The sequence below is a fragment of the Epilithonimonas zeae genome, from assembly GCF_023278365.1.
Taxonomy (GTDB): domain Bacteria; phylum Bacteroidota; class Bacteroidia; order Flavobacteriales; family Weeksellaceae; genus Epilithonimonas; species Epilithonimonas zeae_A.
The window spans coordinates 2,478,966-2,536,636 of the sequence record NZ_CP075338.1; the positions used below are offsets into that span (position 1 = coordinate 2,478,966).

Consider the following 57,671-nt stretch of genomic DNA (forward strand, 5'->3'; position numbering starts at 1 on the left):
CTATTGAAAAGTTGGGCAAAGAACTTTTTAATGAAAAAACATCAGGAGAACTTGCTACTACATTTCCTCTAGAATTTTTACATATTTTGCAAGAACCTGCTAGAAAAATTTTTAAGTCTAATGTTAAGATTGATGTTATTGAGGCAAGTCTTTGCGCAAATTCTAACATTATAGTTGAAATTCCAAATGCTATTAGAATTAAGCTATTAGAATTTGTGATGAATATCGCTGGAGAATTTGGATATTCTGTGGAAATTGATACTTTTAATAAAAGTCCAGAAATAAACAATCAAACAATTAATACATATATGAATACTACAATTAATAACAATGGCGATGGTAATCTAATTAATAACGGAGACAATAATCAAATCGACAATAAAACTCAACTCGTAAAAGGGGATTTAACACAACTTAAAGAAGAGCTTAGAAAGTATGGAATAGAAGAAGCCGATATTCAAGAGATTTCATCAATCATTGTCGAAGAGACTGCTGATTTTGAAAATAACAGGTTAGGCACCAGAGCAAATGGTTGGATATCAAACATTTTGAATAAGTCATTAAATGGCGTTGGAAAAATAAGCACAGCTGTAACAGCTAATCTGTTAGCTTCTTTATTGAAATCATCAATAGGCATGCCCTAAATTATAATCAAAATGGATTTAATAAGTCAAATTGTTAATGAACTTGTTGATGATAGTTTATCATTAAATAGCGCCTTGCTAAAAACAAAAGTTTTAGCAAGCAGAATTGGGAATAAAGAATTATTAAGTTGGGCGAACTCTGAACTATCGGGTTACAGCTCAGAAAATAACTTACCTGATTACAGAAAACATATATGGAATGCTTTAAAGGGAACGATATTAAATGGAAATTGGAAATATACAGATCAGGAAATCCCTACTATGGGCTTAGATGAGGATTTTGAAAAATCTCTGCGGACAAGTAATTTTTTTGAAAGTATTCAATCATTAGAGAATTTAGTAAACGAAAAAGGAACACTAGGCACACCCATACGTGCTGAAATTATACAAATGATTGAAAATAACTGGAGAAGGATGGGAAATCCTTATCTCAGTATTATATCTTGTAATAAAATAATCCCGAAAGCCAATATTGTCGCTATAATAGCTAGTGTACGAAGTAAGTTGTTAGATTTTATGCTTTCATTAGAAAATGAATTTGGTGAAAATACAGAAATAAAAGATTTAAAAACTAAAAATCCAGAGATTACTAATATTATGCATCAAACTATTATTAATAATAATGGCGATGGAAATTCGATAAATACAGGTAATGAGAATTCATTATCAAACAATTCTGAAGTTGCCAAATCTACCCAAAATACAGATTTTAAATTATAATTGTAGTAAAAGAAAACCAACATTAGTACTTTTAAGTTATTTTTGTGGATTCAAAAAAATATTTTTGAATTTTAGACCTTTCTTTTTAACTTGAGATAATGCCTTAAATTAAATATGGCAACAAATAAAGCAAGAAACTATTCACTTTTAACAATCAAAAGGCTTTATGCAATGTCTGGAAACCATTGCGCTTTTCCAGATTGTACACAAACATTTTTGAATGTTGATGACGAGACAAATGTTTCTAATATTTGCCATATTGAAGCTGCCGAACAAGGCGGTCAAAGATATAATCCTAATTCTGATGATGAATATCGAAAGAGCTTTGAAAATCTAATTTTATTATGTCCAAACCATCATAAGGTAACCGATAACATCACTGTCTATACAGTGGAAGCTCTTAAAGAGATGAAAAGGTTGCACGAAGCAAAGTTTTTGCAAATTGCTACAGGGCAAAATATAATTACAAAAAATCCGTCCGCCCTCAACATTGTTATTGGAAGTTTAGGAAGTAGTATTTTTGGCGGAGGTAATATCAATGAGCCATTATCCGCTCCAGACCCAGAGGAAAAAATTCTTTATAACAACGTTGTCCAGTATAAATCAATAATTGAAGAGTATAGGGTTTATCAAGGTCGACTAAGCAAAGTTTATGAAGAAATTGAAAAGCAAGGCTCCACCAAAAAAGAATTTGTTTTACTTAACATAAGAACCGCCTATCTTCAAGAAAAAAAGAAGTACAATGGAATCGAAGAAATTAGAGCGAATGCAGATAATATTATAGAGAGTGTAGAAACTAAACTTTGGGATATAATTGAGAACAGTAGTAACCCGAATACCCATTTGCCTATTGAAGCCATACAAATTAGTTTGTATGTTGTTTTGGTAGATGCCTTTATGAGATGTAGTATTTTAGAAGAACCTCCGAAACAATGATAGTTAATAAAAATACAAGCCCTGAAAGAGATTTGTACTATTTGGGAGGAAAAGTTATAGAAATTTTAGACCTTTCAAGTAATACGGAGTTTGACTACTTTGAGTTATATGCCGATTTGAGCAGAAACCAAAGTATTTCAATAAATTTATTTTCATTGGTATTAGATTGGTTGTTCATATTAGGAGTTATTAAAAAAGGTAATAAAGGATTATTGGAAAAATGTTTTTAAAACGATTAATCATAGAAAACAAAACAGGGGTCATTCGAGATATTCTTTTTAAAAAAGGAATCAATCTCATTGTGGATGAAACTCCTGAGAATCAAACCCAACAAACGACAGGTAATAATGTTGGAAAGACAACAGTGTTGCGGTTGATTGACTATTGTCTAGGTTCAAAAGGAGAAAGTATCTACAAAGACACTGAATTTTCCAACCAGCCTAATACTACCATTCAAAACTTTTTGATTGATACAGAAGTTTTGATTACCCTTGAATTAATTGAAGACATAGAGGATGAGAATAGTGAGAAAATTGTTATTCAAAGGAATTTTTTAGATAGAAAGAAAAAAATTCTTAAAATAAATAATGAAGACATCCTAGCTAAAGATTTTGACTTTGAACTAAAAAAAGCTATATATAAAACAAAGGTTGACAAGCCAACTTTCAGACAAATAATTTCAAAGAACATTAGAATTGACAAAGATAGAATGAACAACATTGTCAAAGTTCTTGGAACGTTTGTAAGCAACGAAGTGTATGAAGCATTATTTTTATTTTGGCTGGGAATAAACACAGATAAGGCAGAAGACAAACGCAATCTTACCGATGAAAGGAGACGAGAAATTACTTTCCGTAGAAGATTAAAAAAAGAAGGAGAACTTCCTTTAATTGAGCAAAAATTGGCTTTTCATTATGATAAAATACAAGAACTTGAGGAGCAAAAGAAAAACTTTAATCTCAATGAGAATTATAATGAAGACATTGAGAAGCTCAATCAAGTTAAGTATAATCTGAATCGGACTTCATCAGGAATAAGTCAATTAGAAATGCGAAAAGACTTAATACTTGAAAGCAAAATCGATTTAGAGCAAGAGTACACAAACATCAATACAAGTCAGATAGAAAATTTATATGAGAGAGCAAATGCTTTAATTCCTAATATTCAAGTTACTTTTGAAGAGACACTAAAATTTCACAATGATTTGATTTCTGAAAAGCTAGATTACATTACAAAAGAACTGCCTGAATTGGAACAAAAGCTACAATTACTAAGAGCAGACTTAAATAAATTACGTAATCAAGAATATGAATTAACCGCTATAATTCAAAAATCTGGGATTGCTGAAGATTTAGAAAAAATTGTTACAGAACTGAACAAACAGTTTGAACGTAAAGGTAATTTAGAAGAGCAAAAAAGATTTTGGGAAGCTTCAAATGAAAAGTTAGAAAGAATTAGCAATGAATTAAATTTGATTAACGATGATATTACGTCCAATGATGATTTAATTAAAAGTAGAGTTACCCAATTCAACAGATACTTCACTAAAATGTCAGAAGTACTCTATGATGAAAATTATATTCTTACGCCAATCAAAAAGCAAGTAGGTTATGACTTAATCGTCACCAACATCGAAGGAAATCCAAGTACAGGGAAGAAAAAAGGACAAATTGCTGCTTTTGATCTTGCATATATACAGTTTGCTGATAATTTAGATATTCGCTGTCTCCATTTTATATTACACGATCAATTGGAGAACATTCACGACAACCAGCTAAACACATTAGTTGATGTAGCAAACAATATTAACGGACAGTATATTGTTCCAATTTTGAGAGATAAGATTCCAGTAAATATAAATATCAGCCAATATGAAATATTGTCTTTATCTCAAGACAATAAACTTTTTAAAATTTGACTTTTAGTCTAAACACTTAGCATAAGACTGCCTCTATGAAGAGGACAGTCTTTTTTTTGCAAAAACCCTAAAAATACATTCATATGAAATAAAATATAATTTTTGTTACATATTAATGTAAAATTTATATATTTGTAAAAATATTGATTATGGGATTAGATATTGAAAAAGCAAGAAAACAGCAAGAAAGCCTAAGTGACAAAGCATTGCTAGATGTTTACGGAGATTTACCATTAGAACTTATCCACTTCTTGAAAAATGATGTTTTAAACTATTGCTTGCAAGAATATAAAACAGGAATTAAGCTAGAACATCCTGCAAGAATAGTGAATAGCTGGTTAGCACAAGATGTCATTAAAATACAAGAAGGAGACAAGGGTAAAATAAGAAGGTACAACAGACTAGAGAACATTTGGCTTAATATAGTTTTTGAAGCTCGCAAGTTTGGAATCCCAATAGACACCCTAAAAGATGCCAGAAAGACTTTGTTAGAATCCTCAATCAAAGATTTTTCGTTATTCAAATTAGAGGTTATTAAAACTCTGCTTGCAATGCCACAAATCTTATACATTCCCATTGAAGGCAGTGCAAAACTATATTCATTTGAGGCATATATGGAGTGGTTTCCAAAGGGGAAATTTCCTGTTCACGCTATTTTTAAGCTGGAGGACTACATCGCATTAGAGTATCCAAACAATGCCCTCTCATCGGATTTTAAAATTCATAATCCGTTAGAGGATAAAAACAAAATGCTTTTGCTTTACTTTCTCAAAACAGGAGATTATCAGCATCTCAAATTTCATCTGAAAGAAGGAGATATAAGATTTATCGAAACCTCTCAAAGTTTACTCCAAAACGAAGAGGTAATGCAATCAATTACTAACTGGGATTTTCAAAAAATTGATATAGCAATAAATGATGAGTTGGAGACAAGTATAAAACTTTAAGCTATGGTCACGAAAGAGAAAGCCAGAAAAATTCTCAAAGCCGAAGGAGAGAACTTCTCTGATGATGAGATTGAAAAAATTCTTTGCGAACTCCAAAGACAGGCAAAAATAGTTATCAAAGAGTTTAATACTAATTCTGTAAAAACCAAAGTGAAAGATGGAGACGAAAAAAAAATATAAAACAGCTGTAGGTTATTTACGTGTAAGTTCCGCTAGCCAAAAAGATGGCACATCACTTGAAAGCCAAAAAGAAAGTATCAAAAATTTTTGTTTAAATAATAATATTATTCTTTTAGATACTTATGTTGATGTTTATTCTGGCAAAAATTTTAATAGACCTGAATTTGAAAAAGCACATAAATATTTGAAAGAAAACAGAGGGGATATTGACCTTTTTTTAACCAAGAAAGCCGATAGATTTACAAGAGGGGTTAAAACTGGTATTGAAGGTTATGAAGACATTCGGGAATTAGGCATTGAAGTAAATTTTGTTGATGAATGGATTAATGATATTGATTCCGCACAAGGTCAGATGATAATGCATTTGAAATTTACGTTCGCAGAATATGAAAGAGCTACTATTAATGAAAGAGCTAGGCTTGGAGAGAATAGGGCAATGAAAAGTGGAAGATACATTAAAAATCCTCCTAATGGTTACAAGTGGGGAAAAGTCAATGAAAATGGCATTTTAAAAAAAGGGATAGTACCAAATGAGAAAGCACCATTAATAAAAGAATTATTTGAAGATTACGCCACTGGTCTATTTACACAGGCAGAGTTAGTTAAAAAATACAAAGCAAAAGGACTAAATATTTCTGAATCATCTTTAAGCATAACGTTGAGTAATATTTTATACGCAGGTTATATCGACCTTAAAAAGCATAAAATATCTCCTTACAACCTGCAAAAAGGCTTTCATGAAGCAATAATTTCAGAAGAATTATTTTACACAGTACAGGACATCAAAAACGGTAGAAATAGGATGGTAAAAAAAATCAGACCTAAGAATCCCGATTTTCCTTTAAGCGGGTTTTTGTTGTGTGCTAGTTGTGGTAGTCCACTCTATGGAAGTACCGGCAACAATGGAAAGCAAAAGAAGACATTTCATTCTTCATACAGATGTTCAAAAAATTGTGGAGAAAAATACAACCCTGAAACTATTCACGAAGAGCTATACAGAGTTCTTTCCAAAGCTAAACCTTCAAAGGGCATTCTAAAACTATTTGAAGAGGTTCTGATTGATGAATACCAAGAAACCCTTCAAGAAAGCATTAAGCTATCCAAAAGTATAGATGAAAAAATAAACCAAATAGAAAAAGACCAAATTGCACTTGTAAATAAGAATATAAGTGGAATTATAGATGATAGTATGTATTTAAAAATGTCGGAAATAAAAAAGTCAGAGCTGATAGAGTTGAAATTAAGAAAAAACGAATACAGTAGCTACAACGATGACTTGAATAAGTTTCTGTCATTCGGACTTACGGTAATATCTAACCTTGATGATTTTTATAAAAATGCTACCGTAGAAACAAAAGTTCTTTTATTGGGTTCGTACTTCACAGAAAAATTAATTTTTGAAAAAAATAAATTCCGAACCCTTCCTTTCAATGAAGCAATCTCATTACTTTGTAGGTATAATCGGGATTTCCAGAGGTTAAAAAAAGAAACGGGAGCTGATTCTTCAATCAACTCCCGTTATGTACCCCAGACGGGACTTGAACCCGTACGTCCTTGCGGACACAGGATTTTAAGTCCTGCGTGTCTACCAGTTCCACCACCAGGGCGACGGTGGAGCGAAAAACGGGACTCGAACCCGCGACCCCAACCTTGGCAAGGTTGTGCTCTACCAGCTGAGCTATTTTCGCATAAAAAAAATTCCTAATTGCTTAGAAATTCTTTCTTTGTGCGGATGAAGGGACTCGAACCCCCACGCCGTGAAGCACCAGATCCTAAGTCTGGCGTGGCTACCAATTACACCACATCCGCATTATTTTTAAGAACTCCTTTTCTTTCGTTTTGGTGAGTGCAAATATATAACTCTTTTGTATTCTCTCCAAAATAAATTCAACATTTTTTAAAAGTTTTTTGATCACCCGTTTTTTCAATAACATCAATACTTTTTATTACCTTTACACACTTAAAACATTTTCGAGATATGGAATTAACAGGAACGATAAAGAAAATTTCTGATTTACAAACTTTTAACAGTGGATTTCAAAAGAAAGAATTGGTTCTTTTGACAGAAGAGCAGTATCCACAACCCATTAATATTGAATTTTTATCAGAAAAAGTTGACTTACTGAATACATATAAAGTAGGTGACAAAGTAAAAGTTCATATCAATATCAGAGGTAGAGAATGGACAAGTCCACAGGGTGACGTAAAATATTTTAACTCTATCACAGCTTGGAGAATGGAAAAAGATGGTTCCAGCGATTTTAATGAACCGACTGAAGCTACGCCTTCTCAAAATTCACCTGCAACAGAAAACAAAAATGTTTTTGCTGAGGATGAAGATGATGATTTGCCTTTCTAAATATTAATAGAATAATATCACATAGATCTCCCTGCATTTTAAAATAAAGTGCAGGGATTATTTTTTATAAACCCAAAATCATCCAATGCTTAGACTTGATCCTAACGATATTTCTTTTCCAGATCCGGAACATTATGATTCGGAGGATGGATTGATGGCTTTCGGAGGCGATTTGAGACCAGAACGACTTTGGTTTGCTTATCAAATTGGATTATTTCCTTGGTATAATGAAGGTGAAGAAATCCTTTGGTGGTGTCCCGATCCAAGGTTTGTTCTTTTCCCGAATGAGATTAAAATTTCAAAATCAATGAGAAAAATTCTGCGAGATGAGATTTTTGAATTTACTGAAAACCATTGTTTCGAAGAAGTGATGAGAAATTGCAAAACTTTGGAAAGAAAAGGCCAGGATGGGACCTGGATTAATGAAGAACTCATCGCATCTTTTGTAAAACTTCACAATTACGGGAAAGCTAAAAGTTTTGAAGTCTGGCAAAACGGCGAGTTGGTTGGTGGATTTTATGGAATTTTAGTCGGAAATGTTTTCTGTGGCGAAAGTATGTTTTCCAAAGTTTCTAACGCTTCCAAAGCCGGATTTATCCATTTCACGGCCAAATATCAACTCCAATGGGAACTCATCGATTGTCAAATCCACTCTGAACATCTGGAAAGTCTGGGCGCAAAAATGATTCCGAAAATCGATTATTTAAACATCTTAAAACAACAAAAACCTTGAATACCGAAAAGCTAAAATGGATTCTTCTCATCGCTCTATCTGTGATTTGGGGATCATCTTTCATATTGATAAAAAAATCTCTGGAACATTTTAATCCTTATGAAGTTGGTGCGTTGAGAGTTCTGATATCCGGAATTGTATTAATGCCTTACGCCATTACTAAAATCAAACAATTCCCGAAACAGCATACTAAATGGTTGATTTTAGCTGCCGTGACGGGAAGTTTCATTCCAATGTTTTTGTTTCCATTAGCAGAAACTGAGATTAGCAGCAGCATTGCAGGAATCATTAACTCTATGATGCCGATATTCGTAATTATAGTCGGTTCTTTGGTGTGGAAGTTCTCTACGACCAAAAGACAGATGATTGGCGTTTTAATCAGTTTTATTGGCGCCTGTATCTTGGCTTTGGGAAGTGGTGAAAGTGGCGAAATCAAGATCTATCCTATTCTTTTGCTGGTTTTGGCAGTTCTAATGTATGCTATCAGTACAACGACTATAAAATCAAAACTACAGGAAGTTCCGGCAATTCTGATGTCAGCTTTTATTTTTTCTTTCGTCTTGTCTTTACCTTCATTAATTGCTTTGGTATTTTCCGGATTTTTCAATGATTTCACTTTTAATCAAAGTACGTTTGAAGGACTTGGTTTTGTAGCGATGTTATCGATCTTTGGAACGGGATTGGCCATGATGATGAATTACAAATTACTAAGTATTTCTACGCCACTTTTTGCGTCAACCGTAACTTTGCTAATGCCGATTGTTGCGATTATATGGGGAATTTTGGATGGCGAAACTCTTACCACAATGCAATCTGTCGGAACATTGATTATTTTAGCTGGATTAATATTTCTGAGAAGTAAACCGAAAGTTACTCCTTAGCTTAATTTTCCGCATTTGACAGATCCTGTAGATTAAATTGTCGAAATTTGAATTGATGCCGAATGCCCTAGCCCTGATTGCAACGGCATCCTTTTGTGATGAGGAACGAAGAGCAAAAGATATAGTGGAAAGCAGGTTCCCGGCTCCTTAAAAATAAAAAGCTCAGATAATTCTGAGCTTTTCTTTTATTTCTTTTTGGTCTTTATTTTTTTGACCTGTTCTTTGATGAACGGATATTTCTGCTGCATATCTTTGCTGAGCGATGGATCCAGTTTTAAGGCTTTTTCCAGCTTAGCAATACCTTCTGAATCATTTTTCAGGTTGAAGTAGCAATTACTCAACTGATAATATAATTCGGCACGCTGATGCGTTTGTAAAGCTTTTTCCAAAATTGTAATCGCTTCCTCGTACTCTCCTATCAACATCAAAACTTCTGAATAAGCATACCAATTGTAAAATCTGCTCGGTTCTGTATCAACCAGCTTTTTCAGGCAAGTCAAACTTTCCTCATACTCACCGCAAGTGATGTAAAGAAAAGCTAAACGTTTCTGATATTCCAGATTCCCAACGTTGAGAGCAACCGCTTCCTGAGCAAAGTAAAGCGCTTCTTTGGTATTCCCCATCTCTTCATAAATGTTGGATTGCTCCATCATCGCCAAATAAAACTGAGGATCTTCTCTCAGGGATTTTTGGAAAGACGTGAGCGCAGGAACCAATTTCTTAGCTTCTTTGTAGCACAATCCAATTTTATAGAAGGTGAATGCTTTTGTATATTCTAATTCCAGCATTTCTTCATAAACCTCAATCGCTTTGTCCCACTCGCCCATTGCCTCATAGCAAGATGCCTTGTTTGCATAAACGCCAACCGCACTTGAGTTGATGGCTAAAATATAATCGAATCCTTTGATGGCTTCTTCGTAATTCTTTTTGTTGAAGAAAAACTGTCCGTACTCATACCAAGCGGTTTCCGAGAATGGAAATTTATCTAGATATTGATTCAGGAAGTCTATGGCTTCTTGTGGACGGTTCAGTTTATTATAACAAACCATTACATTTTCCAAAGAATAATCGTCATAAGGATCGTGCTCCAAAGCTGAAGTATAATGTTTCAGCGCATTGAAGGGATCATCAAGATTGACATATTCATCGGCAATGAAATTGTGAAGAAAGTTTTCTTCTTCCTCCAGTTCCAAAGCTTTCTGACAATATTCTATTGATTTTTTTGGGTTTCCAAGGTTGGAATAATATTTAGCACAACAAACCAAAAAGTCTGTGTCTTCCAAAGACGACTGATGCAATTCATCAATCAGTTCTTTTGCTTTCGCATAGCGCTCTAACTCCAAGAAAACTTCTAATTGCTTAGTTTTGATTTCCAAAGAATTAGGGTGTATTTTCAGAGCGTGATTCACGGCCATTTCTGCATAGCTGTAATCTCCGAGCTCCAGATAATAGATGATAATTTCTATATATTCTTCGGTATCGAAATAGAATTCATCATTATTCTCTATCATTTCTTCGAACTTTTTAGCAAGTTCGTTTTCAAAAAATTCTTCCAATATATGTGTGGTTTAGATTTGAGATTCAGCTCCGCTCAGATTGTTTTGCAATGTGAGATCTGTAAATGAATTACAATTGCCCGGTCTTAAATCTTCTTTTATAAAGTTACTCAATTTAATTTTGAAAATAAACTATCTGAGTATGATAATTTATTAACATTAATCCTTTTTCTGTTCTGTATAGATGGTAGTCAAAAACATACCAAAGGACTTTTCCAATCCTGTAATATCTCCAGATTTTAGGTTCACTCCGCCGTAGATACTATCGTTACTACGAATTTTGAAATTAGATAAAGAAAAATATAAAGATTGTTGCCCCGCTTTTCCTGCCAATTTTACCGTTGATCCCAATAATTTTCGAGTCGAAACTGTCATTACTTCATTATCTACGAGATTCAGTTTGATATAGTTTCTTGGTTGCACTTCGATGGCTTTGTTATCGATATTGATTTTCTGAGTTTTTTCTGCGGAAGAAATTAAGAAAGCGACGTTTTGCTCATCTGCGATTTCATCAGCTTTGGTGTAATACAAATTCAGAATATAATAAGCAGGATCAAATTTTTGTGTTGTTCCATCCACGCTCTCAATGGATTTCAGAGAAAATGTATTAGCTCCCACTTGCTTGGCTTTTTTATAAATTTCTCCAAATATTTTTACATCATCATTGGAAAATCCATTCACTAATATTTCTCCTAAAAATTCTGATTTAGAAACATCCGATATTTTATAGAAAAATTTGTCTTTGTTATCATTCGTTTTATCGACTTTGTTGAGAATAACCGTCTGAAGATAAAAGAACTGAAAACAAAAAACTGAAATTAAAAATAATAATTTACGCATTCGTTAATTTTAAGATTTCAACACAATCTCGTAGGCTATTTTCCCAATGTTTTGGTTCGATTTGATAATCTTTTTCGATTTTGTCCAAAGACATTGTACTTCTCTTCGGACGTTTTGCCGGCGTTGGGAACTCTTCTGTTGTGATTGATTTTAATATAACGTCAGAGCCCGAAAATTCTTTTATTTTATTGGCAAAATCAAACCAAGTGGTTTCCGGATAATTTGAGAAATGATAAATTCCGAAGGTTTTATTTTTAGCATCTATGATTTCTAAAATTGCTTCAGCAAGGTCATTCGCATTGGTAGGCTGACCGAATTGATCGCCTACAATGCCCAACTCATCTTTGATCTCAAATAAGTGAAGCATCGTTTTCACAAAGTTCTTATTGAATTCCGAATACAACCAAGATGTTCTAAGAATCACTGTCTCCGGATTATTTTCCAAAGCTAATTCTTCGCCTTTTCTTTTTGAAGCACCATAAGCACCGATTGGATCTGTAAAATCATCTTCTGAATAACTTAAATTAGTTTCGCCACCAAAAACGTAATCTGTTGAAACGTGAATCAAGATTGCATTGTTATCCTTGCAAACCTGGGCCAAATTCCCAACACCTTCTGCATTAATTGCAAAAGCTTTTTCAGTTTCTGTCTCCGCCAAATCTACAGCTGTATAAGCCGAAGCATTAATCACAAAATCTGGCTGATATTCTGCAAAAACAGTCTCTACTTGTTCAAAATTCGTGATATCTACAACGGATGATCCCGTAAAGTTGAAATCGTACTGATCGTGGTATTTTGGCGCTAACTTTTGCAGACAATGTCCCAACTGACCGTTACCTCCTATAACAAGTATTCTTTTCATAACTATTTTGTTTTATTTTGAAGTCTCAAATAACCGACTCTTTCCTTGAATGTTTTATGATCGATTTCAACTAAAAACTTAGAGAATTTTTCTAAGCTTTCATCCGACATCATCTCAGCTTTTCTGGTTTTCATATTGAAGTAAATCACTGTTAACCAAAAAACCGCATGAACTATACCATTCTGATCCTTCATCAATAATTCTACAACTAATGTCATATTATTCACCGCAATTGTTTTACTGGTAATCTCAACTGTAGAATTGTATCTTACTTCCTTCAGATAAGCAATCTCATTTTGAATCGTAACCCAAGTACAGCCCGTTTCTCTAGTATATTGCTCGTAAGTAAAACCATAGTTTTGTTCTACGTGATCTTCTCTTGCGTTGAGCATATACTCCAGATATTTGACATTATTGAGATGTCCAATTGGATCACAATCTGCAAAACGGATTTTAAAGGTTGATGAAAATTCTTTTTCCATAATTACTATTCCTAAAAAACCGTCTCGTTACAAGAAACGAGACGGTTTTAGATATTAATTGTCTTAGTTGATTAAAGACCTAATTCTTTTCTAACTGCTGGTGTAGCATCTGTTCCTGCCTTGTAAACTAAAGCCGGTGTAGAAGCATCAAACACATACTCATAACCTGCTGCTTTAGCTACTTTAGAGATAGCATCATTGATTTTTTTCTCAAGTGGTGCTAGACCTGCATCTCTTTTTTCCGCGATATCTTTTTGAGCTGCAGAATACATCTGCTGAAGGTTTTCCTGAAGTTTTTGAACTTCCTGGCTTCTTTGCTCATTGATAGCTGCTGTTTGCTTAGGAGCCTCATCCTGATATTTTTTCATCAAGTCCTGAAGAGACTTTCCTTGCTTTTCTAATTCACCTTGTTTTGCAGTCTGCAAATTTTGCAATTGCTGATCAAGAGCTTTCATTTCTGGCATAGCCGTGAAAATTGCGTTGATATCTACAGAAGCAATTTTCTGAGCGTTTGCAAATCCTGTTGCAAAAACCATTACAACTGCTACTAATAATACACTTAATTTGTTCATTTTAAAAAGTTATGTTTATAATTTATATTAATTTTAATTTGATGATCATTCAGACATCACTTTTTTCTTTAAGGCATTGACCTTTGATTTTAGATTGGTCTTTCCTCCTCTTTCATTTTTACTGCTAGGACTTGATATATTGTTACCTTTCGTTTCCTCAACTTTAGGTGTATTCTTTCCCAACAAAGCTAAAACAGCATCTGTGTAGTCATACTTTTTATCTAAAAATATAACACTAATGTTATTGCTTTTATCAAGAACTATTCCCAAATTATTCTTTGTAGAAACAGTTTTGATAGCATTCCAAATCTGATCTTGATAAGGTTTCGTCAAATTAGAACGCAACTGATTAACTTCTCCGTTGGTTCCAAATCTCGCACCAATAGTATTACGTACACTTGCCTCCAAATCTACGATTTCTTTTTCTCTTAGCTTCAACTGATCACCAACAAGCAAAACTTTTTCATTTTCGAAAGCTTCTTTTTTTCTTTCGTATTCTGCCTGTAATTGTTGCAAATCAGAACGCCACTGTTCGACTTGGGTATTGAGTCTGTTTTCAGCTTCTTTATACTGAGGCAATTTGCTCAACACATAGTTCGTATCTACAACACCTATCTTTTGTGCATAGATTTGTGTAGTAGTAAAAAGAATTGTTACAATTAATGCTAATTTTTTCATCCTATAAAAATAGTATTTATTTTTTATAATGGTTGGTTCATCAAGAAGTGTTGTTGCCATCCTGATGGTTCTGAGCTACCTAATGTTTTATCAAATCCATAAGCGAAATCAAATCCAATCAATCCGAATGCTGACATCGATACTCTGATACCTAAACCTGCAGATCTTTTCAATTTGAAAGGATTGTAAGTTCCGAAGCTGTTCCAGGCATTTCCTGCTTCTGCAAACGTCAAAACGAAAATCTTCGCTGTTTGGTTCATTGATATCGGATATCTTAACTCTGCTGCAAATCTGTTATAAATTGTTGCTCCTCCATAAGGTGTGATATCGTAAGTTGATGAAGAACTAAATCCTGTAGAAGAAGCATTCTCATAACCTCTCAACGGTACCAGCTCTCTACCATCAAATCTACCATTGAACAAACCAACACCTCCGACATAATATCTTTCAAAAGGTGGTGGACCTAATTCTTTGCTATATCCATTAAGGAATCCCATCTCTCCAGTTGTTCTAAGAACCAATTTCCCGATAACTTCGTTGTAGAAATCAGCTTTTAACTTCACTTTATAGAATTCCATCCACTTATATTTGTCCAAAGTACTCATTGTAGAATAATCTTTGTTACTGAACCAAGAATATGGTGGCGTAAATTTCAAAGACGCTTCTATATTAGAACCATAAGTTGGAAAAACAGGATCCAAACCAGCTGAGTTTCTACTCAAACCAATATTGAAACTGAATGATTTTGTACTACCATTATACTCCAATGCATCACCAAAATAGAATGGATAATTGCTGAAGTCATAACTTTGATACTGTATCCCAGTATAAAGAGAGAAATAATCATCCGGCCATTTCAATGATCTCGAAAGACCAGCAGTTGCAGAGAAAATATTCATTTTTTGATCTCCAGTAGAATATGAATAATTAACTCTAGAATAATTCAATCCAATACTCAAAGCCGTAGGTCTTGTTCCAAATACCCAAGGTTCTGTAAATGAAACTCCATAATTGGTAAAATATTGTCCTGCTTGAGCCTGAAGCGATAAAGTTTGTCCGTCACCTTGTGGAACCGGTTTGAAATCTTTGAACTTCAAAAAGTTTCTCAAAGAGAAGTTATTGAATGTTAATCCTAATGTTCCGATGAAAGAACCTCCACCGTAACCGGCTTGCAACTGTACCTGAGAAGATCCTTTCTCTACAAGCGTCCAGTGCATATTAACCGTGTTATCCTGTGGATTTGGTTTTACATCTGTTCCGATTTGTTGAGGATCGAAAAACTGCATACCAGCCAATTCGAAATAAGTTCTCTTGATATCCGATTTTGCGAACAATGTTCCAGGTTTAGTTCTAAGCGCTCTCAAAATCACGTGATCGTGTGTTGTAGTATTTCCAGACCAGGTTACACGATTCCAAGTTGCTTTTTCCCCTTCATTAATTCTGATTTCCAAATTGATAGAATCACCTTTGATTGATTTTTCAATCGGTGTAACATTGGAGAACAAGAAACCATTATTCATATAAATGGACTTCAAATCAGAATCATCTTCTTTTCCGCCATCTTCTCCAACTTTTTTGTTGAATCCTACTGCATCATAGATATCTCCGGTTTTGTAGCCTAAAATTTTCTGTAAAAACTCTGTTGTAAAAGTGGTATTTCCGATGAAGTTGATATCACCTATATAGTATTTTTTACCTTCATTAAGCTTTACATTGATGTTATAACCTTTTTCGTTTCTGGTAACAGAATCCGAAACAATCGTAGCATCTCTAAAACCTAAAGAGTTATAGTAGCTTATCAAATTTTTCTTATCCTCATCATATTTATCCTGGATAAATTTGGAAGGTTTAAGAATACCTAACAAAAATCTTTTCTGTTTGGTGTCTTTGAAACCTTTTTTTCTAAGTTTTCTATCAGACACATTTTCATTACCTTCAAACTCGATTTTGTCGATTTTGACTTTTTTACCTTTGGCAACTTCAATAGTCCAATCTACAAGATTAGCATCTGTACCATTTGCTTTTTCCTGAATATTGATTTTTGCATCAGCAAATCCTTTGGCAACATATTCCTGAGGAATTTTATTTTGTAAACTAGAAACCAAATTGTTATTAATCTTAGTTCCCGGCTTCAAGTTGTTATCCTTGATCAGTTTTTCATTCTTGGATTTTCCAATCCCTTTACCCGTGAATTTGACTTCGCCTAATTCCTTAAGGTCTTGTAACGAGAATTGCAGGACAACGTTTTGCCCTTCAACATCCTGAATATAGACCTCAACCTTAGAAAAAGATTGGGTTTCCCAAAGTTTCTTGACAGCATTGCTGACTCTCTGCCCCGGAATTTCTAACTTCTCTCCTTTCACAAGACCTGTAAAACGCAAAATCTGAGCTGGTGTGTATCTTTTGACACCGTCTACAACGATATCTTTCAGAACATACTCTTGGTTTTGGTTTCCTGCAAGTTCTGTGCTTTCTGCATTGTTACCCTGTGGAACAACCTGAGCGTGAAAATACACTGAAGCTGTCAACAAAATAATGGGTATAAATCTTAATTTCATTCTTATTGAAGTTGTTCTCTTTTCTAATATATTTTATGAAGAAATCTGATCGCTGGTCATCCCGTATCTTCTTTCTTTATTTTGATAATCTAATATGCACTGAAAAAAAGTGTCCTTTGTAAAGTCCGGCCAAAGTACGTCTAAAAACTGAAGTTCAGCATAAGCAATCTGCCAAAGCAGAAAGTTGCTAATACGGACTTCGCCACTTGTTCTTATCATCAAATCAACCGCTGGAAAATCTTTGGTATAAAGATGACTTTCGAACATTTTTTCATCGATATCTTCAACATCTATATTCCCATCTTTCACATCTTGACTGATTTCTCGTACGGCTTTCAGGATTTCTTTTTGAGAACCGTAATTCAGTGCGAGAATCAGATTTCCTTTTTTATTATTTTTAGTCAGTTCAATAACATTAAGCAATTGATCTCTTACTAGTTCCGGAAGTTGTGTAATATCTCCAACCACATGCATTCTCAATCCCTTAGTAAAAATCTCTTCTGCTTCTAGCAATAATGTTTCTGATAAAAGATTCATAAGAGTATCGACCTCTTCTTTCGGACGATTCCAGTTTTCTGAAGAGAATGTATAAAGCGTAAGATATGGTATGTGAATCTCGTTACAGGCATTAATAACATTACGAACGGCAGTGATAGCATTTTTGTGTCCAAAGGTTCTTTCTTCTCCTCTGGATTTTGCCCATCTACCGTTTCCATCCATTATAACAGCAACGTGTTTCGGTAATTTGTCTTTATTTATTAGCTTTTTTAAGTCCTGCATAATTTTATTTGCAATAACAAGGCGGTCTTCCAAAAGAGTAAGACAAAATCAATGTTGCAGAATTAACCCAATCTTTAGAATTCAGATTACCCACATTCCTTTGATTCATAAAACCCTGTACAATAACAGCTGTCTCGTCTTTTCCAAGAGAGCTTTTCACTGTCACATCTCCATCCTTCAACATACTATAATCCACCTGATCTGAGAAAGTCGGACGAAACGTAAATTCTCCTGACAATGCCCAGTTATAATTAAATTTATATTTAAGTCCTACACCAAAAGGAAGTCCCATTGTAAAAGCTTTTTCTTGTCTGTATTTAGCTTCTACAGTAGTATTCGTGATTGTTAAATCTGCTTTTGCTGCATTCATATACAGCCCGGAAATACCTGCAAATACGTATGGACTTATCATGCTAATCTGCTCGTCATTCACTGGCAAAAAATTATATTCGAAAAGTAAATCAGCTGATATCACCGAATTGGTTCCTCTCAACTGCCTCATTCTCCGATAATCTTCTTTCGCATACCTATCATCAAACTGAATGTTACTAAATCCCACATTAAGCCTGACGGTTTGATAGGGATTAAAATTCATTCTGTACATTACGCCTCCATAAAATGGAAGTCCGTTCTCAGATACATTTCCGAGAGGCTTTTGAAGAATATAGTTTGTTCTCCCAATATCTCCAACAAGATTACTCATTCCTAATTGTACCCCAATCTCGTGTCTCTGAGCTTTTGCAAAACTCAAAAAACAAAATATAGCAACAAGGGCATAGGTGAATTCTCTCTTCATTTTCAATATACTGAAACGTCTATTACTCAAAAATTTGGTGCAAATATAAAACATTTTTAGATTAAGGAACTTCTTAAAGTTTAGTTAAATAAAAACAAAAAAATATAATTTATTGTTATAAAAACGAACTTATTCCCAAAATAGTCTATAAAAAAATAAAAGCCTTGATAAAGACTTCTATTTTTTATTAAAAAACATTTTCAGCTTATTCCTTATTTTAATTATTGTTGGTTCTTTATAATTTTTATCTTCATCAAAATAGCCATAACCATAGCCATAGCCATAGCCGTAACCATAGCCGTAGCCGTAACCATAGCCATAACCTTGCTTCACTACAAAATCATTATAAACCAATCCCAGATTCGTTATTTCTTTATTGAAGTATTTTTCCGTAATCATCTTCAACATATGTTTTTCTGTATACTCGTGGCGAATAACATAAATTGTGGTATCTGCTTTTTTAATCAGTTCAAAAGAATCGGCAACCAAACCTACAGGTGGCGAATCTATAATAACATATTCATAGATTTCTTTCAATCTTTCTATGAACTTCATGTTATTATCACTCATTAATAATTCTGAAGGATTCGGAGGAATAGGCCCTGAAGTAATAACATCCAATCCCGGAATACTTGTATGATTGATGATTTCATCCAGTTCTACCTGACCTGTCAGATAATTGGAAATTCCGTTTTTGTTATTAATTTTAAAATCACCAAAAATCTTTGGCTTTCTTAGATCCATTCCTAACAAAACAGCTTTTTTTCCACTTAATCCGAGAATCGAAGCAATATTAATCGAAACGTATGTTTTACCTTCTCCACTAATAGAAGATGTCACCAAAATAACTTTACTTTTTTGCTCCTCATCGAACAAGAACCGAAGATTAGCTCGTACAGCCCTAAATGCTTCCGAAATAGAAGATTTTGGTTCTTCTAAAACGGTTAAATTGTTATCATAACTATTATGACCAATCACGCCAAGTAATGGGATTTTGGTTACTGATAACAGTTCTTTAAGATTTCTGATTTTATTATCCAGCAATTCAGCTAGAAGAAGAAAAATAAGCGGAATCAATAGCAAACCTCCTATAATCTGCATCTTTGTGCCTTTCACATCTGGAGCAATAGGACCCTGCCCAAGATTTTTTGCACTATCAATAATATTGAGATTACTTTGATTAGTCGCAACACGCATTTGAGATTTTGCCTGTTCTGTTAATAAAGTATTATAAGTATTTTCAATAATATTATAACCTCTTTGAGCATCTAAGAAAATCCTCTGTTTTTCTGGAAGTGTCACAAGTTCCTGATCTATCTTTCCGATTTGGGCATTAATATCAGCAAGTCTATCGTTATAACCTTGAAAATATTTTTTCAATCCACCTTGGGAAGTAAATTTAGCTTCATTAATCAATCGATTAATTTCACGCATCGGCTCAGAGTTTGGCGTATAAATTTGAGCCATCTCTCTGCGTTTTGCGTAGAGTTGCTTTAATTCTGAAACTGATGCATTGAAACTTCCGTCCTCAATTCCTGCAATATTCAGGCTAATGATTTTCTCAATATTATTTGTATTAACAGAAGATCTAACATCATTGAGAGAATTGATTTTTGTAGCTAATTCAGCTTTTTGAGTTTCTAGATCCGTCAATTTTGCCAATGTCTTAGAATCGATATTTTCCATATCGAAAAGACGGTTGTTAATTTTCAAATTATTGAGAACCGCGCCACTGGAATCCAGTTTTTTTCTTATCAAAGAAAGATTTTCGTTAAGATATTCTACAGTGTTTTTATCCACCATATTTTGATCCAGCAATCTTTTCTTGATTAATTCCTGTACCGAATTATTAAGAAAACTAACGGTATTATTCAGGTTATAGCCTGACTTCGAAATCACCATAATTGATGGAAGTTCTTTGTCAAATTCTACAGAGAGACTGCCAATGATTCCATTAACAGCTTGATTTACCGGAACCAGAGTGACAATAATATTATCAAGTCCTAAATTATTTGGTGTTGGATTCGGAACCAATCTAAACTTAAGGTTAGGAGTTTCGTACCATTCATTCAGCCCCAAAATTTTATTTTTTGGTCTAGGATATGCGGATATAGTTTCCATACTTTCTGTATCATAATTATACAAGTATGGAGATTGCCCCTCTTCCGGTAAAACTACCTCATATTTATTTTTGTCCTTTGGTATTAAACTAATAGGATAATTAACCTGCTGCAGATGGTTTCTATCAATTTCCAAAAACACAGGACTATCTTCCTGATCCAAATAAGTAGTTTTTATTAATCCTTTTGTAGTGTAATTGGTAATTAAATTCAGTTTTTTAACCAAATATTCATTATGACTTCTTGACAATAATATTTTCTTCAGATAAACTCCATCCTGATTTCCGCCCTGCCCCCAAATGAAGTTAATAGACTGATTGGGAGTGAAGTAACTTGCTGTATTATTAGAAATACTTAAGGACAAACTTGAAGAATAGACTCTCTGAGCGTAATATTTACTATAAACATAAGAAATACAGTAACCTATAAATCCAAGAATCACAAACCAATACCAATTACGAATAACCCTTTGTACAAAATGAGCTGGATCAAACAAATTGAAAGATCCCATTTTTTCAGCCTGTGCTGTATCTTGTGAGTTTTTTCCGTTTTTATCAGGAATCATTATAATCTGGTAATAATTAGATAAATAGACATCACTGTAGTAATCAATGATACCCCTGTTGTCAAAGTCTGTAGCGGTTCTTTTCCAAATCCATTGATACTTTTTCCATTGGTATTAAGATAGATGATATCACCATTCTGTAACCAGTAATAAGGCGAATTCATAGCGTCTTCTCTTGTAAGATCTAATCTTGCGGTTTTTATACCTTCAGGATATTTTCTATGGATCATTATATTTTTACGATCAACAGTACGGTTAAGTCCCCCATTCATAGCGATGGCTTGCATTATATTCAGTTGAGTTACATAAGCTGTTTTTTCTCCAGTTACTCCAACTGTTTCCATATCACCCAGTAGATAATAACGGATACCATCAAGATTTAATCTAACTTCGGACTTACCTTGTAAAAAATTCTCATTGACTTTTTCCTGTATTTCTTTGGTCATATCTTCAAGCGTTCTGCCTTCTGCCTTGACATATCCGATTCCGAAAATATTAACATCTCCTTTAGAATCTACTTTCAACCCATTAAAATAAAAAGTAGCATTACCCCCAGAACCATTATTACCTCCAGTTTGTCCGCCCGTAGCGCCTCCTGCCTGTTGAGGTGCATTATTACTGCCAGCAGCAGATGCATTGAGTGAAGAATAAAATTGTGCAGCATCACCTTTTGGGGTTGTAACAACATTTAAGCTTAAAATATCTCCTTTCGTGACTCTGTATTCTGGAACGTTATAGGGAACCAAACCTTCTTCATTAATCGTCAGGCTTTCGCTAGGCTGTAGATATCGAACATCTTTTTTTGTAACGCAGGAAGAGCAGACTCCTAAAAGAGTTAGTAATAAAAATATATTAAATAAATAACGTTTTATCATCAAATAGTTTTTTGCAAAAATATAACAATTTAATCTTTTTTGAACCGTAACAAAAATATCGGAAGATAAGCCCCCAAAAAACCTAATATTACAATAATTAGTAATAATTGATTTACATTAAGATGTCTTAAAAAATAGGCCGCTATAATTATAAAAAGATAGTAAGCAATAATATAAGCAGTAGATCTTCTGTGGGTTAAACCAAGATTCAATAATTTGTGATGGATATGGTTTTTATCCGGAGATAATACCGATTTTTTGTGATAAATTCTAGTAATGATTACCGTAAGTGTATCTATAATCGGTAAAATCAAAATTGCCACTGCAATTACCGGAGCAGATTGTAAGTGATAAAAGACGTCATCTCTTTTCGCAATAAAAATATCAATAAAAGATATTCCGGTGAACGACAACAAAAAGCCCAATATCATGGAACCTGTATCACCCATAAATATTTTGGTGCTTCTTTTATTGGACAAATTATAAAATAGAAAACCTAGAGAAGCGGCAATCAAAATACCGCAAAGAATAACCAAAGGATCATTGTGGCTTCCTAATCTGAAAAAACTGATCCCAAACAAGGCACTTGTGGCAATGGTATAACTGCCCGCCAATCCGTCTATTCCATCAATCAGGTTAAAAGCATTAATCAAAATAATAAATGTCAATATACTGAAGGCAACACTCACATAATAATTAATCTCATAGACCCCAAAAACCCCGAAAAGATTTCTGATACGGACATCAGAACCTATAACAAGCAGTGCTGAAACTAATATCTGAGCCAACAGCTTTTTATAAGCCCGCAGAACCATAATATCGTCCATTACACCAACAAAAAACAGAATAATAAAGGAGGCAAACAAGAATTTATAACGGTCAAATAATTCGTATGCGAAGATTGGAGCGCAAACGCCTAATGAAAAAAAGATGGCAATTCCACCAAGATTAGGGATTTTCCTCAGGTGAGAACTCCTTGCGCCAGGCTCATCCATCAGATTTTTTCTTCTGGAAATTTTTATGATTGTAGGAATTGCAACGTAAGTAATGAGAAACGAGAATGCAAAGCCGAGCAAGAGCTTAAAATAAAAGAAAGATATTCCGGTGCTTTCTAAAAAAGTTTCGAAATTATTATTCATTCAGTGTTTTTATGGCTTATTATTAATTTATCAATAACCTGACGAGCTTCTTCAATCTCAACAGACTTAGGACGTAATAAATTTTTTTCTTCAGGGGCAAAGATAATAGATAATTCCTACCAAACCGCTTATATTGCAATATATCTTTAATTTTTAAGCCATTAGTTTTGATAAAAGTATCCAGTTCTTGTGACATTTTATCAAAATCGCCAGCATCTTTTACGAAAGCCAAATAAGCCAAGAAAGTATAAACACCTTCCAAAATTTGAAATCCTTTCAAAGCTTCTAATTGATTAGAAAATTGACTTTGACTAAATTTCTTGCTCACAGTTTCTACAGCTTTTAAGATATCCAAACCTTTCGTAGTATGGCTTTTACTTATAGAATCCTGCCTTTCCAAATATTGATAATGATAATCAGGCACGAATGTTAAAGCCTGACATTGAAGCAACAATTGCGGAATCAATTCAATATCTTCGAAATGAATTCCTTTTTTGAATCTTTTATCCTGAAATAATTCTCTTCTGAAAAGCTTATTACAAGCAAAATAAGAAATATCCGAAAAAACCGAAAGATTATTTTCCAGAACAATTTTCTCCGGGAAGTTTGGAAGTTGTGTTAATTTTTGAGTAACATTTCCATTTTCATCCACCTTTTGAAGATTACATATTGCCATTTCGGCGTTGTGTTTTTCAGCAAGATTGTACATCTCTTCAAACATCATTTCGGAAACATAATCATCACTATCAACAAATCCTAAATACTGTCCTTTCGCTCGATCTATTCCGAAATTTCGTGCATCGCTTAATCCACCGTTTTCTTTCATAAAGCCAAAAATCCTGTCCGGATATTCTTGCTGGAATTTATCAATAATCTGTTGAGACTGATCCTTACTTCCGTCATTCACAACAAGAATTTCGATTTCCCGCAAAGTTTGATTGACTAATGATAACAAGCATTTTTCCAGATATAACTCGACGTTATAAACCGGAACAATGATCGAAACTTTAAACAAATTTTCTTGATTTATCATTACCAATATGTTGCAACTTCGTTGCTCCCTATATATGAATATTATTTTCTACCAACATTTCGAGACTTTATTCTAAATCAATTTAATTTCTTGTAAATCTTGGACCTAAAAAGCCTCTCTTAGCTTCATCAAAATCCGATCGTGAACACGGAATGCAATTATCTATGTTTTCATCCTCGCCAAAATACCAAAGATTGCTGAAAACCTCTCTCTTGAAAGCGTATTGCTCATCATTAATCAAAACATAAAAAGTCTCATAAGTTTTCTCTTTCGGATGTGATTTTTGAATATTGATTCCTTCTATCAAATACCAAATCATTTGTGCCAAAAGCTGATGATTGAGTTGAGAATCAGAATAAATATTATAATTGAAAATTCCCACAGATTTCAACCTTTCACTCAATCCGATTTCTTTCATATAAGCACAAATTTCCCTTCTATTCAGTCCATTGACTTGTGGATTCATAGAAAAAGCTTCGGCAAAAGTTTCAATCGCATCGCAGTTAATTGTAACCAAATCTGCCTTTCGAAAATATGGCTCAGTTTTCTCGGTGGAATTCATCATCTCCGCCAGACGGATGATGTCGAACTGAACTTCCTTAATCAATTTCACAGAATCCATTTCGTTGAGATGTTTCTGATAACCCAAATGATGATAATTTTTTATAGAGAAATTTTTGGATCCTAAGATTTTGCTCAAGAAATTAGACTCGTGGATTTCCTCATCCTGTTTCAAAGAAACTACGTTGCTGATCTGAGTATAATTGATATCTTTCTGATGAAAATTGAGCGCAGAAAACAGCGAAAAAGCCAAATCATTGCTACCGCCAATAATTATGGGGACTGCGCCTTTGTAATGACAAGCCGACAAAACTTCCTGCAGAATATAATGCGAATCCTGAGGCGTTCGCCCTGAAACCAAATCGCCTAAATCAATAATCGGAATATCGAAATCTAGTTGTGATAATTTGTAAAATTCTCTTCTGATTCCTGTGAAATCCTGACTTTCTGCATCGCCATTCGCACCACGATAATCTGAAACGAAAAGCAAAACAATACTATTTTCTTTGATTTCGTTTGTTATTTTATTTCCGATTTGCCACTTCTCGGTTCGGAATGATCTTGGCGCAATAATAAAGTCTTCGAAGTTCATAATTTCTAATCTACAATTTTTATAATAACGTCTTTTGGTGTCTTTTTGGAAAATTCAATCAGTTGATTTCTAAGTCTAAGTGTATTTTCTTTCTGCACAGAATAAAAAGAAACAGTTGTTCCGCCAGCCATATAATTATTCTGAATCGTCAAAGTTCCAACTTTTGAAAAATAATCCGGCATTTTTACCCACTCATCAAAAACCAAAGCCACATCAAACATCTGATTTTTTGCGGCATCATAAACATACTTTTGCAAAGCTTTGTTATCTGTAAATTTGGCATGGTCATTTTTTCTCAGTTTTGCCACTTCAATACTTCCCAAACCATAAGTATCCAAAAGATGAATGTGATTAAAATAAGTAATCGCACCAATATCATTAGCAACAACTCTCGAGTTTCTGTAATATTGATGAAGGAAATCTGCCAGTTGAATCTGCTGATCAAAAATATTTTTGGATGCAATTTTCTGTTTATCGAATGTTGTTCCAAATCTCATATAAAATGTTATTAATAAAAGAAAAACTGTTACGATTTTTAGAACTTTATTAGCCACATTTTTCTGAAAAACCTCATCAATAAAAGGTGTAATCGCCAATAAAACAATGACAGCCAGATAAGACTCATATCTAATCAGCCAACCGAAATTGGCGAACAAAAGATGAATTACAAATCCAAAAAACACAACAAACGGAATGACATTTTTGGAAAATTGGAGAATTTGAGAGTTTTTGAGTTTTTGAGTTTTTACGTTTCTGAAAATCTGGATTAATAATATTAAAATCAATACCAGAACCGAAATTCCACGATAGGCATTCCCTGCAACTCTGGTAAAAAATCCGACAATTCCATCGTTCGTATTCCCCTTTAAAATTAAAGAATTAGGCAGAAAAAACGAACCGTGATCCAATGAGATCCATCCGTAAACCACAACCGGAACGATTGCAAAGAGTCCTAAAGCAATGCTTATGACATAATCTTTCTTAAGAAAGAAAAGGTAGACGCAAATAGAGAAAATGAAAAATAAGCTCTCATATCTGAAACCTACGGCAATGATAGAAAACAAAGCAAGATTTGAGAAATTTCTCGGTGTTTTATCTTCAAGATATTTTTGAAATCCTAGTAAAACCAAAACCATCGCCAATGTATGAAAAACGTGCTCCATCCCTGTCATTATCATCAGATGCAAGGGCATTAATAAAACTACAGATGATAAAACAATGATATAAGTTGTCTGGGAAAACCGTTTCAGATATCGATGAAAAATCAGAATTAATCCAATTCCTGCAACACTATTCGCAACCAGCGGGATATATTCCCAATTTCCAAATACTTTAATCAGAATTGCTAATAAAAATGTGAAAAGTGGAGACGATGTTGTGGAAGAAAACTCATATTGGGTAATTCCCCACGTTTGAAATTCAGCAAAATTCTTCGCCATAGAAAGATGAATGTACGCATCATCTAACGGGTAAATATATTTTCCTGCAAAATCCACAACCACCTGAATATTGAAAAAAATCAATAATCCAAGAATTAGAAATATTATTAAAAGTGTTATGTTATTTTTCATCTATTTTTATTGAGGAAACCAAAGGAAGTTTTGATATTTATCTGGTGTGAATCGTCCAGCATCTCCCTGATACTTTACAAATACAAAATAGTAAAATATCATAAAAACTACAAAGAACAGGTGTGCCAACTTTTTGATATTTTTATTATCCATAGCCGCAATAATGTTAGTAATTACAAGCGATGCAAATGCTAAATATGAACCCACCAATCTTGTAGAAAAGACAGGATTACTTCTCATTATAAAATAAAGACAGACACCCATCACCAGGAGATTTCGCATATACTCGTAATAATATATTTTCTCACAGGCTACTTTATCATAAGTAATCAGCAAAAAGCTGAAAACTAAGATTTGACCATCCATGAAACTGGATCCTGAAGCTTCGTAATTGATATATCCATTATATCCATTAGAAACGTCCTGAACATTAAGTGTTTCCAAAAAGGAAGAAAATAGATTATATACTTGAAAAGGCGATAATATTACACAGGCAAGAATAGAATAAAAAATCTTATTGGAGTTCATTGGAATTGTTGCAATCCAATAAGCCGGCAAAAAGATAATGGTTGATTTATGAAATCCGTATGCAACGTACATACATAAAAGGAACCACCATACTTTTCTATCTTTGATAAATGTGAATGAGAGCATACACATCGTCATGCCCAATGCTTGTCTCATATGCCCGCTATCTGCAATGAAATACCCTGGAATAAAAAATAAAAGAATAGCAAAAACAGGATATTTGGAGTCTTTGTAGAAAACCATCAGCTTTCCTCCAATCGTTATAATTGCGCTTATCAATGTAAATTCTTTAAAAGGAAAACCTGTTGCATATACCCACTTATTGAGCATCGCATACATCCACTCGACATCTATTCTGGATTGTCGGAACAGCATTTTATCTACCAATTGTCCATATTCAATTGTAGGAAAATATTGGCTGTACATCGAATCGTAAACCGGATAGTCTGCTCCAACATAACGCCTGTAACCAATCGCAATAATCATATAAACACCAATTGTCCAAAAAATAAATTTCGGAGTTTTAGAATTCTCGTCTCTGTTAACCTCTACAAAACTATAAAGGATTAAAAAAACAAAAATAATGGTGAAAATGGGGTGTAAAAATGCCATTAATTGCCTTTGTGCTATGTGTTTTTCTCGTTAGAATCTTCAAATATAATTCTTATTTTAAGATTATTAAACAAGTATTAATTTGGTTTAATTTTTCAGATATTAATTATTTTTTAATCATTTTTTTTAATAAATACAATCTTACCGGTTCTTCAAAATATTTGAAAGCCAAAGAAGCCATCGTCAAATTAATCAAAACCAATATCAACAACTCTACAGGACTGGAAATATATCCTGAGACATTCAGTTTTCCGATATAGTTTTGAAACGGCTTGAACAAATAAAACGCTGTTAGCTGAAACATATAAAAAGCAAAAGAAATATTGCCCAGATAAACCATCCTTTTTGAATTGAATAACTTATCAAAATACGTTGGAAATGATAATGAATAAATCATCCCAGCAAACAGCAACATACACAAAGCATCAACTTTGTAATCTGTGATTGTAAGAGTCAATAAAGCCAAAACACTAGCTGCAAAAATCACACTCGCTGCGTTTTTCGAAATATTAAAATCAAATCTTAATAATCCTATTAAAATTCCTAGGAAAAACTCAGGAACAATCCTTTCGATTCCGTTAAAAGTATATTCATTAAGGTCAAAATTCTCTATATTGAACCATCTTACAATAAAGAAAAGAACAACAGCACCAAGAACAATTCTGCCCCAAAATTTACTCAATTTGATGATAAAAGCTGCTGTAATGAATAAGAACAGATAAGCAAACCATTCATCTGACAAACTCCAGGAATGTGTGTTCCAGCTCAATGCATCATTGATGTTCCAGGCGTGAATCATCAAGAGATTTGAAACAATATGATCCGGTCTTATAATCAAATCTTTTTGATGAAAAACATATTTTCCAACCAACAAAAGAACGCCAACAATTACAAAAGTTAATATCTGAAGTGGATAGATTTTCGCAAATCTCTTGACCAGAAAATTATAATATTTCCTTGAAGTCACTTTTTCCAAAATGAAACTTTTGTGATAAGCATAGGTCAAAATAAAACCGCTCAACACAAAGAAAATATCTACACCTAGATAACCTTTCTTCACGAAGAAATTATCCAATCCTCCCGTATAAACACAAAAATGATAGAGAAAAACCCAAAATGCAGTATAGAATCTCAGTCCTGTTAAATTGTTCAGCATTGCAATGTGTTTTACCAGTAAAAATTTCCAATCATCTGCATCCCAAAAGTTTGGAGAAGGCATAGATAAAACAAGGTTTTAAATTGATCAAAGCTAATATCCTTCAACAAAATGAGGAAATAAGGCACCAAGAACAAACAGGCTCTTGCCGTTTCTCCGGTTCCGTAAGCACCTGTCAAAAGCATTGTCGAAATGGCCGTGATGGCTGAGAAAAACAAAATATTGATATTTCGGTTTTCAAAAACTTCTGTGCCTGATTTTTCAGAAAAGAGAATAGCCAAAAATCCAAACGACAAAAACAGAAAAATCTCTCCAATGTCTTCCAATCTTGTCATCAGATATACAAATGGCTGATGGAATAATCGGAAGCCATCCGGATTTTCGGATTGTGATGCGAGCAGAAAGGTCTCTAATTGATTATAACCAGTTGTTGTATAAATAATCAGAAAAGCCAAGACAAAAACAACAGCGCTCATCAAACTCAGCCAGACAAAACTCCATTTTCCTTTGACTAAAAAATAGAAACTGATACATCCAAGAAATGCGAATAGAAATAATCCTGAAAACGTCAAAAGATTAGTCAAAATCAACCCAGAAAAAATCAATAAAAATGAAACAGAATCAATTCTCTTCTGATTAAAAATTCTTGCAAATCCTAATAGAAAAATCAAGGTTGAGGACAAAACCAATGCATCAATAGTGACCAAAAGATAAATATTAACGGAAGGAATTACCGCAAACAAAAGCAACATCCACTTCCTTCTGACTTCTTCAAATCCAAGATAAAGCAAAATCTTATAAAACAATGGGAAAGACAAACTTCCCATCGCAAAAAACACAATCGCAAGGGTCTCTATATTAGAAATATTCAGAATCCAATAATGCAAAAGCGTTACAAATGGCGGATGCGTTTTGGTGTGCATCTGGAAATGTTCCAGATTTTTAGAAAAATCTCTTAGCCAAATTTGTCCGTCGGTAATCGCCAAAGCATCGGTATAATATTGTCTTCCTTTCAGGTAAAACGGTTGCAGGAATGCAATATCAAAATCCCCCTGACTCAGATTCCCTAAAACCACGAGAACTATTGTAAACAAAAACAAAAGATAAATATTCAGCTTTTCAGAATATCTGAAAGTGAAAATCCCGGTTAGTAAAAACAAAAACGCAAACACAAATCCGCTCCAAAGAAACTGATTGGGATAGATGACAGAAATCGGGAAAAGGATACCTGTGCCGGTATAACCGCCTTGATTCTGGTAATAGAAATTGGCGCCCGCCATTGCAACCCAAATAACGATCGCTACAAAAAAGATTAGCCAGGGAAAGTTTTTAAGGTTTGCCAATTGTAATTTTCCACCCATCAGGAAATGTGTTTTCTTGGTTGTAAGGGCAAAAATATTAATAAAACTTCAGACTGTTCATTAATTTTTTGTGATTATCCAAGATTTCAAAAATTTGACAAAATCAACTTTGCGTCTTAAAAGCATATTCCTTTAAAGAAAACCTTCGTGCCTTTAAAAACTATCCATTCAGAATCTCAAACACAAAAGTGGTAGAAGTTTCAAAATCTCCACCCTGAGTAGCTCCAAATAAAAATTGAGGCTTTTTTCCATCTTTGCTCATCAGAAGCATCGGACGCTCCAGTCTGCCGAACCGTTTCAAGTGTTTAGGAGGTGTTGGTTCTGTGACATAAGATTTCATATCGAGATAGGCGATTTTTGGCTTTGTCCACTCTAATCCATTTTTGGAAGTTAGATGCAAACCAAATTCGTGGTTATAAAATCCCATATCACGGGCTATCAAATGAAACTTTCCATTTTGTTCCCAAATGAAAGCGTCTTCCAGTTGCGCATTATTCGGCAAAGCGGAAAAATCGATGACCGGATTTTCTGAAACCTTCTTGTAAGGCCCGGTTGGAGTATCGGCTTTTGCCAAACCATATTTTCGGTTACCCCGCACTGTTCCTTTTTGGGTTTCATACTCGTAGGTGTTCCAGGATTTGTAGAACAGCCAGTATTTACCATCATTCCCTTTTACGAAAGCAGGATTGGTGGTACAATGATCATCCCAAGCACCTTCTTTCCCTGGAAGCAGCAAAGGCTGTTCTGGTCTTGCCCAATCGCCGTCCAGAGTTTTGGAACTTGCTAACCCAATTCTTTTGGTGTTGGTTTTCCCGTTGGAATTGCCCATAAAAAACAACAGCCACTCGTCTCCAACTTTTTTAATGAGTGGATTATGACAAGTCGTTGCATCCCAAAACCCGCCACCTCTTGGACTTAGTATCACTTGCTTATGTTCGAATTGATGAAACGGCGAATCTGCCTCGGCACGGCAAATCTCGGAGCCATTCAGCCAGCCGCCCATCCCTTTTTCCTTCTTCCATCGGGAATAAAATAGGTGAACTTTACCATCGTCTCCCCAGATTGGAGAGCTGCACCAGATGTAGTAGCCGTCCAGAGACAACTGCCGTCCGATAGGCTTCAGATTGAAATAAGGCTTCTCCGAAAAATCAAATCCTCTCGTAAATGACGAACCAAAAAACACCGCAGCCATTCCCAAAGCAGAGGTCTGTAAAAAATCTTTTCGGCTAAAGTTTCCAGATGTGCTCATATCTCATGATTTTCAGCTAAGTTAAAGCAATTGGGTTGAGAAAGTATCCTGCTGTTTCGGATTGGATAATCAAAATCTTTCATCCAAAATTTTATTAAAATTTTAAAAATTAACTTTTGTAAACCTATCGTCTATTGTAGTTTACTACATTTGATTGTTTAACAAAAAAATCACAAACGATGAGTACGAAAAATCAAATCAGTGTAGTGATTCCGCCTGCAGTATTGGCAGAAGCTACCGAAAAACTACAAGAAGTTAGAACTCTAATCGCACCTTATGTACAAGCCTTGGCGCCAGGTGAGAAAGCATCAATTTTCAAAATGGGTGACAAGACCGTTGCTACCGTACAAAAAGTAAAAGACTACACGAACACTAATCCGGAATTTGCTCCTACTTATATGGATACACCAGAGTTCCTAAAGGATGAAGCCGTGGTAACAGGACTTTCTCCACTTCGTAATCTAGCGGAACAATTGGCATCCGACCTCAGCGACACGATTACCATTGCAGGAAACGAAGCGCTTTTGGCAGCCCTCCTTTATTATGGTGCAGTAAAAGAAGCATCCAATAAAGGCGTAGCAACCGCAACACCAATTTACGACGACCTCAGCAAGAGATTCACGAGAAAAGGCAACAAAAAGAAACCTGACACAGAGTAAATTCATTTCTCAAACTATCTAAATGACTCTTTTACACTCAAAAACCAGTATAAAAGGGTCGTTTTTGAGTATAAAAGACTCAATTCCAGTCTCCGAGACTCAACGTTGAGTCAAAAAGACTCGAAATCCAGTATAAAAGACTCGTTTTTGAGTCTCGGAGACTCGATGATGAGTGTAAAAGACTGGTTGGTGAAGGTTTTTGGGTGGAATGAAAAAATGGGTTATATTTGGTTAGTAATATAGAAAAGATTTGGAAAATATTTATTTTTTGAATATATGTACCTGATTTTTTTATTTCCCTTAAACATAAATTGTAATTTTTAAACAACTATCTGTTGAAAATAATATTTTGGAACATTAAAAATAACAATACATTTAATGTTATACACGATTTGATTGAGACCGAACAACCAGACTTGCTATATTTAGCAGAATACAAGCAGCTTGACATAGAAGCTTTTAAAACAAATCTTCAATCTTTAAATTATCAAATAATCCCCAATCCTGGGTGTAATAAAATATTAATTATTAGTTCAAGAACTGTCGACGATATCAATCTTACACTGCAACAAAATGACTATAGTGGAATTTATTTAAAAAGAACCGATATAAATATTATAGCACTCCATATGCCTTCACAATATTCTTATGATTTTGATGCTCTAAAGTATAATATTTCAGAATTTAAATCGGATTTTGAACAATACATCGGAAAATCATCTAATACTAATATCATTTTAATTGGAGATTTTAATGTCAATCCTTTTGAAAAACCAATGGTAAACTATGACGGCCTAGCCGCAACAAATTCAGTTAACTTTAATTCAAAAAGGACATTTAGAGGTAAACAAAAGGAAGTTTACTATAATCCTACTTGGAAATTATATGCTAAAACATATTTCCCAGGAAGTTTCTATAGAAAAAGACCATCAAATAGTTCATTTGATGTAATTGAACACCATTTCTTAGATCAGGTTGTTTTAAGTGAAAAGTTTTTAAAAAAAATAAAGGTTGACCATATTGATCTAATTGAAGAAACTAAAAATTATACTATTTTTGATTCTAGTAGCTATAATATCAATTACTCGGATCATTTACCAATTAAATATGAATATACACTATAAAATATGGACTGGAAAAAATTTGAAATAAAAAAATTAAATACTCCAACAGAAGTTGTATTGGATGTCATTTCAGGATTTAGCGAAGCCACCAATAATTTATTAAAATTAACCTTAGTTAAAAAATCAGAGGTAGAATTACTTAATTCTAAATATTCTGCAAATTTTAGTGATGATTTAGTTTTACATAGCCAATTTATGAGAGCATATAAATATATAGTTTTCGAACTATTTTATAATGTTCAACTATATCCTTGCGCATTGAAGATCGAATACGGAATTAAAGCAGAATTAAATATAAGTGATTCTTTGGTGCAAATTGAAAATGAAGAAAATTTACGACATACGCTTGAGCTAATATTTAAAACCAGCAAATTCACAGAAATAGTCAGTGGATTAATGAAAATTGCAAGTCTAGAAAAGACGGAAGATGATGATTTGCCTTTTTAAAAAAAATTGTTTTGATTTCCCCGCTGCGCAAAGTCTCCTGACTTTGAGCAATACAACAAAGCGCTAATCATCAGCAACCAATCAAAAAAAGCACAGACCAAAATCTGTGCTTTATAACCACGATGGCGCGGATTTACAATCCGTGACTTTCGCTAAAACAAATCCGCGCTATCCAATTTGATAACAAACAAAAAAAGCACAGACCAAAAATCTGTGCTTTCTATTTTATAAAAGTTTAATTACTTCTTCTTCGCCGTCGCTTTCTTCGTAGCAGGCTTTTTAGCAGTAGTTGCTTTCTTAGCCGCCGGTTTCTTTTTCTCAGCAAAGGCTTTCGGGTCTTGTGCTGTGATCCATTTTTTCACCTCATCTAATGAAACATCTTTCAGTTCGTCTGCTTCATACTTAGAATCATCTTTCTTTTTAGGGATTTTATAGATATTCTTGCCGTATTTTACAATCGGTCCCCATCTCGCATTTTCGATAGAAATTTTTTCTGCTTCCCAATGCTGGATGTATCGGTTGGCTTCTTTCTCCAGTTTGGCATCAATCAATTCATTGATATCGTTTTGAGAAAGATTATCGAAGTTATAACGTTTCGGAACGTTGATGAAAATACTTTGATATTTGATAAAAGGTCCAAATCTTCCCGTTCCTTTGGTTACAGGCTCACCTTTGTAGTTAGCAATTGGTGCATCTGCCACTTTCTTTTCATTGATGATTTCCTCTGCTCTATTTTGGTCAATAGATAATGGATCTTCACCTTTCGGAACACTGATGTAAGTCTCGCCCCATTTCACATAAGGTCCAAATCTTCCAACACCCACAGAAACGGGTTGACCATCAATTTCTTTCAAATCGAAAGGTAACTTGAACAACTCTAAAGCTTCCTCCAGTGTGATGGTCGCAATATTTTGATTGGACATCAATGAAGCAAACGTTGGTTTCTCCTCATCGTCCTGCTCGCCTATCTGAATCATTGGTCCAAATCTTCCGATTCTTGCGTGTACGTTTTTACCGGTTTTAGGATCAACGCCTAAGATTCTTTCGCCATTCGCACGGTCTGCATTTTCCTCAACATCTTCAATCCTTGGATGGAATTTCGAATAGAAATCCGTCATCATTTCCTTCCACTTCTGGTCACCGTTGGCAATCTCATCAAAGCCTTCTTCCACTCTGGCCGTGAAACCATAATCCAGAATCTCAGCAAAATTGTTGATTAGGAAATCATTCACCACCTCCCCAATATCCGTAGGAACGAATTTATTTTTATCACCACCAAACTTTTCATCAATAACTTCTTTTTTAACTCCGGTTTTGCCTAAAGTCATTTTTACGATTTCTCTCGTTTGTGGTTCTATTTCTCTTTTATCAACGTATTCACGATTCTGAATGGTTTGAATTGTCGGTGCGTAAGTCGATGGACGACCGATTCCCAATTCTTCCAGTTTTTTAACCAAACCAGCTTCGGTAAATCTAGCTGATGGTCTTGTGAATTTTTCTGTTGCTGTTATTTTTTTATAGTCTAAAGCTTCGCCAATTGCTACTTTCGGTAACAATTTTTCGTTGCTTTCGTCATCATCATCTTCAGTTTTCACAATGCCGTAAGCTTTTAAGAAACCATCGAAAACGATAACTTCACCTTGCGCTTCGAAGTGTTGCGACAATTTTGAATTCCCAATTTCGATAACCGTTTTCTCGATTTTAGCATTCTCCATTTGGGAAGCCAAAGTTCTTCTGTAAATCAACTGATACAATTTATTCAATTGCACATCACCAATGGATTTCACAGAAAAGTCTGTCGGGCGAATCGCTTCGTGCGCTTCTTGTGCAGACGATGATTTTGTGGTATAATTTCTCGGTTTAGAATAATTTTCGCCGTATTCTGAAATAATTTGTGCCTTTGCTCCATTGATAGCTTCCTGAGAAAGATTTACGGAATCCGTTCTCATATATGTGATGAATCCTTCTTCGTAAAGCCTTTGTGCCAGACGCATCGTTGTTGTCACACCATAACCCAATCTGGAAGAAGCTTCCTGTTGTAACGTAGATGTTGTAAACGGAGCAGATGCTGTACGAGATCCAGGTTTGGTCTCAACATTCAGAACATTGAAATCTGTTGTTTTTGCTAATTCCAAGAATTTTTCTGCCTCAGATTCTTTCTCAAAATCTTTTTTCAGTTTAGCGGCGATCTCCTGTTTTGCATTATTCAGGAAAGTTCCTTCCACTTTGAAACTTGGCTTTGGAACAAAACTTCTGATTTCCATTTCTCTTTCTACCACCAATCTTACTGCAACAGACTGAACTCTACCGGCAGACAAACCCGTTTTTACTTTTTTCCAAAGCACCGGCGACATCTCAAAACCTACAATTCTGTCCAAAACTCTTCTCGCTTGTTGTGCGTTAACCAAATTTTGGTCGATATCTCTTGGATTATCAATGGCTTTTAAAATCGCATTTTTGGTAATCTCGTGGAAAACAATTCTTTTTCTATTTTCAGGCTTCAGTTTTAGCTCATCTGCCAAATGCCAGGCAATAGCTTCTCCCTCGCGGTCCTCATCGGAAGCCAACCAAACCATTTCTGCTTTTTTAACAGCAGCTTTTAGTTCCGTCACCAGTTTCTTCTTATCAGCAGACACTTCATAGTCCGGTGTGAAATTCGAAAGATCGATTCCCATCCCTTTTTTAGGCAGATCACGGATGTGCCCGAAGCTGGACTTAACCTCGAAATCTGAGCCTAAATATTTCTGAATTGTTTTTGCTTTTGCCGGAGACTCGACGATCACTAAATTTTTTGGCATTCTAGAAAAATTTTTGCAAAAGTAGGAGTTTTTTTATTATCAACCATTTTAAGAATCATTTCTATTGTCTATTCCTTATATATATTATTGATTTTATAATATTTTTTAAACTCTGGATTCTAACTTTTTCATTAAATTCGCAGACTCAATTGACAAAAACCAACAGTTTTATCTATTGAAAATGAATAAGTTCTATGAACAATAAAAAACTTTAACCCTACTGTAAAACTATTGCAGTCTAAATCAAAATGCATCGTCTCTTCATCCATTTATATTATTTTATTTCTAAAAACCGGTTCATTTCCATCGCAGCAGCATTGGGAATTCTTGTCATTTGTGGTTTTTTTGCTTCTAAAATTAATTTTGAAGAAGACATCAATCAGATTATTCCGAAAAACGACAAATCTGATTTGACAGCAAAAGTTCTAAAGCAATTGAACTTTTCAGACAAAATTATTGTTATCATTGAGAACAAATCAAAAGATGACCAATTCCAACTTTCGGAAACTGCCGATACTTTTTTACATAAAATCGAACCTTTACAGAAATACATCGGTTCTGTTCAGGGAAAAGTAAATGACAACGAAATTTCCGAAACTTTTGATTTTGTCAATCAGAATCTGCCTTTATTTCTGGATGAAAACGATTATCAGGAAATTGAAAGAAAACTCAATAAAGACAGTATTGCAAAACAGGTAGAGAACAATTATGTGTCGCTGGTTTCGCCAACAAGTTTAGTCACCAAAGAATTTATCAAAAAAGATCCGCTCGGAATCACTTTTCTCGGAATCAAAAAACTCAATGCTTTAAACATTAGTAAAGATTTCAAGCTGGAAGACAATTATATCGTTACCAAAGACGGAAAAAACCTCCTGCTCTTCATCGATCCTAAAAATAAAAGCAACGACACGAAAAACAACGAAGTTTTCGTCAATCAGTTAAATGAAATTAAAGACAACCTCAACAAAGAATTCAAAGGAAAAACTGATATCAGCTATTTTGGTTCGCCGGTAATTGCGGTTGCGAATGCCCAACAAATCAAGAAAGACATTCAGAATACGGTTATTATTTCGATGACGGTTCTGTTGATTTTGTTGATGTATTACTTCAGGAATTTCTTTACGCCACTGATTGTATTTTTACCAACTGTTTTTGCCGTTTTCATTTCACTGATGATTTTATACTTTATTAAAGATAAAATCTCTGCAATTTCGCTCAGCGTCGGAGCAATTTTAATTGGAATTACCATCGATTATGCCCTTCATATTTTAACGCATTACAAGCACAACAACAATATTGAAGAGCTTTACAAGGAAATTACGCAACCGATTATTTTGAGCAGCGCAACTACGGCGGTTTCATTTTTGTGTTTGGTTTTCGTTCGTTCTGAAGCGTTGAAAGATCTTGGGCTTTTCGCTGCGATTACAGTTTTCCTGTCGTCTTTTACCGCTTTGATCATTGTTCCGCAACTGTATCATCCGAAAGAAAAATCCGATCAAGTAAGCACCAATTTCATCGATAAAATCGGAAATTACCCTTACGAAAAGAACAAACCTTTGATTATCGGATGTTCTTTGATGATTATTGCGTGTCTTTTGGGGTTCCGTCACGTTGGTTTTAACGAAGACATTGGTGATTTAAATTACATTCCAAAAGATTTGAAAATTAGCGAAGCGAAACTTGAAAAATTATCGGACCTTACTTCAAAATCGATTTACACGATTTCTTATGGAAATTCTGAAAATGAAGCTTTGGCGAGAAATTCCCAGCTGAGCCGGTTTTTGGAAAAAGAAAAGCAGGAAGGAAAAATCCTAAGCTATAATTCGCTTGGAAATGTTGTTTTATCGAAAGAAGACCAACAAAAAAAGGTTGAAAAATGGAACCAGTTCTGGAATCAGAACAAAAAAAATCAGACAATCTCTGAATTGGTTCAAAATGGAAACAAATTCGGATTCAATGCTTCTGCTTTCGATAAGTTTAATGAAAATTTAAATAAATCATATTCAACTTTAAGTTTAAGAGATTACGAAAAAATTAAAGCACTTCAAATCTCAGAATTCCTAAGCAACGAAAATGGTTTTTATACCGTTTCGAATGTGGTGAAAGTGGACGAAAAGAAACGCGATGCTTTCATCAAAGATGTTGAAAAGAATCACGATGCTTTGGCAATCGACCGCCAACAGATGAACGAGAACTTTTTAGGTTTGCTTAAAAATGATTTTAATACGCTAATCAATTACTCACTTTTAGCCATTATTCTTACGATTATTGTTTTCTTCAGAAATTTCGAATTGTCTGTTTTGACGATGTTTCCGATTGTTTTAACGGGAGTTGTGACTGCAGGAAATTTGTATTTTCTTGGTTTGGAATTGAATATTTTCAGTACCGTTGTCTGTACTTTGGTTTTCGGAGTCGGTGATGATTTCAGTATTTTCCTCACGAAAGCGATGCAGAAAGAACATACAACCGGTAAAAATGAACTTCCAACATACAGAATTTCGATTATTTTGGCAGTTTTCACAACGATTTTATCCATCGGTTCTTTGATTTTTGCGAAACATCCGGCTTTACATTCTTTGGCTTTAGTCGCTTTAATCGGAATGTTTTCCGTGATTGTAATTACCTCAACCTTATATCCGTTTTGGTTTAGGTTTTTAATTATCAACCGACAGAAAAAAGGTTTGTCGCCGATTACTTTCAGATTGTTTTTGCACTCTGTTTTATCATTTCTTTATTATGGTTTGGGTGGATTTTTATTTTCGGTCTTCGGAAGTATTTTTGTGAAGAATGCAAAAGGCAACACTTTGATTTTCATTAAAAAATTCATTGCAAAGTTTCTTGCTTCGGTTTTATACACTAATCCTTTTGTTAAGAAAACTGTTATCAGAAATCCGAATGAAGACTTTAGCAAACCTTCTATTATTATTGCTAATCACACATCGTTTCTTGACACATTGGCAATGGCAATGACGACTCACAAAATCGTTTACCTTGTTAATGATTGGGTTTATGAATCTCCAGTTTTCGGAAAATTGGTGAAGGCTTTAGGCTTCTATCCCGTTTCTCAAGGCATCGAAAATGGAATGGATAAACTGAAGGAAAAAGTAAAAAACGGCTATTCTTTGATGGTTTTTCCGGAAGCGAAACGCTCTTTCGACAATGATGTTAAAAGATTTCACAAAGGCGCTTTTTATCTTGCAGAGCAATTTGATTTGGATATTGTTCCTGTTTATATCCACGGGAATTCCGAAGTGCTTCCGAAAGGAGATTTCATCATTTATGACGGCGCTATTACGATAAAAGTTGGCGATAGAATTAGTAAAAATGATTTGAGTTTTGGGAAAAATTATTCTGAAAGAACGAAGAAAATCAACGCATTGTTCAGAGAAAAATTTTCTGAATTGAGAACTGAATTGGAAGATGAAAATTACTTCAGAAAGAAATTATTCTTAAGTTTCCTTTACAAAGAAAATGAAGTTGTAAAGGAAATCAAACGAGATTTTGAAGCGAATAAATCGGTTTATTTTGAACTGGACAAACATATTTCAAAAGAAGCAGTGATTCTACACATTTCAGATGACTTTGGTCAAAAAGATGTTCTTTTAAGTCTTTATCATGCAAGCAGAAAGATTTTCAGCTTTATCAGTAATGAGGAAAAGCGAGAAGTTGCCGAACAGAGTTATATTGTCAAAACAAGAAAAATCAATTATATCAACAACATTTCTGAGGTCAATAAAAACATTGATGTGCTTTTGATTTCTGATGACCACTTCGATCTCTCAAAAATTGCTGATTTTCCGGAAACTGTTATTTTATTAAAAACAAAAGCATTATTGTTTTCTAACAAGAATTATTCTTTAATATTTGACTCAAACACCATAAAAGTTTACAAAAAAAATGAGAATAAGGGCTAAATATCATAGTTTTGTATAAAACCATTTTTTTAATGCCTAAAAAAATTCTTGTCATATACTATTCACAAACCGGACAACTGAAGGATATTGTGAAGAATATAGCTCAGCCTTTTGAGGAAAAAAAAGACGAATATAGTGTCACTTATTACAACATCCAGCTCAAAAAGGATTTCCCTTTTCCGTGGCCAAGTGATGTTTTTTTCAACACATTTCCAGAATCTTATCTGCAAATCCCAAGTGAAATATTACCTCCACCAGAAGATGTTCTGAATCAAAAATTTGATCTCATCCTTTTCGGATATCAGGTTTGGTATTTAACACCTTCTATTCCGATTATTTCGTTTCTGAAAAGCGGTTATGCAGAAAACATCCTGAAAGATACACCAGTCGTTACAATCTCAGGAACCAGGAATATGTGGATGCTTTCTCAGGAAAAACTAAAAGTCTATCTGCGTGATTTAAAGGCTCAACTGGTCGGAAATATTGCATTAGTTGACAGACATGACAACTACACCAGTGTTCTTACAATCCTGCGTTGGCTGACAACCGGACAAAAAGAAAAATCCGGAATTTTACCTGCCGCGGGAATTTCTGACGAAGAAATTGCCGGTTCTGTAAAGTATGGTAAGATTATTGAAGGGCATTTGCGCGAAAATAACTTTAAGGATCTTCAGCCCGATCTGGTCAAAAACGGAGCGGTAGAAATAAGGCCTTTTTTGGTAAGAGTAGAGAAAGTCGGTAACAAAATTTTCACCGTATGGTCCAATCTGATTATCAAGAAAAAAGAAAAGCGTCCTTTGCTGATAAAATTCTTTAAGGTATATTTGATGGCAGCGATCTGGATTATTTCACCCATAGTTTTGGTTCCACATATCCTTATGACACCAATATTGTGGTTTAAAAGAAAAAAACAAAGAGAATATTTACAAGGAATTAATTTAAAATAAAAAATGAGTAACGTTTATATCACCAAATCTTCTACATACCTACCAAACGAACCGATAGCCAATGACGATATGGAAAGCTATCTTGGTTTGGTAAACAACACACCTTCTAAAGCAAGAGCACTGATTTTGAGAAATAATCAAATCAAAACCAGATATTATGCGCTTGACAAAAACGGACAACCCACTCATACCAATGCTCAGATTACCGCGAATGCAATCAATGGGCTTTTTGATGAGAATTTCAAAAAAGAAGATATGGAACTGTTATCTTGCGGAACAACGTCTGCAGACCAAATCCAACCGTCTCATGCATCAATGGTTCACGGTGAGTTGAATATCAATAAATCTGTAGAAATCAATACTTCTATGGGACTTTGCAACTCTGGGATGAATGCGCTTAACTATGGTTTCCTTTCTGTAAAAGCTGGTGTTAAGAACAATGCAGTTTGTGTGGGTTCTGAGAGATTTTCTTCTTGGATGACAGCGGACAAATTTGATCACGAAGCAGAAAACCTGAAACTTTTGGAAGAAAAACCCATCATCGCTTTCAAAAGAGATTTCCTACGATGGATGCTCTCTGATGGCGCTGGCGCATTCTTATTGGAAAACAAACCGAGAGAAAACCAGACGTCTTTAAGAATCGAATGGATCGATTTCTATTCTTACGCTCACGAGATAGAAGCTTGTATGTACTCTGGTTGTGAAAAACAGGAAGATGGAAGTCTAAAATCTTGGGCAGATTATCCGTCTGACGAATGGTTGAAGCAATCAATTTTCGCTTTGAAACAAGACACAAAAATTCTTGATAAATATATTTTAGTTAAAGGCGCAGAAAGTTTGAGAGCATCTTTTGACAAACACGAGTTGGATCCGGAATCTGTAGATCACGTATTGGCCCACATTTCTTCTGGTTATTTCAAAGACGGATTGAAGGAAGAATTTGCCAAAGTAGGTTTGGATTTCCCTTGGGAAAAGTGGTTCTATAATCTTTCTGAAGTTGGAAACATCGGTGCTGGATCCATTTTCATTGCTGTAGAACAATTGATGAATTCTGGTAAATTGAAGAAAGGAGAAAAAATCCTTCTTTGCGTTCCGGAAAGTGGAAGATTTGCCTATTCTTGTGCATTATTGACAGTTTGTTAATGGAAATCAAGTTACCAAACTCTGACAAAGATTTTATAGAAAGTCTGATTCCGCAAAAGTTTCCTTTTGTAATGGTAAGCGGACTTTTGGAATATTCGGAAAATCATTTGATTTCCGAATTTGTCATTAAAGAAGACAATATTTTTGTTAATGAAAACACATTTCAAGCCTCTGGTTTGATTGAACATCAGGCGCAGAGTGTGGCTCTGCATACGGGTTACAAATATTTTCTTTTAGGCAAAGAATCTCCAACAGGTTACATCGGTGCTATCAAATCTTTTGAAGCCGAAAGTTTACCTCAAACTGGAGATGTATTAAAATCCGAAGCGACTATCATTAATGAAATGATGGGCGTAACATTGGTAGAAATCATTACAAAAATCAATGATAAAGTGATTGCAAAATCGCAGATGAAAACCGTTGTGAAATAATTTTAAATGGAACTGAAAGATCAAAGCTTAATCAACATCCACAATTTTCTGCCACATCGCGAACCAATGCTGATGACAGATTACATTTTGGAATTGACGGAAGAAAAAGTCATCACATCATTTAAAATTACCGAAGACAATATTTTTATTTCTGATAATGACTTTGTTGAAGCTGGATTAATAGAAAACTTGGCGCAAACGTGTTCATCGATCCTCGGACAAAGTTTTTTCCAGAATCCGAATATTGAGACAAAAGTAATCGGTTTCATTACGAATATCAAAAAAATAGAGATTTTCGCATTGCCAAAAGTGGATGATATCATCATCTCAAAAGCATCATTAATCTCTCAATTTGAAAACATCTGCAACATTTTTTGCGAAACTTTTCTTAATGATGAAATATTAATCAGAGCTGAAATTAATTTGTTTATTCAGGAAATAAAACAATAACGATGAAAAAACAGGATATTCCCCAAGACGAAAGTAATTTGCAGTCTGCAAATATGACCGAAATGTTATATGTGACGGATGAAAATAACAATTACACCACGGCTCAAAGCATTGGTTGGGAAGCAAAAAAAGCAGCGTTGGACGAATCAATGGAATTGATTTACGAGCGTATAGCAGAAGCTAAACAGAATGTTGCCAATGGAATAGTAAGTCCAATCATCTATTTTATGGAATTGAATAAAATGGATCTACAGGTTCTTGCAGCTTATGTTGACAAATGGCAATGGACGGTCAAAAGGCACACAAAACCCAAAATTTTCAAAAAACTCAGCGATTCTACCCTGAAAAAATATGCCGATGCATTCGGAATTTCGGTAGACGAATTAAAAAACTTCGACGGTAAATAACAATGAAAATCAACTTTGAACATCACCAAACCGCACATTGCGAAAACGGTGTTGCCTCCAATCTATTACTCAACAAAGGGTTAAAACTTAGTGAACCTATGATTTTCGGAATCGGTTCCGGATTGTTTTTCGTGTATTTACCTTTCCTGAAAGTGAATTTTGCGCCGGGATTCAGCTATCGTCCGATGCCGGGAGCGATTTTCAGCAAAGCCGCAAAAAGACTGGGAATCAAAATCAAAAGACAAAAATTCTCCAATCCAAAAGATGCGCAAACTGCTTTAGAAAAAAATCTGGAACAAAATATCCCGACAGGTTTACAGGTTGGCGTTTTCAACCTGACTTATTTTCCTGAAGAATATAAATTCCACTTCAATGCTCATAATCTTGTTGTTTACGGCAAAGAAAACGGAAGATTTTTAATTAGCGACCCTGTAATGGATTTTGCCACTTCCCTTTCCGAAGCCGAACTGGAAAAAGTTCGTTACGCAAAAGGTGCACTTCCACCAAAAGGTCATATGTATTTCCCGACTTACATTCCGGAAGCGGTCAATCTGGAAGAAGCGATTAAAAAAGGAATTAAAGACACCTGCAAAAATATGTTGGCTCCCGTTCCGATTATTGGTGTAAAAGCGATGCGTTGGGTGGCAAAAAGCATCCCGAAATGGGCAGAGAAAAAAGGAACGAAAGTGACCAATCATTATCTCGGACAACTTATCAGAATGCAGGAAGAAATCGGAACCGGCGGTGGCGGATTCAGATTTATTTATGGTGCTTTTTTACAGGAAGCTGCTGTTATTCTTAAAAATGATGAATTGAAAGAATTATCCAAAGAAATTACCGCAATCGGCGACCTTTGGAGAGATTTTGCTGTGGATATTGCGAGAGTTTACAAAAACAGAAATTCGAAAAGTGATATTTATAATCAGCTTTCAAAATCGATGCTTCATATTGCTGATTTAGAAGAAGCTTTTTACAAAAAACTAAAAAAAGCGATTTAACCGTCAGTAGATTAATTTATCTAAATTTGTACTAAAATACAATCACTTATGACAACATTCAGTTTTAAAATAGATTCAAGCGAAAGTAAAAAAATTAAAGCCATTTTAAAAGCTTTAGGTGTTGCTGATTTAAAAATACAGGAAGACGAAACTCCTTCGAAGGATTTTGCTGAAAAAGTAAAAAGGGCTAGAAAAGCTTATTCAGAGGGAGATATTGTTGCTGTTAACACAAAAAACGTATGGGAAGGTATCAAATAGTCCGTACAAAAGAAGCGGAAAAAGACCTTTCTAAAATTTTAAAGTCCGGCAATAAATCTGACATTAAGAAAGTAGAAATTTTCTTTAAAGAAATAGAAGAGCATCCAAGAACGGGAAATGGAAATCCGGAACATTTAAAGTATTTTGATGGAGAAATTTGGAGCAGACGAATCAATAAAAAAGACAGATTTGTTTATGAAATTTATGAAGAAGACAAAAATGTAATCGTAGTAAGTTCTTTGGGACATTACAGCGATAATTGATCTCTTCTAAATTAATTCATAAAAAGTCAGAACTACCAAATGTCAAATTTCATCATAGAAATAAAAAATCTTTATAAGAAATATAAAAATGCAGAAGAATTTTCTGTAAACGATATTTCTTTAAATATATCTAAAAACGAAATCTACGGAATTCTTGGTCCAAACGGAGCTGGAAAAACGACTTTGATTTCGATGCTTTCAGGTTTAATCAAACCAACTTCGGGAAGTTTTACCATCAACGGACTTTCGCCTCAGAAAAATAGTACCAAACTGAAACAGATTATTGGCGTTGTTCCGCAGGAATATGCACTATATCCGACTTTGACAGCCAAAGAAAACCTGATGTTTTTCGGAAGTCTGTATGGTTTAAACCACAAAAAATTGAGAGACACCATTGATGAATCTTTAGAATTAATGGGTTTGTCAAAATTTGCGGATAAAAAAGTTGATCAGTTTTCGGGAGGAATGAAACGCCGTTGTAACCTGATTGCCGGAACGCTTCATAACCCGAAAGTATTGTTTCTGGACGAACCGACTGTTGGCGTTGATGTTCAGTCCAAAAAAGCGATTATCGATTATCTTTTGGATTTAAATAGAAAAGGAACCTGCATTATTTACACGTCGCACCATTTGTCGGAAGCGGAAGAATTTTGCACCCAAATAGCGATTATCGACCACGGAAAAATCCACGCCACCGGAACGCCTGAAGAATTGGTAAAAAGAGTGGCCAATGCAGAAAACCTGGAAGACGTTTTCATATCATTAACCGGAAAAGAACTGAGAGATGTTGTATAAACTGTGGAGGAGTTTTTTTAAGGAAATCCTTTTACTGAAGCGGGATATCGGAGGAATTGTCATTATATTTTTAATGCCTTTGCTACTGATTATTACTATTACCTTGATTCAGGATTCGACGTTCAAAAACCTGGAAGGTTCAAAAATTCCGGTTATCTTCATCGACAACGACCATTCTGAAATTTCAAAAAGAATAGAATCCGAACTGAAAGCCAGCAAAAGTTTTCAGCTTTTGACGGATTACAACGAAAATTCGGCTAAGGAAGCGGTTTTTTCCGGCGATTATCAGATGGCGATTGTGATTCCTCAGAATCTTACGAAAGATATCAATTCAAATATCGATTCAAAAGTTCAGACAATCGTCAGTTCTTTTGGTTTAGAATCGGATTCAACCGCAACAAAAGTTGTAGCCTCCAAAGCAAAAGATATTCATCTGTATTTTGACCCTGCAACCAATGCCGGATTCAAAAATTCGGTGATGAATGCCATCAACAAAATGGTTTTCGAGATCGAGAATAAAAAAATCTACAAAGCATTCCAAGACCAACTTGGTACAACGGAAGATTTGGATAACAAGAGTTTGATTACTTTTAAAGAAATTGTTCCCAAATCTGCTTTGGAAGCCAAACCAAACTCAGTGCAACACAATGTTCCAGCTTGGGCGTTGTTTGCAATTTTCTTCATTGTGGTTCCTTTGTCGATTAATTTAGTTAAAGAAAAAAGTCAGGGAACGAGCGTGAGAGTTCGCGTGAGTCCGACTCCGTATTACATTCATATTTTAGGAAAAACATTTACGTATCTGATTATTTGCGTCATCCAGTTTTTACTGATGGTTGCCGTCGGAATATGGCTTTTCCCGTATATGGATTTACCACAATTTGATGTGACAGGGAAAATGTTCAATCTTATCATCGTCACTTTGTTTGCTGGATTAGCCGCAATCGGATTTGGAGTTTTATTGGGAACAATTGCTGATACTCAGGAACAATCTGCTCCGTTTGGTGCAACTTCGGTCGTGGTTTTGGCTGCAGTCGGCGGAATTTGGGTTCCGGTATTTTTAATGCCTGAGTTTATGCAGAAAATTGCCGCATTTTCTCCTATGAATTGGGGCTTGAATGCGTATTACGATATCATTTTAAGAAACAGCGGAATCGGTGAAATTGCCAAAGAATTGATTTTCTTATTTTTATTTTATGTAGCAATGGTTGCCATTGCTTTATTTTACGAAAGAAAACAGAATGCTGTTTAACCACAAGGAACAATAAGATTTTTCACAAAGAGCACAAATAAATAAGTTTCTAAAGAATATACATAATTTTTGTGTCCCTTGTGAAATCCTTTGTGCACCTTGTGGTAAAAATGAACAGTTAAATTTAAACTTTAAAAACACAAATGAATATGAATGAAAATGAGATTTCAAAAGTTATATTTGATGCCGGATTAAAAGTTCACCGTCAGCTTGGAGCAGGACTTCTGGAAAGCGCATATGAAGAATGTCTGTACTTTGAGTTACAGAAATCCGGATTACTGATAGAGAAACAGAAGCCAATGCCATTAATTTATGACGAAATAAAACTTGATATTGGCTATAGGATTGATTTATTAGTTGAAAGAAAAGTTGTTGTAGAAATAAAATCCGTTGAAACATTAAATGACATCCATATCGCTCAAATTTTAACTTATTTAAAATTAAGCAATTGTAAATTAGGTTTATTGATTAATTTCAACTCAGTTTTATTTAAAAATGGTGTTAAGAGGTTAATTAATGGAACATTATAAATAAAATTTTAGAATAATCATTGTGAACTTTGTGACTCACTTTGTGAACCTTGTAGTTTATTAACCACGAAGAACACAACGGGTTTTCCAGTAAGAACACAAGGAATATAACTAAAAATGAGTTTAAAATAGTGACCTTTGTGATAAACTCTGTGCCCTTTGTGGTAAAAAAAGAAAAAAATGCAGTCTAAAGATTTAACTTGTACCGAAGAAGTACGCGTAAGATTCAATGAAACAGACCCGTTGGGAATTGTTTGGCACGGTCATTATATCGTGTATTTTGAAGACGGAAGGGAAGCTTTCGGAAGACAACACGGTTTGACTTATCTTGACATTCAGAAAGCGGGATTTGTAACACCTATTGTAAAAAGTACCTGCGAACATTTTCTGCCTTTAAAATACGGAGAAACTTTTAAAATTGTAACGACTTTCGTGAATTCAAACTCTGCGAAATTGATTTATAAATACGAGCTTTTTAACGAAGAAAATAAATTGGTCTGTTCAGGAGAAACGATTCAGGTATTCTTAGATTCAGATAATAATTTATGTTTGTATAATCCTGATTTTTTTCAGGCTTGGAAAGATAAAATGGGATTATAGTGAGGAAGGAAATTTATATTACAGATTACAATTGCGTCACACCTTTAGGCTTTGATGTTTCTTCGAATTGGAATGCTCTTTTGGAGGGAAAATCCGGCGTAGCTTTACATAAAATCATAGAAAATCAGGAGCCTTTTTATGCTTCAATGGTTGATTCTGAAAAGTTAAACGAAGAATTCAATAAAAACTTCGACAATCAGAATTTCACACGACTGGAAAAAATGTTTTTGCTGAGTTTAAAACCTTTAGTTGAAAAACATCAGATTTCAGACGAAACGGCTTTTATTTTATCAACCACAAAAGGAAATATCAGTTTATTAAAAAACCAGAAAACTTTACCGGAAGGCGTTTTTCTTTCCAGCTTAGCTCAAAAAATTGCTGACTTCTTCGGATTTAAAATAAAACCGATTGTTGTTTCCAATGCCTGCGTTTCCGGCGTAATGGCGATTGCTGTTGCGAAGAATATGATTGTGGCAGGAAAATATAAAGATGCTTTTGTCATTGCCGGAGACGAAATTTCTGAATTTGTAATTTCTGGTTTCAACTCTTTTCAGGCGATCGGAACCGAAATTTGTAAACCCTACGATAAAAACCGTGACGGGATTAACATCGGTGAAGCAACAGCAGCAGTTTATATCACTTCAGAATTAAATCAAAACGAAAAATTTAGTTTTAAAGTTTTAGGAGATTCAGCAATTAATGATGCGAACCATATTTCGGGGCCATCAAGGACTGGTGACGGATTATTTGCAAGCATTAAAAATGCAATAACAGAAGCCAAAGTTCCCGTAGGAAAAATAGATTTTATTTCCGCACACGGAACGGCAACAATATATAACGACGAAATGGAAGCCATCGCTTTCAACAGAATGGAATTGCAGAATGTCCCTTTGAACAGTATGAAAGGTTATTACGGACACTGTTTGGGTGCTTCGGGATTATTGGAAAACATCATTTCTATGGAATCTGCTTTGAACAATACTTTAATTCCGTCTAAAAACTTTGAAGAAACGGGAACTTCCCAACCTTTGAATATTATTAAAGAAAATCAACCTGCGGAAATCAAATATATTTTAAAAACAGCATCAGGTTTTGGCGGGTGTAATGCAGCAATTGTTTTGGAAAAATGCTAAAATGAAGACGATGAAGAAAACAGACATCTGCACCATAGAACATTCAAAAATCGTTCTTAACAACGACATTATTTTTGAAACCCCCACTGAAAACTTTTCAGACTTTGCTAAAGAAGCTTACAAAAATTTAGAATTAAATTATCCTAAATTTCATAAAATGGATAACTTAAGCAAACTCGCTTTTCTTGCTTCTGAAATGATTTTGAAAGACGAAGACCACAGCAGAACAGCTTTGGTTTTTGCCAACAGATCATCAAGTTTGGACACTGATTTTAAATATCAGGAAAGCATTAATTCTCAGGAAAATTATTTTCCGAGTCCCGCGGTTTTTGTCTATACTTTACCGAATATTTGTGTAGGTGAAATCAGCATCAAACACAAACTGCAGACAGAGAATGCTTTTTTTGTGTTGGACGAATTTGATGAAGAATTTTTAAACAATTACTCGGAACAGATTTTGCAGTCTGGGAAAGCCGAAAAAGTATTGTGCGGATGGGTAGAGCTCTATCAGGAAAGTTATAATGCTTTCGTATATTTGCTAAACAAGTAAAAATTAAACTATAATATAAAGTGTATCGGACAAGAATTTATACACTGACAAATAAAAAATTATGAGCGACTTAAAATTAGAATTAAAAAACAAAATCGTAGATGTTCTTAACCTGGAAGATGTTGCTGTAGAAGACATCAAAGACAACGATCCGCTTTTCGGGGGTGGTCTTGGATTGGATTCTATCGACGCTTTGGAATTAATCGTTCTTCTTGAAAAGGAATACGGAATCAAATTATCTGACCCGAAAAAAGGGAAAGAAATCTTCCAATCTATTGAAGTAATGGCGAAATTCATTGAAGAAAATCGTACAAAATAATTTAATATACCAATGCATCAATTTAGCAGTCTAGCAATTGGTAAACTGTTATATCGATACAATGTTACATTTTGTAGAAGATGGGTCAAAAAATTGCCATAACAGGAATGGGCATCATCTCCGCGATTGGAAACAATGTGGAGGAAAATTTGAGGTCGCTGACAAATGGAAAACACGGAATTTCAGACATTAGTCTGTTTGAAACGCGCCATTCCGGAAAAATAAAAACCGGCGAAATCAAATTATCTAATGAAGAATTGGTGCAAAAACTTCAGTTAAATGAAGATAATAATGCGACAAGAACATCTTTATTAGGAATGATTGCCGCCAAAGAAGCTGTAGAAAGTGCCGGAATTTCCGACATTAATGAGTATAAAACTGGATTCATTTCTTCAACAAGCGTTGCAGGAATGGATGTTACCGAAAAATATTTCTACTCTTACGAAGACTTTCCTGAAAAGCAAAAATATATTGACGCACACGATGCCGGAAATTCATCTTTGCTGATTGCGGATTATCTGGGTTTGAAAGGTATGGTTTCGACCATCAGTACAGCTTGTTCATCTGCAGCCAATGCTATTATGATGGGCGCAAAATTGATTAAAAGCGGCATTTTGGATCGCGTAATTGTTGGCGGAACAGATTCTCTTTCAAAATTTACTTTAAATGGTTTCAACACATTGATGATTCTGACGGATTCCTACAACACGCCTTTTGACAACAATAGAAAAGGTCTGAATCTCGGTGAAGCAGCAGCTTTCATCGTTTTGGAATCTGATGAAATTGTGAAAAAAGAAAACAAAAAAGTTCTGGGCTATCTTTCTGGATACGGAAATGCCAACGATGCACATCATCAAACGGCTTCTTCGGAAAACGGACAAGGTGCTTTTTTGGCGATGGGAAAAGCATTGAAAATTTCTGGCTTAGATAAAGAAAACATCGATTACATCAACGTCCACGGAACTGCAACTCCGAATAATGATTTGTCAGAAGGTATTGCAATGATCCGAATTTTTGGAGAAAATAAAGTTCCGGAATTCAGTTCTACTAAAGCTTTTACAGGTCATACTTTGGCTGCAGCGGCGGGAATTGAAGCGGTTTATTCGTTATTGGCCATTCAAAACAATCTTATTTTTCCGAATCTGAATTTTAAAAATAAAATGGAAGAATTTGATTTAACGCCTGTGACTGAGCTCAAAGAGAAAAATATTAACCACGTTCTTTCCAATTCGTTTGGCTTTGGAGGAAATTGTTCAACCTTAATTTTTTCAAAATCGTGAGCGCAGTTTACATCAACAGTGTAGCCTGCATCTCGGTTCAGGACACTTTAAACGAAAATTTTTTCCAAAACCTTAAGCCTGAAAATTCATCTCAGGTTTTAAAAGCGATCGAACCCAATTACAAAGAATTCATTCCACCCGCAGCAAGTAGAAGAATGTCTAAAACTGTAAAAATGAGTTCTGTGGCTTCACAATATGCTTTGAAAGAAGCCGGAATTGAAAATCCTGATGCGATCATTGTTGGAACCGGAATGGGCTGTTCTCAGGATTCTGAAAAATTTCTGAAAAATGTGATTGAAAATAATGAAGAGTTTTTGACGCCGACCTATTTTATTCAATCTACTCATAATACGGTTTCTGGGCAGATTGCCTTAGGTTTGCAGTGTCACGCGTACAATTTCACTTATGTGAATACGTCTTCGTCTTTGGAATTTTCGATGTTAGATGCGAAGCTTCAAATCAATGATGGCGAAGCAGAAAATGTCTTGGTTGGTTCTACAGACGAACAAACCGAACGAACGATGAAATTGTACAAACTCAACAATACCATTAAAAAAGAAGACAATCTTCCGGCTGCTTATCTGAATTCGACATCAGAAGGCGTGATTTGGGGTGAAGGAGCTAGCTTTTTTGTATTAGGAAAGGATAAAACTGACACTTCCTATGCTCAGCTGACGGATATTAAAATCTGTAATAAATTAGAATTAACAGAAACCCGACAATTCATTGGAGATTTTTTAGTTAAAAATAATTTGAAAAATGATGAAATTGATACTGTGATTTTAGGTTTCAGTGGAGATTCTGAATCTGATCGTTATTACAAAAATGCTTCTGAATTATTCCAAAATTCATCACAACTATACTACAAACATTTGAGCGGAGAATTCAATACAGCAAGTGGATTTTCAACATTTATGGCTTGCCATATTCTTAAAAATCAAGAGATTCCGGAAGTGATGATGATTAATTCTGTGAAGAAGAAAGAACTGAAAAATATTTTGCTTTATAATCATCTTGGTGGGAACGACCATAGTCTGGTTTTGCTGAAGAAAGCTTAAACAATGCTTAGATGAAACATTATTCATTCATCCTACTTTATCTTTTTTGGAACATCTTCGTTTATGTTTTCAATGGAAGTATTTGGATGTACGTTTTCTGTTTCATTCTCTTTTCAGCAACGGTTGTTTGGGGTTCTTTTGATATTCAATTAAAATATTTTATTAATTCTATCACTCAAAAAAAAACAAAAATCAAGGAGGTTGCACTGACTTTTGACGATGGACCAACAGAATTTACTCCGAAATTTTTAGATATATTAAAAGAAAATAACATCAAAGCAACGTTTTTCTGCATCGGAAAACAGATTGAAAAATTTCCGGAAACATTTCAAAGAATCATTGCGGAAGGTCATATAATAGGAAATCACACTTATTCCCATTCCAATAACACTGGATTTTTATCGAGTCCAAAAATGATTGAGGAAATTGAAAAATGTGATGAAGTAATTTTCAGAATTGGAAATATTAAAACCAATTTGTACCGACCACCATTTGGAGTCACCAATCCGAATATTGCAAAAGCCATCAGCAAAACTCAGAAAAAAAGTATCGGCTGGAATGTCCGTTCGCTTGATACTGTGATTGATAATGAGAAAAAAATTTATCACAGAATTACTAAGAATCTGAAACCAGGAAGTATCATTCTTCTCCACGACACATCTGAGAAAACCTACCTCGTTTTGGTCGAATTATTGCTATTTTTGAAACGTGAAAATTATTCAACTTTTCGGTTGATTCAATGATTAATTCTACAAATAATGATTAAGAATATAGCTTTAGGCACATTTTTATTAATTTCAGGTTTCTTTTTTGGGCAAAATACAACAATGTCCGCAGCAGAATCAAAAGCGTTCGTTTCCAAAATTTCTTCTGAAACCAGAAATATAAAGACATTACAAAGTGATTTTACTCAAACTAAAAAGATGGATTTTTTGGACAAAAGTATCGTGACTTACGGTAAAATGTCTCTGAAATCTCCGAACACTTTAAGCTGGAAATACACAAAACCTTATCAATATAGCATTATTTTCAAGGATAACAAAATCTTCATCAACGACCAAGGAAAAAAAACTTCGGTTGATGCCAAGAGCAAAACCTTTGAAAAAATCAACAAGCTGATTGTTGGAAGTTCAAACGGACAGATGTTCAGTGATCCGGAATTTTCTGTAACTTATTTCAAAAATACGAATTACAATATTGCCAAATTCACCCCGAAATCTGCTCAGTTATTAAAATACATCAAACAAATTGAACTACAGTTTCCAAAAGATGAATCCACAGTTTCGCAAGTGAATATGACAGAAGCTTCCGGTGACACAACCAACATTGTTTTCAAAAACACCAAAATCAATGCGCCGATTTCTGCTTCAGAGTTTTCTTTATAGTCTGATTTTTTTATGGTTTGTTTCGTGCAAAACCTACAAGCTGACAGACATAAAATCTGTTCAAAATTCTGAAACAACGGTTGAAAATCTCTATTTTTCGTCGAACGAAGATTATGTTTATAAATGCCAGATGGATATTTATAATAATCACGTCAGCGGAATTTTAATTATTAAAAAGATCAGCCAAACAACACATCGCGTCGTAATGACGTCGGATTTTGGTAATAAACTGATTGATTTTGAGATTGCTGATCAAGATTTTAAACTAATTTACGTTCTTCCTGATCTGGATAAAAAATTGGTGATTAATTTCCTTAAAAATAATTTTCAAAGATTATTGAAAAGAGAATATCCTGTAACAGAAAGTTTTGAAGACGACAATTCTAAAATTTATCTCTCCAAAGTTGACAATCAATCTTTTTATTTGTTCTATAACAAGAATAATTCTCTATTGAAAAAAGTGGTTTATACGAAGAACAATAAGGAAAAAATCGATTTTACTTTTGATGCGAAAAAACATATCTTCGCAGATAGTATTGATTTGCAACACAAAGATTTCAATATCAACATCAAACTATTTCAAATCACGGATACCGAATAATTATGCAGAGCATTCTTAATGATTTTTACGCTGTTACCTCTCACGAAAAAACTGAAAAAGGTTTTACAGCTAATATTACGTTAAACAAAGACCATCAAATTTTCAATGGACATTTCCCTGGAAATCCGGTAACTCCAGGTGTTTGTATGATGCAGATTGTGAAAGATTTAACGGAAGAATTTACCAATTCTAAACTGTTCCTAAAATCGGCTTCTAATGTTAAGTTTATGGCCATCATTAATCCATTTGAAACGCCGGATTTGGTTTTAGAATTAGACATCAACGAGAACGAAGACGAAATAAAAGTTAAAAACACCACTACTTTTGGCGAAACTATTGCATTGAAATTATCAGTTACCTATAAAAAAATATAGTTATGAAACTGATGTTATCTCTATTTGCAGCTTTTGTTATGTTGTTTCAATCTTCTGATTTGGAAACTTTGAGAGACAGTTACGCAGTTGCCAATCAATCCAAAGAAAATGCTAAAAACTTCATAGAAATTGCTGACAAAAAAACATCTTCTGACCCTGTAATCTCAGGCTACAAAGCAGCAGCCAAAGTTTTAGAAGCTAAAGTGACGACCGATGGAAAAAGAAAAGCGCTTGTAAAATCTGGAGCAACCACTCTGGAAAGCTTAATAAAAAGTAATCCGAACAATACGGAATTAAGATTAATAAGACTAAGTGTTCAGGAAAATGTTCCGAAAATTGTGGGCTATTATAAGAATCTAAAAGAAGATAAAGAATTCGTCCTCAGCAATTACAGCAAACAAAATTCTGCACTGAAAAGCTATATCAAAAAATTTGCTGCCCAATCCAAAACAATGACCACAGCAGAAAAAGCGACTTTAAAATAAAACAATGACCATCTCCGAAGTACAAAATGCAATTTCTGAAAAGAAAATATGCGTTTTAATACCGACTTACAATAACGAAAAAACTCTAATAAGAGTGATCGAAGGTGTTTTGGATTACACCGAAAATATTATTGTAATTAATGATGGTTCGACAGATTCTACTTCGGAAATCCTTAAAAATTATCATCAAATCACAGTCGTTTCTTTACCCGAAAACAAAGGGAAAGGAAACGGTTTGAAAATCGGTTTCAGAAAAGCTCAGGAATTGGGTTATCATTATGCGATAACCATTGATTCTGATGGGCAGCATTATCCGGATGATATTCCTGTTTTCGTAGAAGCTTTGCTTATTGAAAAAGAAGATGTTCTGCTGATTGGAAACCGAAATATGTCACAAGACGGAATTCCCAGAAAAAGTAGTTTCGGCAACAATTTTTCCAACTTTTGGTTTTGGTTTGAGACAGGAATTAAGTTACAAGATACACAATCCGGCTACCGCCTTTATCCTTTAAAAAAGATTCCGAAAAAATATTTCACGCCTAAATTTGAGTTTGAAATTGAAATCATCGTGAGAACAGCCTGGAAGCATGTTCCTGTAAAGAATGTTCCTGTCAAAGTACTTTATGATCCTGCGGAAAGAGTCTCGCATTTCCGACCGTTTCGGGACTTTACAAGAATCAGTATTCTGAATACTATTTTGGTTTTCATTACCATTTTCTACATTATTCCGAGAAATTTTTTCAGGAATTTCAAAAAAAAAAGTCTTAGAAAATTCATAAAAGAAGATGTTCTGGAAAGCGACGGCAGCAACCGAATCAAAGCGTTTTCCATTGCGCTTGGAACCTTCATTGGTTTATCTCCGTTTTGGGGATTTCAGACGTTGATTGTCATTTCTTTAGCAGTCGTTTTTAAACTGAATAAAGTATTGGCTTTTGTATTTTCAAATGTTAGTTTGCCACCTTTCATTCCGTTTATTATTGCAGCTTCTTTGTTTATCGGAGCGCCGTTTGTGAGTGGAGAAAGCGATTTTCTGAATCACGATTTAAATTTCGAATTGGTAAAAAACAATCTGCTGCAATATGTGATTGGGAGTTTTATTCTTGCGACTACTGTTGCCACAATTTTCGGATTGGGATTTTATTTTTTCCTGAATAAAGTGAATCCGGACAAACCTTAATTTAATTTCTTTAAGGTTTTCTTCAAGTATTTCTCTACATTTTCTTTATCTGGAACTGTTGTGATTTCCTTTGTCAATGCCATTTCAAATTCAACTTTAGCTTTAGAATATTCTTTTTGTTTGAAATAATATTTTCCGGCTAAATAATATCCCAACCAAAAATCAGGATTCAAAGATTGGTATTCTTTAGTAAAATCTTCACTCAACAAAACATCATCTTTTTCAATTGCTGAAATAATCTCTGATTGCATCAATTTATAAATCTCATAATTTTCAAATTCCTGAGAATCGATAAAAGGGTCTTTTGCGATATTCAGTTCTGACTTGGCAAATTTTCCATTTTGCAAACGTTTATCAGAAAAAATTTCATTCAAATCATAACAAACAAATTCTCCCAGTTGATAAGGATTTGAAGAAACCCAAACCAATTTTTTCTCTGGCGAAAAAATTACAGCGTGATGTGCTAAAAGCTGATTAAGCGCTTTCTCATTT

The 57,671-nt window shown here is 34.4% G+C and carries 59 protein-coding genes, 3 tRNA genes and 1 pseudogene (2 of these 63 cut by a window edge); 39 read left to right on the forward strand and 24 right to left on the reverse strand.

The genetic code is table 11. The features are described from left to right. The 9 genes and pseudogenes from KI430_RS11100 to KI430_RS11135 all read left to right on the forward strand — a co-directional run. On the forward strand, nt 1-644 hold the 3' portion of the coding sequence (locus KI430_RS11100) for a hypothetical protein (protein WP_248874783.1). The gene continues 316 nt to the left of window position 1, outside the view; 644 of the gene's 960 nt are visible here — the last part of the coding sequence; its start codon lies off the left edge, out of view; the stop codon is at nt 642-644. Nucleotides 645-656: 12 nt separating this feature from the next. Further along, on the forward strand, nt 657-1,364 hold the full coding sequence (locus tag KI430_RS11105; protein ID WP_248874785.1) for a hypothetical protein: 708 nt from the start codon (nt 657-659) through the stop codon (nt 1,362-1,364). Nucleotides 1,365-1,478: 114 nt separating this feature from the next. Beyond that, a complete protein-coding gene (locus KI430_RS11110; protein WP_248874787.1) occupies nt 1,479-2,300 on the forward strand; it encodes an ABC-three component system protein in 822 nt (273 codons plus the stop codon). Beyond that, complete coding sequence (locus KI430_RS11115) at nt 2,297-2,530, forward strand: ABC-three component system middle component 6 (protein ID WP_248874788.1); 234 nt, start codon at nt 2,297-2,299, stop codon at nt 2,528-2,530. The genes KI430_RS11110 and KI430_RS11115 overlap by 4 nt, the downstream gene beginning before the upstream one ends. Then, entirely contained in the window at nt 2,521-4,218 is a 1,698-nt protein-coding gene (locus tag KI430_RS11120; RefSeq protein ID WP_248874790.1) for a DUF2326 domain-containing protein, read from the forward strand. Before KI430_RS11115 ends, KI430_RS11120 begins: the two co-directional genes overlap by 10 nt. Before the next feature lie 149 nt (nt 4,219-4,367). Then, the gene (locus KI430_RS11125; protein ID WP_248874791.1) at nt 4,368-5,165 is read left to right on the forward strand and encodes a hypothetical protein; all 798 of its coding nucleotides are present in this window, start codon (nt 4,368-4,370) and stop codon (nt 5,163-5,165) included. Between the two features lie 3 nt (nt 5,166-5,168). Beyond that, the gene (locus tag KI430_RS11130) at nt 5,169-5,345 is read left to right on the forward strand and encodes a hypothetical protein (protein ID WP_248874793.1); all 177 of its coding nucleotides are present in this window, start codon (nt 5,169-5,171) and stop codon (nt 5,343-5,345) included. Then, nucleotides 5,323-6,252 (forward strand): annotated as a pseudogene (locus KI430_RS18125) (recombinase family protein); the annotation flags it as partial. The gene KI430_RS11130 and the pseudogene KI430_RS18125, both read left to right, overlap by 23 nt. Further along, nucleotides 6,230-6,382, forward strand: coding sequence for a hypothetical protein (locus tag KI430_RS11135; protein WP_248874795.1), 153 nt, complete (start codon nt 6,230-6,232; stop codon nt 6,380-6,382). The pseudogene KI430_RS18125 and the gene KI430_RS11135, both read left to right, overlap by 23 nt. 486 nt (nt 6,383-6,868) lie before the next feature. Here the strand turns inward: KI430_RS11135 and KI430_RS11140 are convergent. From KI430_RS11140 to KI430_RS11150, 3 genes are all read right to left on the reverse strand, one after another. After that, nucleotides 6,869-6,952, reverse strand: a tRNA-Leu gene (locus KI430_RS11140). 5 nt (nt 6,953-6,957) lie between these two features. Further along, nucleotides 6,958-7,033, reverse strand: a tRNA-Gly gene (locus tag KI430_RS11145). Nucleotides 7,034-7,072: 39 nt separating this feature from the next. Next, nucleotides 7,073-7,154: transfer RNA gene (locus KI430_RS11150), tRNA-Leu, on the reverse strand. A 169-nt stretch (nt 7,155-7,323) separates the two neighbouring features. Between KI430_RS11150 and KI430_RS11155 the strand changes: the two genes are divergently transcribed. From KI430_RS11155 to KI430_RS11165, 3 genes are all read left to right on the forward strand, one after another. Beyond that, nucleotides 7,324-7,704: a DUF3127 domain-containing protein gene (locus KI430_RS11155; protein WP_074236268.1), complete on the forward strand. Its 381-nt coding sequence runs from the start codon at nt 7,324-7,326 to the stop codon at nt 7,702-7,704. An 85-nt stretch (nt 7,705-7,789) separates the two neighbouring features. Further along, nucleotides 7,790-8,437, forward strand: a complete 648-nt coding sequence (gene aat, locus KI430_RS11160) for a leucyl/phenylalanyl-tRNA--protein transferase (RefSeq protein WP_248874797.1) — start codon at nt 7,790-7,792, stop codon at nt 8,435-8,437. Further along, nucleotides 8,434-9,318, forward strand: coding sequence for a DMT family transporter (locus tag KI430_RS11165; RefSeq protein WP_248874799.1), 885 nt, complete (start codon nt 8,434-8,436; stop codon nt 9,316-9,318). Before aat ends, KI430_RS11165 begins: the two co-directional genes overlap by 4 nt. Before the next feature lie 185 nt (nt 9,319-9,503). Here the strand turns inward: KI430_RS11165 and KI430_RS11170 are convergent, their stop codons facing one another. The 19 genes from KI430_RS11170 to KI430_RS11260 form a co-directional block, all read right to left on the reverse strand. After that, nucleotides 9,504-10,874 carry a tetratricopeptide repeat protein gene (locus KI430_RS11170; RefSeq protein WP_248874801.1) on the reverse strand — a complete coding sequence of 457 codons (1,371 nt, stop codon included), beginning with the start codon at nt 10,872-10,874 and terminating at the stop codon, nt 9,504-9,506. A gap of 159 nt (nt 10,875-11,033) precedes the next feature. Continuing rightward, nucleotides 11,034-11,714, reverse strand: coding sequence for a hypothetical protein (locus tag KI430_RS11175; RefSeq protein WP_248874803.1), 681 nt, complete (start codon nt 11,712-11,714; stop codon nt 11,034-11,036). After that, nucleotides 11,707-12,576 carry a dTDP-4-dehydrorhamnose reductase gene (rfbD, locus tag KI430_RS11180; RefSeq protein WP_248874804.1) on the reverse strand — a complete coding sequence of 290 codons (870 nt, stop codon included), beginning with the start codon at nt 12,574-12,576 and terminating at the stop codon, nt 11,707-11,709. The genes KI430_RS11175 and rfbD overlap by 8 nt, the downstream gene beginning before the upstream one ends. Nucleotides 12,577-12,578: 2 nt before the next feature. Continuing rightward, nucleotides 12,579-13,058 (reverse strand): acyl-CoA thioesterase, encoded by a 480-nt coding sequence (locus KI430_RS11185; RefSeq protein ID WP_248874806.1) that lies wholly within the window; start codon nt 13,056-13,058, stop codon nt 12,579-12,581. 71 nt (nt 13,059-13,129) lie between these two features. Then, nucleotides 13,130-13,630 carry an OmpH family outer membrane protein gene (locus KI430_RS11190; protein WP_074236261.1) on the reverse strand — a complete coding sequence of 167 codons (501 nt, stop codon included), beginning with the start codon at nt 13,628-13,630 and terminating at the stop codon, nt 13,130-13,132. Nucleotides 13,631-13,675: 45 nt separating this feature from the next. Then, complete coding sequence (locus KI430_RS11195) at nt 13,676-14,368, reverse strand: OmpH family outer membrane protein (RefSeq protein ID WP_248874808.1); 693 nt, start codon at nt 14,366-14,368, stop codon at nt 13,676-13,678. Next, on the reverse strand, nt 14,332-16,866 hold the full coding sequence (gene bamA / locus KI430_RS11200; protein WP_248874810.1) for an outer membrane protein assembly factor BamA: 2,535 nt from the start codon (nt 16,864-16,866) through the stop codon (nt 14,332-14,334). Before bamA ends, KI430_RS11195 begins: the two co-directional genes overlap by 37 nt. Nucleotides 16,867-16,899: 33 nt before the next feature. Further along, nucleotides 16,900-17,646 (reverse strand): isoprenyl transferase, encoded by a 747-nt coding sequence (locus tag KI430_RS11205; protein WP_248874812.1) that lies wholly within the window; start codon nt 17,644-17,646, stop codon nt 16,900-16,902. A 4-nt stretch (nt 17,647-17,650) separates the two neighbouring features. Continuing rightward, entirely contained in the window at nt 17,651-18,442 is a 792-nt protein-coding gene (locus KI430_RS11210) for a DUF6089 family protein (protein ID WP_248874814.1), read from the reverse strand. 177 nt (nt 18,443-18,619) lie between these two features. Next, entirely contained in the window at nt 18,620-21,127 is a 2,508-nt protein-coding gene (locus KI430_RS11215) for an exopolysaccharide transport family protein (protein WP_248874816.1), read from the reverse strand. Further along, a complete protein-coding gene (locus KI430_RS11220) occupies nt 21,127-22,002 on the reverse strand; it encodes a polysaccharide biosynthesis/export family protein (RefSeq protein WP_248874818.1) in 876 nt (291 codons plus the stop codon). The genes KI430_RS11215 and KI430_RS11220 overlap by 1 nt, the downstream gene beginning before the upstream one ends. A gap of 29 nt (nt 22,003-22,031) precedes the next feature. After that, the gene (locus KI430_RS11225) at nt 22,032-23,141 is read right to left on the reverse strand and encodes a glycosyltransferase family 4 protein (RefSeq protein WP_248874820.1); all 1,110 of its coding nucleotides are present in this window, start codon (nt 23,139-23,141) and stop codon (nt 22,032-22,034) included. 22 nt (nt 23,142-23,163) lie between these two features. Further along, entirely contained in the window at nt 23,164-24,174 is a 1,011-nt protein-coding gene (locus tag KI430_RS11230) for a glycosyltransferase family 2 protein (protein ID WP_248874822.1), read from the reverse strand. Nucleotides 24,175-24,256: 82 nt separating this feature from the next. Further along, complete coding sequence (locus tag KI430_RS11235) at nt 24,257-25,327, reverse strand: formimidoylglutamase (protein ID WP_248874824.1); 1,071 nt, start codon at nt 25,325-25,327, stop codon at nt 24,257-24,259. Nucleotides 25,328-25,332: 5 nt separating this feature from the next. Further along, entirely contained in the window at nt 25,333-26,898 is a 1,566-nt protein-coding gene (locus tag KI430_RS11240) for an EpsG family protein (protein ID WP_248874826.1), read from the reverse strand. A gap of 6 nt (nt 26,899-26,904) precedes the next feature. Further along, nucleotides 26,905-28,038 carry an EpsG family protein gene (locus KI430_RS11245; RefSeq protein WP_248874828.1) on the reverse strand — a complete coding sequence of 378 codons (1,134 nt, stop codon included), beginning with the start codon at nt 28,036-28,038 and terminating at the stop codon, nt 26,905-26,907. Between the two features lie 106 nt (nt 28,039-28,144). After that, complete coding sequence (locus KI430_RS11250) at nt 28,145-29,257, reverse strand: acyltransferase family protein (protein WP_248874830.1); 1,113 nt, start codon at nt 29,255-29,257, stop codon at nt 28,145-28,147. Beyond that, nucleotides 29,206-30,555, reverse strand: coding sequence for a hypothetical protein (locus KI430_RS11255; RefSeq protein ID WP_248874832.1), 1,350 nt, complete (start codon nt 30,553-30,555; stop codon nt 29,206-29,208). Before KI430_RS11255 ends, KI430_RS11250 begins: the two co-directional genes overlap by 52 nt. Nucleotides 30,556-30,715: 160 nt before the next feature. Further along, nucleotides 30,716-31,804, reverse strand: coding sequence for a glycoside hydrolase family protein (locus KI430_RS11260; protein ID WP_248874834.1), 1,089 nt, complete (start codon nt 31,802-31,804; stop codon nt 30,716-30,718). 179 nt (nt 31,805-31,983) lie between these two features. Between KI430_RS11260 and KI430_RS11265 the strand changes: the two genes are divergently transcribed. From KI430_RS11265 to KI430_RS11275, 3 genes are all read left to right on the forward strand, one after another. Beyond that, nucleotides 31,984-32,463 carry a hypothetical protein gene (locus KI430_RS11265; RefSeq protein WP_248874835.1) on the forward strand — a complete coding sequence of 160 codons (480 nt, stop codon included), beginning with the start codon at nt 31,984-31,986 and terminating at the stop codon, nt 32,461-32,463. Nucleotides 32,464-32,798: 335 nt separating this feature from the next. After that, nucleotides 32,799-33,587: a hypothetical protein gene (locus KI430_RS11270; RefSeq protein ID WP_248874837.1), complete on the forward strand. Its 789-nt coding sequence runs from the start codon at nt 32,799-32,801 to the stop codon at nt 33,585-33,587. Between the two features lie 3 nt (nt 33,588-33,590). After that, entirely contained in the window at nt 33,591-34,034 is a 444-nt protein-coding gene (locus KI430_RS11275) for a hypothetical protein (protein WP_248874838.1), read from the forward strand. Nucleotides 34,035-34,273: 239 nt separating this feature from the next. On the opposite strand, the gene topA is transcribed toward KI430_RS11275, so the two are convergent. Next, nucleotides 34,274-36,832, reverse strand: a complete 2,559-nt coding sequence (gene topA, locus KI430_RS11280; protein WP_248874840.1) for a type I DNA topoisomerase — start codon at nt 36,830-36,832, stop codon at nt 34,274-34,276. A gap of 248 nt (nt 36,833-37,080) precedes the next feature. Between topA and KI430_RS11285 the strand changes: the two genes are divergently transcribed. From KI430_RS11285 to KI430_RS11400, 24 genes are all read left to right on the forward strand, one after another. Beyond that, nucleotides 37,081-40,746 carry an MMPL family transporter gene (locus KI430_RS11285; protein WP_248874842.1) on the forward strand — a complete coding sequence of 1,222 codons (3,666 nt, stop codon included), beginning with the start codon at nt 37,081-37,083 and terminating at the stop codon, nt 40,744-40,746. A 32-nt stretch (nt 40,747-40,778) separates the two neighbouring features. Then, nucleotides 40,779-41,693, forward strand: coding sequence for a dialkylrecorsinol condensing enzyme DarA (locus KI430_RS11290; protein WP_248874844.1), 915 nt, complete (start codon nt 40,779-40,781; stop codon nt 41,691-41,693). 3 nt (nt 41,694-41,696) lie between these two features. Continuing rightward, the gene (locus KI430_RS11295) at nt 41,697-42,836 is read left to right on the forward strand and encodes a beta-ketoacyl-ACP synthase III (RefSeq protein WP_248874846.1); all 1,140 of its coding nucleotides are present in this window, start codon (nt 41,697-41,699) and stop codon (nt 42,834-42,836) included. Then, nucleotides 42,836-43,267, forward strand: a complete 432-nt coding sequence (locus KI430_RS11300) for a hypothetical protein (RefSeq protein ID WP_248874848.1) — start codon at nt 42,836-42,838, stop codon at nt 43,265-43,267. Before KI430_RS11295 ends, KI430_RS11300 begins: the two co-directional genes overlap by 1 nt. Before the next feature lie 6 nt (nt 43,268-43,273). Next, nucleotides 43,274-43,717, forward strand: a complete 444-nt coding sequence (locus tag KI430_RS11305) for an ABC transporter permease (RefSeq protein WP_248874850.1) — start codon at nt 43,274-43,276, stop codon at nt 43,715-43,717. 2 nt (nt 43,718-43,719) lie between these two features. After that, nucleotides 43,720-44,124 (forward strand): hypothetical protein, encoded by a 405-nt coding sequence (locus tag KI430_RS11310; RefSeq protein ID WP_248874853.1) that lies wholly within the window; start codon nt 43,720-43,722, stop codon nt 44,122-44,124. Between the two features lie 2 nt (nt 44,125-44,126). Then, nucleotides 44,127-45,122: a BtrH N-terminal domain-containing protein gene (locus tag KI430_RS11315; protein WP_248874855.1), complete on the forward strand. Its 996-nt coding sequence runs from the start codon at nt 44,127-44,129 to the stop codon at nt 45,120-45,122. 48 nt (nt 45,123-45,170) lie between these two features. Next, nucleotides 45,171-45,380 carry a DUF2683 family protein gene (locus KI430_RS11320; RefSeq protein WP_248874857.1) on the forward strand — a complete coding sequence of 70 codons (210 nt, stop codon included), beginning with the start codon at nt 45,171-45,173 and terminating at the stop codon, nt 45,378-45,380. Further along, nucleotides 45,362-45,643: a Txe/YoeB family addiction module toxin gene (locus KI430_RS11325; RefSeq protein WP_248874859.1), complete on the forward strand. Its 282-nt coding sequence runs from the start codon at nt 45,362-45,364 to the stop codon at nt 45,641-45,643. The genes KI430_RS11320 and KI430_RS11325 overlap by 19 nt, the downstream gene beginning before the upstream one ends. Before the next feature lie 39 nt (nt 45,644-45,682). After that, nucleotides 45,683-46,438 (forward strand): ABC transporter ATP-binding protein, encoded by a 756-nt coding sequence (locus tag KI430_RS11330; RefSeq protein WP_248874860.1) that lies wholly within the window; start codon nt 45,683-45,685, stop codon nt 46,436-46,438. Then, nucleotides 46,428-47,687 carry an ABC transporter permease gene (locus tag KI430_RS11335; protein ID WP_248874862.1) on the forward strand — a complete coding sequence of 420 codons (1,260 nt, stop codon included), beginning with the start codon at nt 46,428-46,430 and terminating at the stop codon, nt 47,685-47,687. Before KI430_RS11330 ends, KI430_RS11335 begins: the two co-directional genes overlap by 11 nt. A 149-nt stretch (nt 47,688-47,836) precedes the next feature. Then, nucleotides 47,837-48,217, forward strand: coding sequence for a GxxExxY protein (locus KI430_RS11340; RefSeq protein ID WP_248874864.1), 381 nt, complete (start codon nt 47,837-47,839; stop codon nt 48,215-48,217). 180 nt (nt 48,218-48,397) lie between these two features. Continuing rightward, nucleotides 48,398-48,817, forward strand: coding sequence for an acyl-CoA thioesterase (locus tag KI430_RS11345; protein ID WP_248874866.1), 420 nt, complete (start codon nt 48,398-48,400; stop codon nt 48,815-48,817). Next, nucleotides 48,817-49,950 (forward strand): beta-ketoacyl synthase N-terminal-like domain-containing protein, encoded by a 1,134-nt coding sequence (locus KI430_RS11350; protein WP_248874868.1) that lies wholly within the window; start codon nt 48,817-48,819, stop codon nt 49,948-49,950. Before KI430_RS11345 ends, KI430_RS11350 begins: the two co-directional genes overlap by 1 nt. 10 nt (nt 49,951-49,960) lie before the next feature. Beyond that, nucleotides 49,961-50,500 carry a 3-oxoacyl-ACP synthase gene (locus KI430_RS11355; protein WP_248874870.1) on the forward strand — a complete coding sequence of 180 codons (540 nt, stop codon included), beginning with the start codon at nt 49,961-49,963 and terminating at the stop codon, nt 50,498-50,500. Nucleotides 50,501-50,561: 61 nt separating this feature from the next. Further along, complete coding sequence (locus KI430_RS11360; RefSeq protein ID WP_074236227.1) at nt 50,562-50,819, forward strand: phosphopantetheine-binding protein; 258 nt, start codon at nt 50,562-50,564, stop codon at nt 50,817-50,819. 80 nt (nt 50,820-50,899) lie between these two features. Continuing rightward, nucleotides 50,900-52,099 (forward strand): beta-ketoacyl-[acyl-carrier-protein] synthase family protein, encoded by a 1,200-nt coding sequence (locus tag KI430_RS11365; protein WP_248874872.1) that lies wholly within the window; start codon nt 50,900-50,902, stop codon nt 52,097-52,099. After that, the gene (locus KI430_RS11370; protein ID WP_317231429.1) at nt 52,069-53,157 is read left to right on the forward strand and encodes a beta-ketoacyl synthase N-terminal-like domain-containing protein; all 1,089 of its coding nucleotides are present in this window, start codon (nt 52,069-52,071) and stop codon (nt 53,155-53,157) included. Before KI430_RS11365 ends, KI430_RS11370 begins: the two co-directional genes overlap by 31 nt. A gap of 11 nt (nt 53,158-53,168) precedes the next feature. Continuing rightward, a complete protein-coding gene (locus KI430_RS11375; protein WP_248874874.1) occupies nt 53,169-53,900 on the forward strand; it encodes a polysaccharide deacetylase family protein in 732 nt (243 codons plus the stop codon). Between the two features lie 15 nt (nt 53,901-53,915). Beyond that, nucleotides 53,916-54,542: a LolA family protein gene (locus KI430_RS11380; protein ID WP_248874876.1), complete on the forward strand. Its 627-nt coding sequence runs from the start codon at nt 53,916-53,918 to the stop codon at nt 54,540-54,542. Then, the gene (locus KI430_RS11385; protein WP_248874878.1) at nt 54,508-55,143 is read left to right on the forward strand and encodes a hypothetical protein; all 636 of its coding nucleotides are present in this window, start codon (nt 54,508-54,510) and stop codon (nt 55,141-55,143) included. Before KI430_RS11380 ends, KI430_RS11385 begins: the two co-directional genes overlap by 35 nt. A gap of 2 nt (nt 55,144-55,145) precedes the next feature. Next, nucleotides 55,146-55,517 carry a 3-hydroxyacyl-ACP dehydratase gene (locus KI430_RS11390; protein ID WP_248874880.1) on the forward strand — a complete coding sequence of 124 codons (372 nt, stop codon included), beginning with the start codon at nt 55,146-55,148 and terminating at the stop codon, nt 55,515-55,517. A gap of 2 nt (nt 55,518-55,519) precedes the next feature. After that, nucleotides 55,520-56,002: a hypothetical protein gene (locus tag KI430_RS11395; protein WP_248874882.1), complete on the forward strand. Its 483-nt coding sequence runs from the start codon at nt 55,520-55,522 to the stop codon at nt 56,000-56,002. A 4-nt stretch (nt 56,003-56,006) separates the two neighbouring features. Then, entirely contained in the window at nt 56,007-57,179 is a 1,173-nt protein-coding gene (locus KI430_RS11400; protein ID WP_248874884.1) for a DUF2062 domain-containing protein, read from the forward strand. On the opposite strand, the gene KI430_RS11405 is transcribed toward KI430_RS11400, so the two are convergent. After that, a protein-coding gene (locus KI430_RS11405) for a C45 family autoproteolytic acyltransferase/hydolase (protein ID WP_248874886.1) crosses the window boundary here: on the reverse strand, nt 57,176-57,671 show its 3' end. It continues 1,163 nt past the right edge of the window; 496 of the gene's 1,659 nt are visible here — the last part of the coding sequence; its start codon lies beyond the right edge, outside the window; the stop codon is at nt 57,176-57,178. The two genes, KI430_RS11400 and KI430_RS11405, sit on opposite strands and share 4 nt — an antisense overlap.

What these genes read in the sequence shown, in the direction of transcription:
- KI430_RS11260 (WP_248874834.1), bottom strand. Translation starts at nt 31,804, where the DNA reads ATGAGCACATCTGGAAACTTTAGCCGAAAAGATTTTTTACAGACCTCT.
- KI430_RS11265 (WP_248874835.1), top strand. Translation starts at nt 31,984, where the DNA reads ATGAGTACGAAAAATCAAATCAGTGTAGTGATTCCGCCTGCAGTATTG.
- KI430_RS11235 (WP_248874824.1), bottom strand. Translation starts at nt 25,327, where the DNA reads ATGAACTTCGAAGACTTTATTATTGCGCCAAGATCATTCCGAACCGAG.
- KI430_RS11285 (WP_248874842.1), top strand. Translation starts at nt 37,081, where the DNA reads ATGCATCGTCTCTTCATCCATTTATATTATTTTATTTCTAAAAACCGG.
- KI430_RS11290 (WP_248874844.1), top strand. Translation starts at nt 40,779, where the DNA reads ATGCCTAAAAAAATTCTTGTCATATACTATTCACAAACCGGACAACTG.
- KI430_RS11305 (WP_248874850.1), top strand. Translation starts at nt 43,274, where the DNA reads ATGGAACTGAAAGATCAAAGCTTAATCAACATCCACAATTTTCTGCCA.
- KI430_RS11335 (WP_248874862.1), top strand. Translation starts at nt 46,428, where the DNA reads ATGTTGTATAAACTGTGGAGGAGTTTTTTTAAGGAAATCCTTTTACTG.
- KI430_RS11385 (WP_248874878.1), top strand. Translation starts at nt 54,508, where the DNA reads ATGCGCCGATTTCTGCTTCAGAGTTTTCTTTATAGTCTGATTTTTTTA.
- KI430_RS11255 (WP_248874832.1), bottom strand. Translation starts at nt 30,555, where the DNA reads ATGGGTGGAAAATTACAATTGGCAAACCTTAAAAACTTTCCCTGGCTA.
- KI430_RS11355 (WP_248874870.1), top strand. Translation starts at nt 49,961, where the DNA reads ATGAAGAAAACAGACATCTGCACCATAGAACATTCAAAAATCGTTCTT.
- KI430_RS11340 (WP_248874864.1), top strand. Translation starts at nt 47,837, where the DNA reads ATGAATGAAAATGAGATTTCAAAAGTTATATTTGATGCCGGATTAAAA.
- KI430_RS11110 (WP_248874787.1), top strand. Translation starts at nt 1,479, where the DNA reads ATGGCAACAAATAAAGCAAGAAACTATTCACTTTTAACAATCAAAAGG.
- bamA (WP_248874810.1), bottom strand. Translation starts at nt 16,866, where the DNA reads ATGAAATTAAGATTTATACCCATTATTTTGTTGACAGCTTCAGTGTAT.
- KI430_RS11295 (WP_248874846.1), top strand. Translation starts at nt 41,697, where the DNA reads ATGAGTAACGTTTATATCACCAAATCTTCTACATACCTACCAAACGAA.
- KI430_RS11325 (WP_248874859.1), top strand. Translation starts at nt 45,362, where the DNA reads ATGGGAAGGTATCAAATAGTCCGTACAAAAGAAGCGGAAAAAGACCTT.
- KI430_RS11330 (WP_248874860.1), top strand. Translation starts at nt 45,683, where the DNA reads ATGTCAAATTTCATCATAGAAATAAAAAATCTTTATAAGAAATATAAA.
- KI430_RS11125 (WP_248874791.1), top strand. Translation starts at nt 4,368, where the DNA reads ATGGGATTAGATATTGAAAAAGCAAGAAAACAGCAAGAAAGCCTAAGT.
- KI430_RS11215 (WP_248874816.1), bottom strand. Translation starts at nt 21,127, where the DNA reads ATGATTCCTGATAAAAACGGAAAAAACTCACAAGATACAGCACAGGCT.
- KI430_RS11400 (WP_248874884.1), top strand. Translation starts at nt 56,007, where the DNA reads ATGACCATCTCCGAAGTACAAAATGCAATTTCTGAAAAGAAAATATGC.
- KI430_RS11105 (WP_248874785.1), top strand. Translation starts at nt 657, where the DNA reads ATGGATTTAATAAGTCAAATTGTTAATGAACTTGTTGATGATAGTTTA.
- KI430_RS11115 (WP_248874788.1), top strand. Translation starts at nt 2,297, where the DNA reads ATGATAGTTAATAAAAATACAAGCCCTGAAAGAGATTTGTACTATTTG.
- KI430_RS11175 (WP_248874803.1), bottom strand. Translation starts at nt 11,714, where the DNA reads ATGCGTAAATTATTATTTTTAATTTCAGTTTTTTGTTTTCAGTTCTTT.
- KI430_RS11390 (WP_248874880.1), top strand. Translation starts at nt 55,146, where the DNA reads ATGCAGAGCATTCTTAATGATTTTTACGCTGTTACCTCTCACGAAAAA.
- KI430_RS11155 (WP_074236268.1), top strand. Translation starts at nt 7,324, where the DNA reads ATGGAATTAACAGGAACGATAAAGAAAATTTCTGATTTACAAACTTTT.
- rfbD (WP_248874804.1), bottom strand. Translation starts at nt 12,576, where the DNA reads ATGAAAAGAATACTTGTTATAGGAGGTAACGGTCAGTTGGGACATTGT.
- KI430_RS11205 (WP_248874812.1), bottom strand. Translation starts at nt 17,646, where the DNA reads ATGCAGGACTTAAAAAAGCTAATAAATAAAGACAAATTACCGAAACAC.
- KI430_RS11275 (WP_248874838.1), top strand. Translation starts at nt 33,591, where the DNA reads ATGGACTGGAAAAAATTTGAAATAAAAAAATTAAATACTCCAACAGAA.
- KI430_RS11230 (WP_248874822.1), bottom strand. Translation starts at nt 24,174, where the DNA reads ATGATAAATCAAGAAAATTTGTTTAAAGTTTCGATCATTGTTCCGGTT.
- KI430_RS11300 (WP_248874848.1), top strand. Translation starts at nt 42,836, where the DNA reads ATGGAAATCAAGTTACCAAACTCTGACAAAGATTTTATAGAAAGTCTG.
- KI430_RS11310 (WP_248874853.1), top strand. Translation starts at nt 43,720, where the DNA reads ATGAAAAAACAGGATATTCCCCAAGACGAAAGTAATTTGCAGTCTGCA.
- KI430_RS11360 (WP_074236227.1), top strand. Translation starts at nt 50,562, where the DNA reads ATGAGCGACTTAAAATTAGAATTAAAAAACAAAATCGTAGATGTTCTT.
- KI430_RS11365 (WP_248874872.1), top strand. Translation starts at nt 50,900, where the DNA reads ATGGGTCAAAAAATTGCCATAACAGGAATGGGCATCATCTCCGCGATT.
- KI430_RS11195 (WP_248874808.1), bottom strand. Translation starts at nt 14,368, where the DNA reads ATGGCAACAACACTTCTTGATGAACCAACCATTATAAAAAATAAATAC.
- KI430_RS11135 (WP_248874795.1), top strand. Translation starts at nt 6,230, where the DNA reads ATGGAAGTACCGGCAACAATGGAAAGCAAAAGAAGACATTTCATTCTT.
- KI430_RS11380 (WP_248874876.1), top strand. Translation starts at nt 53,916, where the DNA reads ATGATTAAGAATATAGCTTTAGGCACATTTTTATTAATTTCAGGTTTC.
- KI430_RS11220 (WP_248874818.1), bottom strand. Translation starts at nt 22,002, where the DNA reads ATGATAAAACGTTATTTATTTAATATATTTTTATTACTAACTCTTTTA.
- KI430_RS11120 (WP_248874790.1), top strand. Translation starts at nt 2,521, where the DNA reads ATGTTTTTAAAACGATTAATCATAGAAAACAAAACAGGGGTCATTCGA.
- KI430_RS11315 (WP_248874855.1), top strand. Translation starts at nt 44,127, where the DNA reads ATGAAAATCAACTTTGAACATCACCAAACCGCACATTGCGAAAACGGT.
- KI430_RS11185 (WP_248874806.1), bottom strand. Translation starts at nt 13,058, where the DNA reads ATGGAAAAAGAATTTTCATCAACCTTTAAAATCCGTTTTGCAGATTGT.
- KI430_RS11345 (WP_248874866.1), top strand. Translation starts at nt 48,398, where the DNA reads ATGCAGTCTAAAGATTTAACTTGTACCGAAGAAGTACGCGTAAGATTC.
- KI430_RS11225 (WP_248874820.1), bottom strand. Translation starts at nt 23,141, where the DNA reads ATGAATAATAATTTCGAAACTTTTTTAGAAAGCACCGGAATATCTTTC.
- KI430_RS11395 (WP_248874882.1), top strand. Translation starts at nt 55,520, where the DNA reads ATGAAACTGATGTTATCTCTATTTGCAGCTTTTGTTATGTTGTTTCAA.
- KI430_RS11250 (WP_248874830.1), bottom strand. Translation starts at nt 29,257, where the DNA reads ATGCCTTCTCCAAACTTTTGGGATGCAGATGATTGGAAATTTTTACTG.
- KI430_RS11240 (WP_248874826.1), bottom strand. Translation starts at nt 26,898, where the DNA reads ATGAAAAATAACATAACACTTTTAATAATATTTCTAATTCTTGGATTA.
- KI430_RS11210 (WP_248874814.1), bottom strand. Translation starts at nt 18,442, where the DNA reads ATGAAGAGAGAATTCACCTATGCCCTTGTTGCTATATTTTGTTTTTTG.
- KI430_RS11320 (WP_248874857.1), top strand. Translation starts at nt 45,171, where the DNA reads ATGACAACATTCAGTTTTAAAATAGATTCAAGCGAAAGTAAAAAAATT.
- aat (WP_248874797.1), top strand. Translation starts at nt 7,790, where the DNA reads ATGCTTAGACTTGATCCTAACGATATTTCTTTTCCAGATCCGGAACAT.
- topA (WP_248874840.1), bottom strand. Translation starts at nt 36,832, where the DNA reads ATGCCAAAAAATTTAGTGATCGTCGAGTCTCCGGCAAAAGCAAAAACA.
- KI430_RS11190 (WP_074236261.1), bottom strand. Translation starts at nt 13,630, where the DNA reads ATGAACAAATTAAGTGTATTATTAGTAGCAGTTGTAATGGTTTTTGCA.
- KI430_RS11375 (WP_248874874.1), top strand. Translation starts at nt 53,169, where the DNA reads ATGAAACATTATTCATTCATCCTACTTTATCTTTTTTGGAACATCTTC.
- KI430_RS11245 (WP_248874828.1), bottom strand. Translation starts at nt 28,038, where the DNA reads ATGGCATTTTTACACCCCATTTTCACCATTATTTTTGTTTTTTTAATC.
- KI430_RS11130 (WP_248874793.1), top strand. Translation starts at nt 5,169, where the DNA reads ATGGTCACGAAAGAGAAAGCCAGAAAAATTCTCAAAGCCGAAGGAGAG.